We start from the raw sequence: 57,671 nt of genomic DNA, 5'->3' as shown, positions 1-57,671 counted from the left end.
ATTACAGTTAAGCAGATAACCGCTTGCGACCACGAGCGCGCCGAGCTGCAATAACTTTACGCCCACCAGCAGTTGCCATACGAGCACGGAAACCATGACGACGTTTACGAATAAGTTTAGAGGGTTGGTAAGTACGTTTCATTTATTTAAAACCGCGGTGTACGGCCCTTCTTGGTTCTATTATATGCTTGATAAAAAAAATTATTTACCAAAAATTTCTAAAGTGAACATTGTTTTCAATAAAAGAAAACATCAAAAAAGTCAATTATAGAGTATTTGTCAGCAATGTGAAAACAAACCTTTATTAATATGCATTTAAGTTATTTAATACGCATTTAATTTGTCGCTTTATTGAGAAAAAATGATCATTTACTATATAATTAATTTATCTTCGTTTTTTGCATTATATTAAATATTCAACAATTGAGATGTAAGATAAATTCTGCATTGCTTTTGCATAAGAAAAAGGCTTTCATTTTTCATAGTTTTATATTTTAAAATTGTTTTATTTCGAATTATCAGATTTATTGTGCTTTTGGATACAGTATCATTGCTTTCACAGGAGAAAATTAGATAAGCAGTTGACTTGAATGTTTTTCATCCTTATTGCTGCATTATCTAGTATTTGTATAGAGAGGAAAGAGCGTGGATTCTGTTACACGCGAGGTTATCCGTCAAGAATTACATAAAGTTAAAAGTCCTAGTTTTGAGAATGATATTGTATCACTAGGACTTCTTTCAGAAATATTTATTGCTGATGGAAAGGTTTTCTTTTCAATTACTGTTCCTGATGGATATGTGCAGGAATTTGAACCATTGCGTTGTGCTGCTGAGGAAGTTGTATCTGCCATAGAAGGAGTTAAAGCCGTTATGGTTACGCTTACGGCAGAAAAAAAATCGAGGGTATTTTCTTCTCAGGTAAATAAAAATACAACTGTTTATACACCAAAACGCAAAGGAGGTGGTGCTTTACTCATGAAGACACCAATAGAAGGTGTGCGACATGTTCTTGCAGTTGCTTCTGGAAAAGGGGGGGTTGGTAAATCTATAATGGCAATAAATATTGCATTAGCTCTACAAGATGCTGGTTTTAAAACGGGTTTAATGGATGCAGATATTTATGGTCCATCTCTGCCACGTTTGATAGGACTTATTAATCAAAAAACAAGAATGGTTAATGGTAAAAAGCTACAACCTCTTGAAAAATTTGGTCTCAAATTAATGTCGATGGGTTTTTTGATTGAAGAGGAAAAACCGATAGTGTGGCGTGGTCCTATGGTAATGGCTGCAGTAACTCAATTACTTAGAGATGTTTTATGGGGACCTCTTGATGTTTTGGTGGTTGATATGCCTCCAGGGACAGGAGATACGCAATTAACACTTGTTCAGCAGGTTCAGTTAACAGGTGCGTTGATTGTTTCGACACCACAAGATCTTGCTTTGGTTGATGCACGCAAAGCAATAGAAATGTTTATGAAAGTTGAAGTTCCTATTTTGGGGCTTATTGAGAATATGAGTTATTTTATTGCTCCTGATACTGGGAGACGCTATGATATTTTTGGTTATGGTGGAGCGCGATCAGAAGCAGAAAGTCGGGGAATCCCTTTCTTGGCAGAAATGCCACTTGATGCAATTTTACGGTCTTCTTCAGATGATGGTGTGCCAATTTTTGTTGCTGATCCTGAAGGGGAGTATGCCAACCTTTATCGTACAATGATTCACCAGGTGAAAAATAAACTTTCTTGAATTTTTATTTTTCTCGTATGGTTCATTGAGACCAAATGATCATGAAATTTAAAGGAGTATTTTTATGGGAGCGACAGTGAGTGGACGTCTTATTGTTGGATTAGATGTTCCAGATATGAAGCAAGCAGAAAAAATAGTTACACAATTAGGTGATTATGTCAGTTTTTATAAAATTGGTTATCAATTTGTTTTTTCTGGAGGAATGGAATTCATTAGAGATCTTATTCAAGCGCGAAAAAAAGTATTTTTTGATATGAAACTATTAGATATTGATCATACGATTGCGAGAGCTGTAGAGAATATTGCAAAATTGGGTGTTTCAATGCTAACGATCCATGCTTATCCACCAGCTATGCAAGCAGCTGTTTCAGCTGCTCAAGGAAGCGACTTATGTTTGTTGGGGGTGACGGTATTGACATCAATGGATGAAGTTGATCTGAAAAATGCCGGTTATAGAGAGAATTTAGCAGATTTAACAATTAAAAGAGCTGAACAAGCTCGAGAAGCAGGAATGGGTGGAATTGTTGCATCAGCCCGTGAAGCAGCCAATTTGCGGAAGATTATTGGAACTGATATGGCCTTAGTAACGCCAGGGATTCGACCTGCAGGAAGTGATAGAGGTGATCAAAAACGAGTGATGACTCCAAAGGAAGCATTAGATGCTGGTGCAAGCCATCTTGTAGTAGCACGACCGATTATTCAAGCGATCAATCCCTTAGCTGCAGCAAAAGCGATTTTGGCAGAAATGGCTGATCATTATCAGTGAAAATTATGGATGTAATCTTGTAGAAAAAGAGAACACCTAGGATAAAGAAAGAGCATGAGTGAAAAAACATATTTTATAGGTGCTCACGCTTATTCTGCACCTGTTATAGAATTAGGGCTTTATTTGGTAGCAACACCTATCGGCAATCTAGCAGATATAACTATTCGTGCTTTACAAGTGCTTGCAGGAGTTGATATTTTAGCTTGTGAGGATACGCGAGTAACGCGTGTTTTATTGGATCATTATGGTATTCGGAGAAAACTCTTTCTTTATCATGAGCATAATGCACAAAAAGCACGATTGATGTTGTTAGCAGCGTTGGCAGAAAATAAAACAGTGGCACTTGTATCAGATGCTGGAACTCCTCTTATTTCTGATCCTGGGTTTAGATTGGTAGAAGAAGCACGGAAAGCAGGTCATAAAATTATCCCAATTCCCGGTGCATCAGCTTTTTTAGCAGCTATTGTAACGACAGGTCTTCCTACGGACAGTTTTTTCTTTGCAGGTTTCTTGAGCGCGAAAAAAGCGCAACGTCAGAAGCAGTTAGAGCAATTAAAGGCTGTTCCTGCAACTTTAGTTTTTTATGAATCTCCCCATCGTCTTGTAGAAGCTTTACAAGATATGGTTACTATTTTTACAGCTGACCGTCCAGCCGCAATATGTCGCGAATTAACTAAAAAGTTTGAAACAGTCGATGTTTCTACTTTAGGAAGTTTAGTTGAAAATTATCAAAAAAAAGACCGTATTCGTGGGGAAATTGTTATACTAGTTGGAGGAGAAACAAATTCTTTCGAGGCAATAGGTGCTCATGAGATTAATAAGATATTACTAGAGTTAGCAAGTGTTTATCCTGCAGCTAAAGCAGCTGCTTTAGCTGCAAAGAAAACAGGGTGTAAAAAACAGGAACTTTTTCAGCGTTTAACTCTTTTAAAGGGAAGAAGAGATGAGGCAAAAAAAACGTAAGCAAGTCTCTTTTTATCGGGGTCTTCGTGCGGAAAGATGGGCAGCTTGGTGGTTGCGTTTGAAAGGATTTCGTATTGTTAAAAGGCGTTTTAAAACAAAATGTGGTGAAATTGATTTAATAGCAAGACGTGGAAATCTTGTTTTAATTGTTGAAGTAAAAGCGCGTTCAACATTGGCTGAAGCAATGACTGCTGTTTGTCGAACAAGTGAAAAACGTATTGAGGCAACGGCTGATATTTGGCTTGCTCAACAAAAGGATCGTTCCCTTTTATGTGTGCGGTTTGATTTGATTGCAATTTTGCCATGGTGTTGGCCTCAGCATATTCCGGCATTTTTTAAGCCTTATCAATAAACATATTGCACCCTAGTCGCTAAAGATATTCTGTTTTGTATGCGCATAGACTGAGAGAGAAGAAGAGATATTTCATCAAGATGAGGAAAAAATATGGATGATTATGAAAAGTTTGCAACAGGATTACTAATTGTTTTTGGAATGCTGATTATTAGTGGTTTAATGGCAGTGCATATTGTGACTATGAATAAACCCGGTTTTTTATTTGCATTATTAGCGGCTATTATTGGTTGGTTTTCTGCTTTTCCAATTTTATTAGATAAACCTAAAATTTATTTAGGAATGATTATTCTTGCCATTCTATCTGTTGCTGCTTCTATCAGCACTTATATTAAATGAAACAGAGCGAGTTAAAGCGATTTTTATTTATATGCATGCCTATCTAATAGGCATGCGCTATCCATATTGTATATAAAGATAACAGATTTTAAAAGATAAGAACAGAAAAAGGGTATATTTATTTTTTCATCACGCTATGGCTATAGTGTTAGGATTAACCTATAGAGGTTTTGACAGCGCAAAGTTTGTTTTCAAAGAGATGATTTCTTTTTATTAGAAAGAATTTTGTGTTAATCTGTAGTCGTAATAAGCTTTACTTATGGGGATGAGAAATAGAAATGAGAATTGGTTTTCTTGGGACGGGTACAATTAGTGCTGCAATGGTGGATGGTTTAATGGCAAGCACTTTTGATGTGCAGTCAATTATCATTTCTCCGCGTAATGCACAGAGGGCAGAGCATCTTGCGCGTGTATATGAGAAGGTCACGATTGCGGAAAATAACCAAAAATTATTGGACATGAGTGATTGTGTTTTTCTGTGTTTGCCCAATCAAATTGCAGAAGAGGTATTGCGTTCTCTTTCTTTTCGTTCGGATCAGCTTGTTGTTTCTGTTCTTGCAATGGCACCAACGGTAGAAATTGAGGGATGGATCAACCATAAAGTTTATCGCGCTGTTCCACTGCCTTTTATTGCGGAATGCAAAAATATAACACCAATCTATCCGGATCATCCATTTTTACGTACGATGTTTAATGCATTAGGAGGTGTAATCATCCTTAATGAAGAAGATCAGTTTAATCTTTTCATGACGGCGGGTTCATTGATGGGGGTTTATTTTAATTTTATAGAAACAGCATATCAGTGGTTGGTCAATAAGGGATTAGATCCAATTTATTCAAAAAATTTTCTTACTATGATGTTTGCTAATCTTTCCGATGAAATGCGCAAAGAGACAGAAGCCAGTCACTCAACAGCTGTTAATTTTTCCTCCTTTGAAAGAGAATTTTCAACGAAAGGAGGAACCAATGAATTTTTATCGAATTGCTTTTCTCATCAAGGTGGGCAACGTGCTTTAACAATGGCTCTTGAGAAAACTTTGCAGAAAATAAAGGTTTGTCCACAGACTGAATAAAAAACTTGATTAATTATTTTTTATTTGATATTGTAACTGCAGTGATAGGTTGAATTCCATTTTATTCAATAGGCATGATGTCGCTCTATCATTCGCTGCGTAGAACAGCATGTCCCTTTTTTTATTTTTTCGTTATAGGGACGATATTATGGGTACAAGTTTACTTACAAATAAATCTGCAATAACCGCATTGCAAACTTTACGTAACATTGATGCTAATTTGGATCGGTCGAAAGATCGTGTTTCGACAGGTTTGCGTATCAATAATGCTTCTGACAATACTGCATATTGGTCGATTTCATCAATGATGAGACATGACAGTAACACGATGAGTGCTATTGTGGATGCAATTAACTTGGGTAAAGAACAAGTTGGTATTGCTGATACGGCAATTAGTCTTACTAAAGAAGCTCTTGATGATATTCAAAAATCAATGGTTTCCGCTCGTGAAAAAGGAAGTGATGACATTGCCAAGATTCAGGATTCCCTTATAGGAAATATGAGAAATATTTCTAATGCAGTTCAATCAGCTTCTTTTGGTGGAAAGAATATTCTCTCCAATGGAGGTCAAACTGTTGGTATGGCAGCAGGGTATCGTCGTGAAGGTACAGCTGTTTATGTTGATATGATTGATATTGGTGGCCCAGAATTGAATTTTGGTGTTATTGGTCCTGATGGTACGATTGATATGACTCAAGGTGTCTTGGGAGGTATTTTTGGAACCAGTGGAGAAGGTGTCGCTGCGAAGGGAATTGAAGAATTCAGTGCTGCGCATGCTACGTATAAGGCATTAGAAGATACTGCAACGAAGGCAAAGGCTGATCTTGCTAAGGCAGAAGCTGCGCTTGCTGCCAATCCTGAAGATGAGGCAGCTAAAAAGGCTGTAGAAGATGCTAAAAAAGCTGTAGAAGATGCTGACAAGGCTGTGGAAGAAGGCAAAAAAGCATACGATACAGCACAAGGTGCATTCCAAGGTGTGCTTAATGGTATGACTTTAGCTGATTTTACTGAATTAGAAGGTGTTGGCGAGTTACATACAGATATACAACGTATGATCATGACAAGTGTTCAGAATACAGTACGTGATGCAGTTAATGTGACTTTGACTGCAGGTTCTAAAATTGGAGCTGCTGTTAATTTGGTAAATATTCAGTTAAACTTTGTTAAAAAGTTGCTAGATAATATTGAAGTAGGTATTGGTGCGCTTGTTGATGCTGATATGAATGCAGAATCTGCTAAATTGGCTGCTCTGCAAGTTCAGCAGCAGCTTGGTATTCAAGCTCTTTCTATAGCTAATCAAGGAAGTCAGAATATTTTAGCTTTGTTTCGTAATTAATTTGAGTATAGTTTTAGTAGTAGAGTAGAAAGGCTATGCATTGCATAGCCTTTTTTAGGTATTGCAAATAGAGTAAGTGATGAAGTGAGCTAGATGGGAAATCTACTGCAATTATCCAAAGCTTATGTTTGAAGATATAATGTACAATGTTATTCTTTTTGTTTTAGGAATTGATTACATCAATTATGCAATATTAAAAATATTAAGAATTTTTTTGAATAAAATGCATTCTTGATTGAATTTATAATATCTAATTTTTGTAGCAAAGATACTTCGTTACATATTTTGATAAACAGGCCCTTCATTGCCCTGTGGACAGACCCAATGAATATTTTGATTAGGATCTTTTATATCACAAGTTTTGCAATGTATGCAGTTTGAAGCATTGATCATATAAGTTTCATGATCATTATGTTTTATCCATTCATAGACAGCGGCAGGACAGTAGCGTGTCGAAGGACCTCCATAGACCGCATATTCAGAGCTTTTTTGTTTTTCTATGGAAATTACTTTGAGATGGCAAGGTTGGTTCTTTTCGTGGTGTGTATTGGAAAGAGCTATACTAGAAAGACGATCAAAGGTTACAACACCATCTGGTTTAGGATAAGCAATAGGATAAAATTTTTCCTCTGGTTCGAGACATTCATAGTCTTCTTTTTCATGAGGCAGTGTTCTAAATAAAGAAAAACGGAAAAATTTTTGCCACCATAAATCAAAACCCGCTAGCATGATACCGTATTTGGTACCGTATTTTGCCCAGAGTGGTTTAACATTTCGTACTGCATAAAGATCTTTGCCAATAGGACTTTTGCGCCAGTGGTCTTCAATTTCTGTAATTTCATCATGGGCACGACCTTGGGTAAGAGCTGTGGCGATTTTTTCAGCCGCTAATATGCCAGATAATATAGCATTATGTGAACCTTTGATACGAGGTACATTGACAAAACCGGCAGAACAGCCAATAAGCGCTCCACCAGGAAAAGTCAGTTTTGGAACAGATTGCCATCCTCCTTCACTGATGGTGCGTGCACCATAAGCAAGACGTTTTGCGTCTTTAAAGAGTTCGTAGAGTTTAGGATGCGTTTTAAAACGTTGAAACTCTTCAAAAGGAGAGAGATAAGGGTTTTTATAGTCCAAATGCACGACAAAACCAACAGAAATCAAATTTTCTGCTTGGTGATAGAGAAAACCTCCACCACCAGTATCATTATCCAATGGCCAACCAGTGAAATGTTGAATTAAACCGAGCTTGTGTTTTTGAGGGTCAATTTCCCATAATTCTTTAAGTCCGAGACCAAATTTTTGTGGTTCCCTATCTTTGCTAAGATTAAATTTTTGTATGAGTTTTTTAGCAATGGAGCCACGTGCTCCTTCTGCAATCAGGGTATATTTTGCCAATAAAGCTGTTCCTGGTATATAATTTGTTCCAGGAGTTCCATCTTTTTTAACACCCATATCGCCTGTAAGGACACCAATAACAGCTCCGTGATCATTGCAGAGAATATCGGATACTGGAAAGCCAGGATAAATTTCAACACCCAATTCTTCAGCTTTTTTGCTTAGCCAACGACAGACGTTTCCGAGAGAAACAATATAGCAACCATTATTTGATAAAATTGGAGGGCGGAGAATATTAGGAAAAATTTGGGCATTTTGAGGTGTGAGTAGAAAAAGCTGATCGCTACTAACAGGCGTTGCGAAAGGATGATTTTGCTCATTTCTCCATTCTGGCAAAAGTGTATCGATACCAATGGGATCAATGACTGCTCCTGACAGAATATGCGCCCCAATTTCTATGCTTTTTTCTAGTATTATAATAGAAAGTTCAGGATTGATCTGTTTTAAACGGATAGCAGCAGAAAGCCCTGCTGGCCCTCCACCTACAATGATGATATCGCATTCTATAGTTTCATGCTGGGGATGTATCTCTGCACTCATGTCTTACAAAGCTTTTTCCAGTTCAGGAATAATATGATGAAGATCACCTACAAGAGCGTAATCAGCAATATGCATAATGGGAGCCTCCTCGTCATTATTAATAGCAACAATGGTTTGTGCATCCATTATTCCAGCTAGATGCTGGATGGCACCGGAGATGCCAATAGCAATATAGAGTTTGGGAGCAACGACTTTTCCTGTTTGTCCGATTTGCCAATCATTAGGGGCATAGCCTGCATCGACGGCTGCTCGGCTTGCTCCTAAGGCAGCTCCGAGCTTGGTTGCAAGCGGCAAAAGTAGTGCTTTAAATTGCTCTTCCGAACCGAGACCTCGTCCACCTGATACAATAATTTGTGCTGAAGTAAGATCTGGACGATCACTTTTGTTTATTTCTTCTTTGACGAAGAAAGAAAGATTTGGGTTAGGAGCTGGTGTTATTGTTTTAATAGGGGCAACATTTCCTTTGGCTGTTGGCGGGAAAGAAGCCGTACGTACTGTTATAATTTTTTTACGATCATTTGTGCGTACGGTTTCAATAGCATTACCAGCATATATTGGTCGTTTGAAGGTATCAGATGCGACAACAGCAATAATGTCTGAAATTTGCATGAGATCGAGAAGAGCAGCGACGCGTGGCATGACATTTTTTCCAGTCGTTGTTGAAGCTGCCATGATCACATCATAAGCGCTCGCTTGTTCAACAATTGTTGCTGCCATGGGCTCAGCTAATTGATGTGCTAAATAATCAGCTTCGGCAACAAGTACCTGTCGAACGCCAACCAATTGAGCACAGTTTTCAGCAATAGCATGAACCTTCATTCCACAAACGAGAATGTCTATGTCCTTACCAATTAATTGAGCAGCAGTGAGAGCCTTCGCTGTTTCTTGTGCTAAGGAATGGTTATTGTGTTCAGCTAATAAAAGAATTGCCATAAGTTTTTGCCCTTTTATGCGTTATTACTTTTGATTATTTGTTAGCATACTTTAAATGCAATTTATTTTTTTGAGTACATTAATAAGCTCAGTGACATTTGCTACTTTTATACCAGTTTGACGGGGTTGGGGTTCTTCAATACTAAGCATTGTGAGGCGTTTTTGCGTATCAACACAAAGATTAGCAATATCCTTTTGCTCAATGGGTTTCTTTTTAGCTTTTATAATATTAGGAAGGGAGGTATAGCGTGGTTCATTAAGCCGCAAATCAACAGTCATAACCATGGGAAGAGGAAGACAAATAGTTTGTGTGCCGTTATCTACTTCTCGGGTGATTTGAGCTCGTCCATTTTCTATATTTAAACATGAAGCAAAAGTTGCTTGTCCCCAACCAAGAAGACCTGCGAGCATTTGGCCAGTTTGATTGCATTCATCATCAATGGCTTGTTTCCCTAAAAAGACCATATCTGGTTTTTCTTCAAGAATAATAACTTTTAAAGTTTTAGCAATTGCTAAGGGTTCGAGTATTTCATCAGTTTTTACAAGGATAGCGCGATCTGCTCCCATTGCAAGTCCTGTTCGTAAGGTTTCTTGTGCTGCTTCTGGTCCAATTGAGACAAGAATAATTTCTGAAATTTTTCCAGCTTCTTTTTGTCGAATTGCTTCTTCTACAGCGATTTCATCAAAAGGGTTCATAGACATTTTAACATGGGATAAATCAACGCCTGTGCTATCAGATTTAACACGTATTTTGATATTGTGATCAATAACACGTTTGACAGCGACAATTATTTTCATGACGATCCTCTTTGTTTATGTGTCTACGAGTTTATAGTAATAATTATGAGAAACCAAATCATTTAAAATTGAATTTTATCATACTTATTTTTAGTTATATAAGCTTCTCTGTGTTTATTTGTATTTTTCTCTTTCTATTTTTAACGCATAATTTTTGTTTAATCTCAATGTTTATTATATTTGATTGTAAAAATACGTTTAGCCTACTTAATCTTATACAATTATTTTCAATTTTTTTATTATTTTTAAAGCTCTATTTACTAAAATAGATCACATTTTTCATTAATTAATGTGATTCATATTGAATATAAGTAAGAGGTAGAATCTGTGAATATTAAACATGATGTGCTGAAGCCAGTTAAGCAAAAACATTGTTTTACTTCTACTGTTAATCAAATTCAGGAAATACAAGCACCTTCTGAAATAAGGATGTCAGATATTTCTGCTAAGTTACGTTATGTTTATGAAAAAATGCAGATAAAAAAAACGCATAGTCAGTTGGCTAAGAAGAGCTCTGTAGATGATAGTATAAAATCTTATTTAAATGAAATTAGTCGGGCAATTTTAGCTGAGCATTACGCTCGGAATCAGAAAGAAAAAAAGCTTTTTGAGGATTTAGAGCAGATTAAAACATTAGTGCAGACTCTTCTTTACGAAAAAGAAAGTTCGCAAAAAACAATAATAAAACAGCGCAAATCTTCTTCTCAATCAATTAATTCAGCTGTACGCTATCTTGCACATATGGTCTGTGAAGAAAATAAGAATTCTCAATCTTATAAAACATCCAGTATTTTGAAAAAAGATACAATGCAGCCAGTACAAATAAATAACGGGGATACATTAGAACAAGAGAATATAAATTCCTTATCAACGGATTTTGTAAAACCATTGAAAAATTCTCTAACAAATAAAAATTCACCCGATGTTCAATTCTTAAGTGGTTTCTTTGCAGGGGTTCGGCGTGCATTTTCTTTCAAAGAATAGTCGTTAGAATATACTTTCACGTTATCATGTAATCTTATCTGTTATTAGTTTTGGTCTGTTGCTATTCAGTTATATTAAAGGATATGAGAGATGTGTTATGAATATTAATTCATAGCTTGGTGGAAATAGGCACGATGTTAAAGTTATATTATAAAAATAAAGAATATTGAAAGAAGAAGTTAAAAACAAATCTTAAATTTTTGAAGATTTTGAATTAGTGAGTATTTATTTACCAATTGCTGAATTGTCATTGAGTATGCTAATTTTAATTGGCATGGGGGCAGTCGTTGGTTTTTTTTCAGGACTTTTTGGAATTGGTGGTGGTTTTTTAATTACGCCTTTATTGATTTTCTATGATATCCCTCCTACCATTGCTGTTGGAACAGGAGCTAATCAGGTAATCGCGTCATCTGTAACGGGAGCAATTACGCATTTTAAAAAACGTACTCTTGATATTAAACTTGGTATTCTTTTGGTAATTGGAGGGGGAATTGGATCTTTTATCGGTATTCAAGTTTTTTCTCTTCTTAGGAAAGTAGGGCAGTTAGACTTTATTATTTCACTTCTTTATGTCTTGCTTCTTGGAAGTATTGGGAGTTTGATGATGATTGAAAGTCTATGTGCTATGATGCGACAGCACAAAAAAAAAGAAATCACTCCTCATCCTCCTAGTTATTATAATTGGATCGATCGATTGCCGTTTAAAGTTTATTTTCAAACATCGATGATTTGTGTAAGTATTATTCCAGTTTTAGGAATTGGTTTTATTGTGGGGCTGTTATCCTCTATTATGGGTGTTGGTGGGGGATTTATTACGGTGCCAGCACTGATTTATCTTTTACATGTTCCAACTAGTGTTGTGGTTGGAACTTCACTTTTTCAGATGACGTTTGTATCAGCTTTTACTACTGTTTTGCAAAGTGTTAGTAACCAGTCAGTTGATATTGTTTTAGCTTTTTTACTTACAATTGGAGGAGCGATTGGAGCCCAATACGGAGTAAGGGCTGGACAAAAGTTAAAAGCAGAACAATTACGTCTGGCACTTGCGTTTCTTGTCATAATTGTATGTATGCGTTTAGCTTTCCAATTATTTATACGCCCTGATAATCTTTTTTCTCTTGTTATTCTTATGAGATAATAATGGATAAATTATTCCTCTTATTTATCATGACAAGCTGGTTTTGTGTCGTTTCTTTTTCTATAAAGGCACAGGGCAGTGAAGGAATTATATCAGGAGAGAAAGAAGTTGTTCAAATTATTGTTACAACAAATACGATCACAGTTGGTGCAAATTTTTCTGGTCATGATCTATATATTGCTGGTGTTTTAGAAAATATGAATCCGTTATTTCGTCGACAAGATCGTTACGATGTCATTGTTAGTTTAGAAGGGCAAACTCGATCGATGATTGTGCGAAAAAAGAAACGTAAGGCAGGAATATGGATTAATGCAGATTGCGTAACTTTTAAAAATGCTCCACTATTTTACTCAGTGGCAACGACGCGTGAAATTGATAATATCACTGATGCTGAGAGTTATAAACGTTTAGGTTTAGGGTTATCTTATTTTTTTCTTTCAACTGATGAAAAAGATCAAGAAAAAATACAAAGTTTCCGTAATGAGTTGATAAATTTACAGAAAGCTAAGAATCTCTATCATGAAGAAGTGGGTGGTGTTTATTTTGGTTCTGGTTCATTATTTACAGCACATTTTCAATTACCTGCAAATATTCCTGTTGGGCGTTATCATGTGAATGCTTACCTTTTCCGTGATGGGCAGTATATAAGTAGTGCGACAACTACTCTTGAAATTGTTAAAGCACATATTGTCTATACAATTTTTCATGAAGCGCGCAAACATAGTTTTTGGTATGGAATAGTTGCAGTTTTTGTTGCTATGGCTACAGGATTTTTATGCCGTTTTGCTTTTCGGAAAGACTAGAATAAAGAAAAACTCTAAGGCGTTTAATTTTTTGTTGAATGATTCTATAAAAAAGAAAAATAATATTGTTGTACTGCTTAAATATAAACTTCCTTTTCTGAGAAATTATTCAATAAATCAATATTTATATGCGATAAGAGTGAATGTGATATTGATGCTAAAATAATATGGAAGAGATTTAAAAAAATTATAATTCCCGTTGTCGGTAAAGATTAAAAAGTTTATTTTATTCTAAAATAAGGTGAATAGGTTTTTCTTCAAAAAGATGTGCTATATACAAAAAATAATGACAACATATGTAATCTTATCACTGCACTTTAGTCTATCATCAATATAAGCGAATTGAATAATACGATGGATTTGTTTCTTGAAAAATCAGTAGCAACAAATGTGGCAGAGTTTAGTGTTTCTGAAATAGCAGGAGCTTTAAAACGTATTGTTGAAGAAAAGTTTGGTTATGTACGAGTGCGTGGGGAGATATCAGGTTATCGCGGTGTACACGCTTCAGGACATGCCTATTTTGCTTTAAAAGACGATAAAGCTCGATTAGAAGCTGTTATTTGGCGAGGTGTAATAGAAAAGCTCCAATTTCCTCCTGAGGAAGGAATGGAAGTGGTTGCTGTAGGTAAGTTAACAACTTATCAGGGATCATCAAAATATCAAATTATTATTGACACTCTTGAGCCAACAGGGGTTGGCGCTTTGATGACTCTTTTAGAAAATCGTAAGAAAAAATTTGCAGATGAAGGCTTGTTTGATGATGCGAAGAAGAAAAAATTGCCTTATATGCCTCGAATTATAGGAGTCGTGACATCACCAACAGGAGCTGTTATCCGTGATATTATTCATCGTATATCAGATCGTTTTCCTTTACATATTTTAGTTTGGCCTGTACGAGTTCAGGGAGAGACCAGTGGTCAAGAAATTGCCGCTGCTATTGCCGGGTTTAATGCATTGCCTTTAGGAAAGGTTCTATCTAAACCTGATCTTATTATTGTGGCGCGTGGTGGGGGGAGTTTAGAAGATTTATGGGGATTTAATGATGAAGCAGTTGTCCGTGCCGTTAGTGCATCTGCTATTCCAATTATTTCTGCAGTTGGACATGAAACAGATTGGACACTCATTGATTATGTTGCAGATTGGCGAGCACCCACTCCTACAGGAGCAGCAGAAAGAGCTGTACCAGTTAAATTAGATCTTGAAACGCAATTAGCCTCACTTAATTTACGCTTTTTTGTGGGATCGGCGCGTTATTTTAGTTTTTATAAACAAAAATTATCTGCTGTTGTACGAGGTCTTCCTACTGTTGATCAGTTATTTGCTTCGCCGCGGCGTCACTTTGATGAAATTTCAAGCCGGTTGCAACGTGCTCTCTGTGTTAACTATGATAAAAAACGTTTTTGTTTTTATACACTTGTTATCCGGCTTTCCCCACGTTTATTGAATACTAAAAAAGCCCAACAAAATACAAAAGAGTATACAGTACGTCTTCATCACGCTTTTTTACGTAATGTTGAAAAACAACGTGTCCAAATAGAAATGGCATTTAGACTTTTAAAAAGTACATCTTATCAAAGTATTTTAGAGCGTGGTTTTGTTTTAGCTTTAGGGCAAAAAAATGAACCAATTAAACGATTAGTGCAGCTTCCTAGAACAGGAGAGATAAGCTTACGATTTTTTGATGGTGAAATTAATGTTTCAACCTGTAATTCCGTTTCTAAAAATTTGCCAAACTCTAAGCGATTAAAGCGGCAGAAAGATGGTCAAGGAACGCTTTTTTGATATGGTGAATGTTCATGCTTGATGAAGGTCTTCTTATGGGGGAGGATGGAAAAATTCGTTGTTCGTGGGCAGGGACTGATCCACTTTATTGCGCTTATCATGATGATATATGGGGCAAACCTGTTTTTGATGATCGTTGTTTGTTTGCACAAATATGTCTTGAAGGTTTTCAAGCAGGGCTTTCTTGGTTAACAGTTTTAAGAAAAATATCCAATTTTTATCATGCTTTTGATTATTTTGATTTTGAAAAGATTGCACAGTATGATGAAGAAAAAATAGAAATATTGATGCAAGATAAGGGTATTATTCGCCATCCAGGTAAGATTAGATCGGTTGTCAATAATGCTCTTAGAGCCCAGGAAATTATAGCAGAATGGAACAGTTTATCTCGTTATTTTTGGTCTTTTCAGTCACTACAGTCTGAAAGATATGAAAAGACAGATTTTCAGATATGGAAAACTAATTCTGTAACTCCTGCATCTATTCGTCTTTCTAAAGATTTAAAAAAGCGTGGTTGGACATTTGTGGGTCCTATTACTTGTTACGCTTTTATGCAGGCGGTAGGGATCGTTAATGATCATCTTGAAGGATGTTTTTGTCGATAAATTTGCAAAATATTTAAGCACTGTTGTAAAATTTTTATAACACGAAATAATATGGAGAAACTAATATTTGGCTGTTTATGCGGGGTGTATTAGATCTTAATGATAGATCTATTTTTTAATGAATAAAATGCATTGAGTTGTATGTTGTCTTGTGATTGTGTTAGTCTTGAAAAGTGATTAGAGGGGTTGGTATTCTGTATTTTTATAGAGTTTTGAAAACTTTAAATGCAAAGAGGGCTTGCTTTTTTTAGTTTGGTCTTTAAAAGTTAAATAGCTTTTAATCGGAATTTTCTGATGTGAATTCATTGATTTAAATTTAAGTAGCTAATCTATATAATAAAATTCTGGAAGGAAAGTCCATGAATGTGAAAAAGAGTGTATTTAAAGCGAGCTGTTTTTTTGTTTCTATTCTTATGTTTATGAACATTTTTTGGCAAAAAACACTAGCGAAAACACCTGTTGATACGTTCGTAATGGCGTGGAATCTTGATGCAATCAAGACGTTTGATCCAGCACAAATAAATGATGTTTATAGTCATGAAATTATTCTCAATATTTGCTCTAGTTTGGTTGATTCTTCTCCCGATAATGCAACTAAAATTATCCCTAGTTTAGCAAAGAGTTGGGATGTTTCTGGCGAGAATAATACAGTAATTACTTTTCATTTGCGCGATGATTTGAAGTTTGCTGATGGTCGATCTGCTAATGCTAGTGATCTTATTTGGAGTATGAAACGGATTGTTAAATTGGATATGGCAGGTGCAGCAGCATTTAAAGAGTATGGTATTACCGAAGAAACAGTTGATGCTGCTATTCAAGCGCTCGATGAAAAAACTGTTGTGATGAAATTTGATAAACCATATCCAGCAGAGCTCATTCTTAATAGTATTGCCACTAATCGTGTTGCTCTTTTACTGGATCGTGAAACAATTATAAAACACGAGAAGGGTGGTGATATGGGAAGCCAATATCTAACGACTCATTCTGCTTGTGTTGGACCCTATCAGTTAATAAAATGGCGTGCAGGGGAAGCAGTGTTGTTGGGTGCTAATCCTCATTATTGGGGAGAAAAACCGAAGCTCAAAAAAGTTCTGATTCGTCATGTTGCTGAGCCAAGTATACAACGTTTGTTACTAGAAAAAAAAGATATCGATGTAGCACGTGATTTGACAGTAGAGATTTTAGAAGATCTTGCAGAAAAAACAAATGTTAGGATTGAAAAAAAATTACAGCCAGGCATGTTTTATTGGGGATTTAATATGACACATCCTATTTTAGCCCACGAAAAAGTGCGTTTGGCTATGCGTTATCTTATCGATTATGAAGGGCTTGGCAAAACAGTGTTGAAGGGTATTGGTATTCCTCGTGCTAGTTTTATGCCTATTGGAAGTTTAGGTGCTTTAAATGAAAAAGAAGGATTGCCTTTTAAGCTTGATCTTAAGAAAGCTAAACAGCTTTTAACTGAAGCAGGGTATCCAAATGGATTTGAAATAAGTGTTCTTATAGGGGTTTCTAATTCTTTGCAGATTATTCAAGCCATTCAAGATAATGCAGCAAAGGTTGGTATCCGTCTTAAAATTAACCGTCTTGCAGGAACACAGCTTTTTTCAAAAGTTTCTGCACGTGCTTTTGAAACAGTTATACTAGGATGGAATAGCGAATCTCTAGATCCTCATACGACAGCTTCACGGATTGTTTATAACCCTGATAATCGGTTTGAAGCTAAAAATACAGCTTATCCTAGTTGGCAACATGGGTATTTTGATGAAGAGATGAATCAACAAGTTCAAGACGCTTTGTTTGAAAAAGATGAAGCAAAACGAGTACAAAGATATGTTGATTTACAAAACGAATTTATGCAAAAAGGGCCTTATGCTTTTCTATATCAGAAATATAATGTAGTAGCCATCTCTCCTGCTATTAAAAAATGGTTTTGGAATAGTGCGCCGCGCATTTTCTATCACGCAATTGAAAAGTAAATGCATATTGGATTATGTAAAATATAAAGAACAAGTAATTAGGGAAATGGAGTAAAATATATTTCTCTATACATAGAAAATAAGAATAAGGTGCTGTATTATAATTGAAAAGTCATCATTGAGGTTTATTTGAAAGGGTGAAGTAAAATACAAAATGGAAACAGAATGGCTCTATAAGAAAATATTTAAGAGAATTTATGTTTTATTAGGATCAATTGTTTTTTTTAGTGGATTAATGCCAATAGTGCTGCATGCATCACCTAAAAATACATTGACGATGGCGTGGAATATTGATTCGATTACCAGTTTTGATCCAGCACAATCTGTGGAAGTAGTAACGAGTGAATTATTAACTAATATTTGCAGCGCATTGGTACAGTATGATCCACATAACTTCACAGAAATTCAGCCTGCCATGGCCAAATCTTGGGATGTTTCAGATGATGGGAGAAAAATCATTTTTCATCTTCGTGATGATTTAAAATTTGATGATGGAAGATTAGCTACTGCAAAAGATCTTGCTTGGTCAATGCAACGGGTTGTTAAATTAGGATTGGGTTACGCTCAATCTTTAAAAGATTATGGATTTACTAAAGATAATGTTGAAACAAATATTCAAGCTCTCGATGATAAAACTTTACAAATGCAATTTGATAAACTTTATCCTCTGCGTCTTATATTGACTGTAATTGGGCAGTCTTATGCTTCTGCTTTGCTTGATCGGCAGAAACTTGAAATGCACGCTGTTAATGATGATATGGGAAATAAATACTTAGCTACTCATTCAGCTTGTGTTGGTCCCTATAAATTAGTGCGTTGGTCTCCTGGAGAGCGGGTTGTTTTGCAGGCAGCGCAACATTATTGGGGAGAAAAGCCAAAAATTGAGCGGATTTTAATATTTCATGTAGCTGACTCAACGAGTCAGAGATTTCTTTTGGAAAAGGGTGTTGTAGATATATCCCGTGATCTCTCTTCAGAGGATATATTGGATATTGAGAAACAAGAAGGGCCTCTGGCAATTCATCGTGTTTTGCGTCCACAGTCTGTTTATCTTTCATTGAATAATAAGAATGTAATTTTTGCCGATGAAAAAGTACGTTTGGCATTTCGTTATCTAGTCGATTATGATATTCTTGGTAAAACTGTTTTAAAAGGCATTGCTATCCCTCGTGCAAGTTATATGCCCTTGGGGGTGCCAGGCGCTTTAGATGAAAAAGAGGGTGTGCCATTTAAGTTGGATTTGAAAAAAGCAAAACAGTTAATTAATGAGGCGGGCCATGTAAATGGCTTTAAGGCTAATCTTTTAATTGGCAGTTTGTCCTATATGTCATCTGTTGCGCAGATTATTCAAGAAAATGCACATAAAATTGGCATTGAACTTACCATTGAAAAAATGTCACAAGCTCAATTATTAAGCCGCGTTCGCGGTGGAAATTATGATATTGCTATTATGAGTTGGAATACAGCTGATCCTGATGGACATGCATCTTCATGGAATCATGTTTTTAACCCTGATCCAACATTCACTAAACCGCATAATATGCATTTGGCTTGGCGGGTTGGATATTATGATGCAAAGGCAAATAAGATGGTGATGGATGCTTTATTCGAAGAAGATAAAAGTAAACGCTTTGAACAGTATCGGGAACTACAAAATTATATTTTAAATCACGGTCCTATGGCTTATTTATTCCAGACATATTATACTATTGGAATAGGACCTGCAGTGAAAAAATGGGTCTGGAATAGTTTCAGACTTTATTATAATAAAGCTGAAAAATATATGCAATCAAATGATGAATGAAGTCATATGTGATGTATGGTTAAAATTTGTTTGACTGTGTGGCGGGAAATATCACCAGACTTATGTCTCATAAGTGGGTAGGGAAATATTATGATAACTTCATCATTGTCAAAAACGGATATAGCGGTATTACCAAATCAGAAAAGTTTTTATATATGGATCTTTTTTTTAAAAATTTTTAAGCTTTTGATTTCGGTATTTATTACGTTAATTGGTTTAATAACAATTACTTTTTTTATTGGTCGCCTTCTTCCTTTAGATCCTGTTATTGCTATTCTTGGAGATAATATCAGTCAAGAAGCTTATGATAAAATGTTCTATCGCTTGGGCCTCGATAAGCCATTGATTATCCAATATTGGACCTATCTTCAAAATATTTTTTTGTTTGATTTTGGAGATTCTTTGATTTCAGGGCGTCCTATTTTAGCAGATATCATGCATGTATTTCCTCCAACGCTGGAATTAGCAACAGTTGCTATTATTATTGGTACAAGCTTTGGTATTCCATTGGGTATCATTGCAGCAATGTATCGTAATTCACCCACTGATTATTTTGTACGTCTTTTTACATTGTGTGTTTATTCAACGCCAACTTTTTGGCTTGGGTTGATGGCATTATTGGTATTTTACGCTAAGCTCAATTGGATTAGTGGTCCAGGACGTATTGATTTTATTTATGAATACTCTTTTGAAGTTAAGACGGGATTTTTTCTCTTGGATACTGCAATGCAAGGGCAATGGGAGGCTTTTGGCAACGTTTTTAGCCATATTATTATGCCTGCTTTAATTCTAGCTTTTGGTGCTATGGCTTATATTAGTCGTATGACTCGTGGATTTATGATTGAACAACTAAATCAAGAATATATTATTACTGCACGTGTTAAAGGATTATCATGGCGACAAACAGTCTGGAAGCATGCTTTCCGCAACGCTGCTGTTCAAATTATTACTGTTGTTGGACTTTCTTATGCTTTTTTATTAGAAGGTGCTGTGTTAACAGAAACTGTTTTTGCTTGGCCTGGATTTGGACGTTATTTAACTAATGCCCTTTTAGCAGGTGATATGAATGCGGTTGTAGCCTGTACATTGCTTATAGGGTGCTTCTTTATTGTTATTAATTTACTTTCTGATTTACTTTACAATATCTTCGATCCAAGGACACGTTAAATTATGGCAATATTGCACGAGAATAAATCACAATTAAAGCATTGGTTAAATGAGCCTGCTCCACAGTCAGTTATTCAGGCGAATATACAGAAATTTTATCATGCGGTAATCAGATTTTTTCATAATATTTCTGCTTTATTGGGTTTTGTTATTATTTTTTTTGTTATTTTGTGTGCGATTTTTGCACCTTGGATTGCTACTCATGATATTGTAAGCAATGATCTTGCTCATCGACTTCTTCCACCATCTACATCGCATTATTTTGGAACAGATGAGTTAGGACGTGATATTTTTAGTCGCTTAATTTTTGGTATGCGTATTACCCTTTATATTGTTTTTCTAACTACGATTATTGTGGCGCCTATAGGACTTATTGTAGGGACGACAGCTGGATATGTAGGAGGATGGGTTGATACAATTTTGATGCGTATTGTTGATATTTTTCTTTCTTTTCCAAGTTTGATTTTAGCACTTGCTTTTTCAGCTGCTTTAGGACCAGGTATTGAAAATGCTGCAATTGCGATTTCAATTGCAGCATGGCCACCAATTGCACGTTTAGCGCGTGCTGAAACTCTGACAATACGCTCATCTGATTACGTTTCTGCTGTTCGTCTACAAGGAGCATCTTCTTGTCGGATTATTCTATTCCATATTGCACCGATGTGTATTCCCTCGGTAATTGTACGATTAACATTGAATATGTCTGCGATTATTTTAACGGCTGCAGGTCTTGGTTTTTTAGGATTAGGCGCTCAGCCACCCAGTCCTGAATGGGGGGCTATGCTTTCAACTGGTCGTGAATTTATGATGACAAGTTGGTGGTTGGCAGCAGTTCCTGGTTGTGCAATATTGCTTACAAGTCTTGCTTTTAATCTTTTGGGCGATGGACTTCGTGATATATTGGATCCGCGCAATGGATAAAAAATTATTAGAGATAGAAGATTTACGCATTTCATTTCCTATAACAGGTGGCATTTCAGATGTTGTGCGTGGTATTAGCTTTTCTGCTGGGAAAGAAAAAATTGGAATTGTTGGAGAATCTGGATCCGGAAAATCAATCACTGGACGTGCGATTTTAAAACTAAATCCGAAGTCAGCAATCGTTAAAGCTAAAAAAATGCGTTTTGATGATATAGACTTATTATCTGCGAATGAATCTCAGATGCGTACTATTCGGGGAAAACGTATTGCAATGATTTTACAAGATCCAAAATATTCACTTAATCCGTTAATACGAATTGGGGATCAGATCATAGAAGCTTACCGTGTTCATTATCGTGTTTCAAAAATGGATGCATGGGAACAGACAATTTCTATGTTAGAATCTGTTCATATTCGTAATCCTGAACATGTTATGCGATTATTTCCTCATGAAATATCAGGTGGAATGGGACAGCGGGTTATGATTGCTATGATGCTTATTTCAAAGCCTGATTTAATTATTGCTGATGAGCCAACATCTGCACTTGATATCACAGTTAGATCTCAAGTTTTAATGGTATTGGATGAGCTTGTAACAAAATTTGGAATGGGACTTATTTTCATTAGTCATGATTTGAATATGATTGCTAATTTTTGTGATCGCGTTTTGGTAATGTATGCTGGTCGTATATTGGAAGAATTATCAGCATCTGATTTGTCTCGTGCATGCCATCCTTACACAAAAGCTTTGTTGGCAAGTTTGCCACGGCTTGATAATCCAGTTGATGTTTTAGCTGTTCCTGAGCGGGATCCTAGTTGGTTACATGGACCTACGATTGTTAATGGTGTTGAAAGAGGTTAGTATGACCAATTATGAAAATATTGTTGACGTTTCTGATTTATCTGTGACTTTTGGACGTAGTTATCGAGCAGCGCCGGTTGTAAAAAATGTCAATTTTTATATTAAACGTGGTGAAGCTTATGGTTTGATTGGTGAATCGGGGTGCGGTAAATCAACTATTTTAAATGCATTAGTTGGATTGGTTCCCTGTTCTAGTGGACGTTTCATTTTTGATGGAAAAGAAGTATCGCAGAAAAAAGATAAGGCTTTTCTACGTCGTATTCAAATGGTCTTTCAAGATCCTTATGCATCACTTCATCCAAGAAAAATGATTTATACTGCTCTTTCTGAAGCTCTTTCGATCCATAACATGGACAATAAAAAAGAACGGATAAATGATGTTTTGGATTCTGTTGGTTTAGGTTCTTCATTTTTTTATCGTTATCCACACGAGTTATCTGGAGGTCAACGTCAGCGTGTTGCTCTTGCTCGTGCTTTGATTATTGAACCAGCAGTTTTGTTACTTGATGAACCAACATCTGCATTGGATGTATCAGTGCAGGCTGAAATTTTAAATTTATTAAAATCATTACGAAAAGAAAAAGGCTTGACTTATTTAATGGTTTCTCATGATCTTGCTGTTATTGCACATATATGTGAACGTGCTGGGATTATGCACAAAGGTATGATTATTGAAGAGTTAAGCAACAACGATTTGCGTCGCTTACACTCAAAAAATGACTATACAAAAATGTTTTTTAAATCCAGTATTGAGGCTATTGTTCATAAAGAAGAGAGAACATTATAAGTATTATAAGGAGGCCAACTTTCTTTTTTAGATAGCTCTTTCTAAAGCTCGGTATTTAAAAAATATAGGGTAAGAAGTTAAAATTTTAATGATCAGGTTATGTTTTGTGTATACGATTACACATGGCTTCATTACAAATCTAAACAATCAATTCTGAACAACTAGTATTATTGTTGTGATGATACTGCTTTTAACAATTTTCTTATTAAAATTGAAAACAAAAAAATGAAAAATAATGATTTATTTTTCTATGATTATATTTTTGTCGTTATCTTTTCTCCAATATAATTACATTAAATCCTTGAGTGATTAAAGGATAGTATTGTTATAGAATTTTTCTTAGTAATTTTTTTTGAGAAGAATTTATATATTTCTTCTTGATTTTTATTCATTGATTATAAAAAGTTATTCATAATATTCAGTAGAATTAATAGAATTATATAATGAAAAATTTTCTAAAAAATGTCATAAAACAAACATCGGTAGCGGAGGAGGGATTCGAACCCCCGACACAAGGATTATGATTCCTCTGCTCTAACCTACTGAGCTACTCCGCCAAATAGATAAATCTTATAAGTTATTTTATCTTCGGCGGATACTAAAAGGTAGAATAGTGAGATGTCAAGCATCGTTTTTAAGCTTTTCTCTTGTTATTCTGTTTCATCCCGGATATGGAATGAGTGAAAGTATGAATTTTATATTATTGACAGAATAAGGCATAAGAAATGGCGCCACGTGTAGCGGTTTTAGGGTGCGGTGATTGGGGTAAAAATCATATACAGACCCTTCAAAATCTTGGAGTTTTAGCAGCGGTTTCTGATGCTGATTCCAATCGTGCTGCGCATTTTGCAAGTAGGTATGGTGTTGTAGCTATTACACCCGATAAGCTTTTTACTCATAAAGAGATTGATGCGCTTGTTTTAGCTTTACCCCCACAATTTCATACAGAAAATGCACTGCGGGCTCTTAAGAATGGTAAGGATGTTTTGGTTGAAAAACCAATTGCTTTGAATGTAGCTGATGCTGAACTTCAAGTTCAGATTGCTAATGAATATGGGCGGGTTTTTATGGTAGGTCATGTTTTGTGTTTTCACCCTGCCTTTGAAAAATTATGCGAGTTAATAGAGCAAGAAGAATTAGGGGATATTCGTTATATTTATTCTCATCGGTTAGGCTTCGGTAAATTTCATACACAAAGTAGTGCTTTATGGGACCTTGCTCCCCATGATCTTTCAATGATTTTAGCTTTAACAAAATGTGAACCTGTTCAGGTGCATGGAGAAGGATCTGCAGTAATTAACCAGCTTTCTGATTTTGCGCATGTTCATATGATATTTCCAAATGGTATACGCAGTCACCTTTTTACTTCACGTCTTAGTCCTTATTGTGAAAGGCGCTTAACAGTTGTTGGTACAAAGGCTATGCTTGTATTTGATGATATGGAACCGTGGAATCGCAAATTAGCATTTCACCGTTTTTCTGTTTGGCAGGAGAATAAAAAATGGATTTCTAAGGCTGATAAGATAAATTATATTGATATTTGTGAAGGTTTACCGCTTACCTACGAATTGCAGCATTTTCTAAATTGTATTGAGACACGCCAATCGCCTCGTACAAATGGAAAAGATGCTATCGCTATTTTGAAAGTTTTAACTGCAGCTAGTACCGATCATTATGGATAAAAAATAAAGTATACTTTCATATTGTTGTGATTATCAATGGAGTTAATATGCAATTCATTGACCTTGGAGCGCAGCATGCGCGCATCGAAGATAAAATTAATGCTGCAATTGCGCATGTTATAGCTAGTGGTCAGTATATTTTAGGACCGAAAGTAACAGAGTTTGAAGAGAAGTTAGCAGACTATCTTGGTGTTAAACATGTTATTGCTTGTGCTAATGGAACAGATGCATTGATGATGCCTCTTATGGCTAAAAATATTGGTCCAGGTGATGCTGTCTTTTGTCCTAGCTTTACTTTTTCTGCAACTGCAGAAGTTGCGGCTTTGGTGGGAGCAGAGCCTGTGTTTGTTGATGTAAAATCTGATACATTCAATATTGATGTTGATAAACTTTGTGAAGCAATCGAAATGGTTAAACAAGAGGGACGTCTTAAACCAAAGGCTATTATTGCTGTTGATTTATTTGGACTTCCTGCTGATTATGATCAAATTTCTCTAGTGGCTAAAAAGGAAAATCTTTTTGTTATTGAAGATACTGCTCAAGCGATAGGTGGTAAAAGTGGCAATGTTATGTGTGGGGCTTTTGGTGACGTTGCAGCAACTAGTTTTTATCCAGCAAAACCTTTAGGGTGTTATGGTGATGGGGGCGCTATGATGACCAATGATGATGATATGGCAGCCCTTTTACGTTCAATACTGTTTCATGGTAAAGGTAAAACGCAATATGACAATGTACGTATTGGTATAAATTCACGATTAGATACAATTCAAGCTGCAATTTTGTTAGAAAAGCTTGTTATTTTTGAAGATGAGATAGAAAAACGTGCAGCAATTGCACAACGTTATTCTGAGAATTTAAAAGATATTGTGGCAGTTCCAGAAGTGAAAGAAAATATTCGTTGTGTTTATGCACAATACACTATTAAGGTAAAAAATCGTGATCAGTTAAAAGCATATTTACAAAAAAATAGTGTTCCTACAATGATTTATTATAATACTCCATTACATTTACAACCAGCTTATAAAAATTTCTCCTATGTAAAAGATTCTCTTTCTATTTCTGAATATTTGGGAAGTTGTGTCTTAAGTTTACCTATGCATCCTTATTTATCTCAAAGTGATCAAGATAAAATTATTCAATGTATAAGAGATTTTTATAGTGCGTAAAATCTGTAGAAGAATCGCTCTATTTATATAATGTGATATATTATAAGGTCTTGATTAATTTAGCCTATATCGTTTTTCATATCTATTAATGATTTTATACATGCTTCCACTTATGAGGCTGATATCAAGCGGATTATGGAAGTGAGAGATATAGTACTATTTATAGAAAAAGAAACCGCAAATATCTATGCCAGTATGAAGAGAAACATAAACATCTTATTATTATTTCTAATATTTTGATAACATTGTATATTCTGAAGGGTTGCAAAAAAAATTTAAAACAAGAAAAAATTATAAAAGAAATACACTGTTTTGCAGATAAAACTTGAATAATAAGAGTTTATCATTTGCAAATTGGCTATTATTGATAGTGCGAGCTCATCATGACAAAGTTTTCATGGCATTTATATTAATCAATTATGTTAAGTCGTTGATCTTTCAGTCACCGGCTTATCAAGGATATCTTTTATTATTTAGCTATGATTTAATTTTCAGAGAGGGGAGCTTTGTCAGTATTAGCAACTTTTTTGCGAATATAAGATGCAAGATCGTTTTTGTTTTTAGAGTCTTTAGTTAATTTATTAATAGATGAGTTTTTACCTTCTTTCACGGCGATATGAGCCGCTAATGTGGCTGCTAATTCTTTTGTTTCTTTACATAATTCATGCAATAATTGATCTTTAGCAGCAGTATCAAGCTCATCGATTTGAATATTTTTTAGACGTTTTTTATAATCTGCTATTTTCTCGTGCATAGCTTTAATTTCCTTTATAAAAGTATTTTTTGCAAGAATATTGTTTTCTTTCTCTACTGTTTCTGTTTTAGTAGAGAGAAGGGGAGTACACTGCTCAGAAAAATATGAAGGGCAAAGCTGTTCTTGTTGGGGACTAAGTTGTATTTTTAGTTGAGCATATTTCTTTTGTAGAGAATCATATCTTTGTGTATGACGTGCTAACTCTACAGCATGCTGAGCACAAAGAAAGTTGTGATTTGCTTGTACTTCAATAAGTGATAACGGAATTTTTGCAGAAACAGACTGGTATGCAAAATGAAGAATTTTACGCCAAATGAGAGGGGAAATAAGAACTAACAACCAAGAAATGGTTGCAATTCCGAGAATGAAAAAAAGAATTGATTGGATAAACATAATGCCTCTTTTCAGTAACAGTTTTAAAATGGGTTCCATGTTGGCGCGCGTGTTAATTTTAAATATCCCATATTGATGCCAAGGCGTGCGCCAACGCCTGTGCGTATCGGAATTAACAGAGTATTGTTTCTTTTAAGAACATGAAAACCAACTCCTGCAATTAAATAGGCCGAACCCGAAATACCTCCATAGCGTCCCCATAAATTATTTATCTTATCAAGATCATATACTAAGATCATTAAGCGGGATCCTTGACCGCCAAAATCCCATCCTAAAGATGGACCTTGCCAAAAAATTTTACGTTGGCCATAATTTTTTGTGAAGATTTTTCCTTCACCATAAGTTAATCCAGCAAAAAAAGCTCCAGATGCTTCTTCTCCTAAAATATAAGCATTTGGATGTCCATATCGTGAAAAAATATTTTCAATTGCAGTGGCTATGCTCCCTGCTGTTTTACCAAAAAAATTATGACCGGAAGCAATAATTTCTTGCAATGAGAAATTTTGATCATTCTCTTCTATTGGTGGGAGTTGGGCATTCGCGATATTTGTTATTATGAATAAAAGGGATGTAAAGAATACAATATTCATATACCAACGTGATAAAGGAGAGTGTGTCATGGGATTTGTCTCTTTTAATTTTTATTAATTATACACAAGAGGATAGAATTATAATATTTATCCAGTAAATAGAAAATAAGGCATAAAGTTATTTAAATTCTTAAATTTATTTCTAAAAAGAAGATTTTAATGTGATTGTTAAATTTCTGTACACGCATTAGGTGTTAAAAGTCGCAGTTGAAAAAATTCAGAATTGAGGAGCTATAATAAATATGACGTTAGCTGTTTCTTTGAAGTCGACTGATCTGGCTGCTTTGCTTTGTAGTCGTATTTGTCACGATTTAATTTCTCCTATTGGTGCTATTCAAAATGCTATGGAACTTTATGATGAAGGAAATGCTGATGAAGATGTTTTGCAATTGGTGCGTCTATCTGTTGCAAATGCTTCTGCACGCTTACAATTTGCGCGGATGGCTTTTGGATCTATAGGAGGGACAGAGGGCAAAATAGATACGAGTTTTGCTGAACAGGTGTCTCAACAATATATGAAAGAAGAAAAAGCAGTTTTGAAGTGGCAAGCAGCTTCTTTTCTTCTACCAAAAGATGAAGTTAAACTTTTGTTAAATTTATTATTGATTGCAAATGCAACGGTTGCTCAAGGTGGTGAAATAGGTGTTGTAATTTTACAAAATACAGATCAACGTTTGTTTCGCTTCGAAATTCGTGGTAAAATATTACGTGTTCCTTCTCATTTTATTGAATTATATAACGGAACAATGCCGGAAGAGCTAATTGATGCACGTGTTGCTCAATTATATTATACGGTATTACTTGCTGAGATAACAGCTATGAAAATAAGCATACATGAAACCAGTGATTGCATTATTTTAGAAAGTATAAAGAAATTCTGAATAGAATAAAATTTTTCACTATACTAAAATTAAAATAAGACAGCTGAGATACTGCTTGATCAATGATAATTATAGGATTTTTCTTGATAGACAACAAAAAAAATCTCAGCATCTGATATCCGAGATTTTAATAGTTATAAGTCTTATCACTTAAGCAGTTTTTCGTATGTTTTCTTTAATTGGATCACGTAATACGTAGCCACGTCCCCAAACTGTATCGATATAATTGACGCCAGAAGATACTGCATCTAGCTTTTTCCGTAGTTTGCAGATAAAGACATCAATAATTTTGAGTTCAGGTTCGTCCATGCCACCATAGAGATGATTGAGAAACATTTCTTTGGTTAGTGTAGTACCTTTGCGTAGAGATAGAAGTTCGAGCATTTGGTATTCTTTTCCTGTGAGATGAACAGGATGACCTGCAACTTCAACTGTTTTAGCATCAAGATTAATAGTAAGATCGCCAGTAGTGATAACTGATTGTGCATGCCCTTTAGAGCGGCGTACAACAGCATGAATACGCGCAATTAATTCATCTTTATGGAAAGGTTTAGTCATGTAATCATCAGCGCCAAAGCCAAAACCACGGACTTTATCTTTAATATCTCCCATACCAGAAAGAATGAGCACGGGAGTCTTTATTTTTTCTAGTCTTAAGGTTCGTAAGACATCATAGCCTGACATATCAGGAAGATTCAGATCAAGCAAAATGATATCGTAATCATAGAGCTTACCTAGATCGATACCTTCTTCACCTAGATCAGTAATGTAAACATTAAAGTTTTCTGATTTTAGCATCAATTCGATGCTTTTAGTGGTTGTTTTATCATCTTCAATTAATAATACGCGCATTTCATTCCCTCATCTAGCTCCTCCCGAATCAAGAGGAGCTTTTTTTATTTCATAACAGTTAGTAAAATTACTGTTCATAAAAAAAATAATTCATAAAATCAGATACCTAATACTGAAGTCCTGATAAATAATTCAGCAGTACGCGTAACAATTGCCGCTGTTTCCCCCACTATCTTAGATAGTGGTTAACAAAATATTTTTATTTTTGAAAGAGGTTAATGAAATTATTTTAAAATTTTTACATTTATTTACCGAGATTTAAGTCTCTTTGATTTAGTAAGAGCATGATGTGAAAGAATAGTTAGTGCTTTTAAAACTAAGGCTCTGTTCCGAGTATTTTAAAAATGCTAAAGAAATTTAAATTAAAAACTACTTTTTGTTTTCAATGAAAATAGTGAAAATGAGAGTATAGAGGGTATATGTGAGCGCTAATTTGAGTTTTGGTATAGTTAAGGAGTATTTAGGTATGAAATCGCGACAGAATATGGTGCAATTAAAGATGTTTCAAGTGCGAGAGAAGCGCCGTGAAATTGCACAGCTTGAGATGATGATTACAGAATTTGAACGAATAGTATTAGAACTTGAAGAGCAAATTGTTAGTGAAGAGCGTAGATCTGGAAATAATGACATTCATCATTTCGCTTATTCAGCTTTTGCTCGTGCAGCACGACAGAGGCGTGATAATCTTACAGATTCGATTCGTGATTTAAAGTTGCAGAAAACAAATGCTAAAATTACCTTAAAAGAAATTGATACAGAGCTTCAACGTGCGCAAATGCTTGAAAAGAATGGTGATAGGACAGCAACAGATGATCATCACACTTTTCCTGAACTCCACTCGATGGTTGGATAGTTAAAACTAACGATTCTGTATAGATCTTTAAATTTTATATGCTGAAGGAAAAAATAAGCCAAGCTTTTTAAGCTTGGCTTATTTTGAAATAAAATTTTGAACCGACATTATTACTTAATGCCTATATTGTTGAGTTTTAGTTGTCCGTAATCCAGCCAAACCGTGCTCATCAATCGAACTTTGCCATGAAAGAAATTCTTCTACGGTTAAAGTATAACGTTGACACGCTTCATCCAGACTTAATAATCCACCTCTCACAGCTGCAACAACTTCAGCTTTACGACGGATAACCCAACGTTTTGTTGTTGTGGGTGGTAAGTCAGTGATTGTTAGTGGATTTCCATCCGGGCCAATAACATATTTCATTTGTGGTTTTATCAAATCAGTCATTATATTTTCTACTGTAATATTCAAGAGTTAGATGCCTTAATATAATACATGAGTTTTAAAAAAGAACTAAACTTGTTAAAAGAGAAAATTAATAAAATCAGTTGTAGGTATTATAAATAAAACAATATGCTATAATCTTTATAGTCATTTTTGATGAAAGAATCTTTATTCTAATTGATTGCTTTTGAATTTAAACTCCTTCTGTGACAATCTGATATCACTCGTTAGTTGTAGGAAAGACAAAAAAATAATATAAATGAAGCATAATGCATAATATTGAGCAGGCATTTAAAAAATAGAGAGTAAATGTATGTGTTTGAATAGTCTTGATTTGCCAGGGCATCCTGAAAATTCTCGTATTGTTGTTGCGATGTCTGGTGGAGTTGATTCGTCAGTTGTTGCAGGCCTCTTAAAAAAAGAAGGTTATGATGTAGTGGGGATCACGTTGCAGTTATATGATCACGGTGCTGCAACACATCGTGTAGGTGCCTGCTGTGCAGGACAAGATATTGAAGATGCGCGTCGTGTAGCAGAAACTTTGGGCGTGCCTCATTATATTCTTGATTATGAAGAACGATTTCGCGAGGCTGTGATTAATCCTTTTGCAGAAAGCTATGCGCATGGAGAAACACCCATTCCATGTGTTGCTTGCAATCAAACTGTTAAATTTGCTGATTTGTTAACAACTGCGTATGAGTTGGGTGCAGATGCTTTAGCAACAGGTCATTATATTCGTAGTCGTCTGCATGGGGCGCATCGGGCGTTATTTCGTTCTCTTGATGCTGATCGTGATCAGAGTTATTTTTTGTTTGCTACGACGCAAGAGCAAATCGATTATTTACGCTTTCCATTAGGTGATCTTTCAAAAGAGCATGTGCGTGAAATAGCAACCGAAATGGGTTTAGTTGTTGCCAATAAACATGATAGCCAGGATATTTGTTTCGTTCCACAAGGAAAATATTCTGACGTTATTACAAAGTTACGTCCAGAGGCTGCAAATCCTGGAGTTATTGTGCATATTGATGGACAGATTTTGGGAGAACATTCAGGAATTGTTAATTATACTGTTGGCCAGCGTCGTGGAATTGGTGTTGCAACTGGTGAAGCACTTTACGTAATTTATCTTGATGTAGAAAATGCGTGCGTTATTGTCGGCCCGCGTGAGATGTTAGAAACACGTAAACTTTTTTTACGTGATGTGAATTGGCTTGGTGATGAACAGTTAGATGATTTTCCTCTTGATGGTATTGATGTCGCAGTAAAGGTTCGTTCGACGTGCCCTCCACGCTCAGCGCGTTTACATTATAAAGAAGGATTATTTTTTGTGGATTTATTGGAGAGTGAGAGTGGTGTCGCACCGGGTCAAGCTTGCGTTCTTTATAATGATAGTAGTCATGAAGCACGTGTTCTTGGAGGTGGATTTATTACATGTGCAGAACGTGCAGCTGACACTGAAAAAATGTTGAAGAAAATTTTATGCAATTTGAAAATGAAAACTTCTCCCTTTTTCAGAGATGAAACGGCTTTTGTACGTAAATAAATGTATAAGATAAACAGAATATCATTTGATAATTTGAAATGTTAATATCTTAATTCAGTTTATCAAAATCAGCAAAATGTGCCAGGGCAAGACCTGATGCTGTGGCAACGTTAATGCTATCAAATCCATAAGCCATAGGAATCCGCAAGGTCTCTGATTTTTGTAGAATATGTGCTGGCAAACCATTGCCTTCTGTTCCAAAAATAAGTGCTGTGTGTTTTGTTGCTTTTGCATCTTTAAGATAACGGGAGGCAGAAGGGGAAAGCGCGTAAAGATGAAAATTCGCATTACTTAAAGCTGTTACAATGCTATCAATATCATCTCCTTGTGTATAGGGTACGTTCAGAGCTGCGCCAGCAGAAACTCTGATTGATTTTCTGTAAAGAGGATCACATGAAGTTTTATCAATGATAATACCAGTACTAGCAAAAGCAGCTGCATTACGAAAAATAGCTCCCATATTATCATGATTAGAGATGCCACATAAAACTGAAATCAAAGCTTTTTCGGGAAGATTTTGTAAAAACTCTTTTAATAATGGCAGTTTTTTACGTTCCCCAATGCCAAGCATACCACGATGAACATGAAAACCAGCAATATCATCCATGATTTTTTGCGGAACACAATAAATAGGGCATGTTGGTTTTGTTTCTTTTAAAATGGGCATAATACTTAGAAGGCGTGCTGCAACAACAAGCAATGATAAGGTAGAAAATTCTTTTGAGCGCAGCAATGATAATAATATCACTTTTCCTTCAGCAACAAATTGATGCTGTTGTCCAACGAGATCTTTTTCACGAATATTACGGTAAGCTTCTAAACGTGGATCATCCGCTTCGTGAATTGTAGTGATATTCAGAGTCATATAGAATCTTTAACATTATTTTTTTAAAATCACCAGGTGGAGATAAAAACATTATTTTTAAACTTTAAAGTAGAATTTTTATTGACAAAATACAACTAACAGTATATACAGCGCGTACCGAATGCGGCAAATATATTGTTTTCATATCGGGTACAGGACCTTAGGTCCCCGCTATTTCCTAAGCCTGTAAACCCCTATTTAAAAGGGAAAAGAACCTGGGTTCCCAATGCCCAGGTTCTTTTTTTTTATATAAGGTTTTATATTAAGAGATGTTTATAGAACTTCTTTTCTTATATTTCTTCTTGTTTTCAGAGAGTTTTGGAAGATATATTGAAAATATTATAAAATATATGATTGAAAATATTGTCGCTCATTATAATCAAAAAGATCATTGAGTTATGGATAAAAAAATACAGATACAGAGATTGACTATATTATCTATTTGGGCGGCTTGTATTGTATTTTTTTTGAAATATTGGGCTTATTATATCACTAGTTCAGTCGCTCTTTATTCTGATGTACTAGAATCTATTGTAAATATTCTTGCAGCCTTAGCAGCTTGGTGGGCGGTTAAAATAAGTATGAAGCCAGCTGATCAAGATCACCCCTTTGGACATCATAAGGTAGAGTATTTTTCTGCTCTTCTTGAAGGTGTCTTTATTATTATTGCGGCAATTTTGATTTTAAGAGAAGCATGGCTAGCATTTATAACAGTTGAAGCACCAAAAAAACCTGGAATATGGCTTGGTCCTTATTTGATAGCATCTATTATAAATTTTTTTTGGGGATGGCTTCTTATTCGGCAAGGAAAAGTTCACCGTTCTCCTGCTCTTAAAGCTGATGGAGTACATTTAATGACAGACGTTTTAACTTCATTTGGCATTTTAATTGGGTTGGTTTCTGCGTTCATAACTGAATGGGCTGTTTTAGATCCAATTTTAGCAATAATTGTCGCTATTAATATTCTTTTGCAGGGAGGAAAGGTGATTTATAATGCTATTCAGGGGCTCATGGATGTAGGGGTTGAATTAAATGAAACTGTTCGGATTCGTGATCTTATTTCAGTTAGTGCACGTGGTGCAATTGAAGTTCATGATTTAAGAACGCGTGTTGCTGGTAGGGTTACTTTTATAGAGTTTCATTTAGTTGTACCAACTGTAATGCAAGTAGGAGAGGCGCACCAGATTTGCAACAATATTGAGAGTGCACTTGAAGCGGAATTTAAGAATGCGCGTGTTACTATTCATGTAGAACCTGAAAATGAGGCTAAATTGCCTCTTGGCACAGCGGTTGTTCCTTTTGTGTAAGAATTTTATTGTTTTATAAACAGAGCAATTCTAAAAGATGAGGTGAATATATGCTATGTTTATTGATATTGTTTTTGAAATTTCTTCATCCAGGTAAACAGTACCACTGATCATAACCTATATAAATTAGTAGATTAAGCTAGGTATGTTTATGTGTTTCTATTGCTTAATGTTTAGTTATATTTTTTATTATTCTCTTCATCGATAATTTGCTCAAGAAGAATTTTAATACAATAACTAACTATTATAAAATAGTACATCTGAGTAAAGAAAAATTTGTTTTTCGAAATATTAAAGATCAATTTTTTCAATACATGCTATTTCATTATTGTGATTAATAATACCATAACGCTGCAATTGGCAATGCCATTGATGATGCAAATATTCAATAGCAAATAAGTTAAAATTTGCAGGGGGCTTTTTACTTCCGAAAGATTGTGATGCCGAAGAAACGCCAACAATAGGAATCTTGCTTATTTCTCCTTCAATGGTATTCAACGTAGGTAAATGAGTATGACCATGGAGAATAAGTTCGCAACCATGCTGCTTAACTACTTTTAGAAAACGCTCTATACCCCATAACTTTTTATGCCAAGAAGTGGCATGGTGAAAAGGAGGATGATGAATTATCACAACACGGAAAAAACCACGTGTTGCTGCTTCAGTTAAGAATTGAGATAAAATTTTTGCTTGTTGTTTATCAAAGTAGCCAGAAGCTTGAAAAAATGGTGTGGCAATGGCTGAAGATGCTCCTATAATCGCTATATTATCACGAATACGCATATAGGGAAAAGGATTTTTTTGTGGGAAATCACTTTTAATCCAAGGTTGGAAGTAAGTACAGGCTTTTTGGAATGCTCCGCGAACATAAGCATCGTGATTTCCAAATGTTAGGGAAATATTTTGAGGATTATTTTGAGCAAGTAACCAGCTACGAGCTTGCGTAAATTCTTTTTCCAAAGCAAGATTAACGAGGTCACCAGAAATAACAATATGGTCAGGCTTTTTTTGTTTCAATGCACGCATTAACGTTTCTAAAGCATCTGGCTTCATTTGATTATTACGTTTTTTTTTCCAATTAAGATACCCAGTTAGACGTTTCCCACAAAGTTCAAGTAAGGAAGGTTTTGGCAAGGGTGAAAGATGTACATCTGATATATGAGCAAGATAAAACATAAATGCTAGCATAGCGTTGAAAATAATTTAGGCAATAAAAATGAGCAAGGCAAGCCAGTTGATTGTGACAGATAATGGAAAATTGTAAAATGCAAAACAGTTTGCTAAGGATATTAGATAGGTTTTTGGATATTGATTTTGATAGAAAAAAATATGCAAAATAAATTGTTTCAAGGGGAGGACAATGTTTTATGAAGAACAAGCGATAGCAAATCAAAGCGTTTAAAATGAAATGATTTGGTATTTTTGTTACATATGAATTTTTCTAACTATTCTTCATGATGGATACATCATTTGTTTCTCAATCTTTTTTCCTTTTTCTGAAACTGGTTCTTGTATCCATAAACAAAAGCGATTGTTAGGTTTAGAGTTACAAGAAGGTATGTTAGAAAGATATAGGGAAAAATATATTATTGTGGGCGTTCAATAAATATAAGTTACGTTTAAGTGGTTATAAAGTCGCTCAGAATTTTTAATGATTTTCACGATACCATACACTGCTCAACAATAAAAGACAGGTAAGTAATGCTAAAAATCCAGAAAAAATAGGGAAGTGAGAGATATTAACCAAACGAGTTTCTGTTGCTTCTTTCAGAACAATTGAATGAGGAGAAGATGATACTTTTCCTGTTTGCGATTGAATTAGTTTAATGGGAGGAAGATGAATATCATTTTTTTCTCTATTCCATAAACGCACAACATGACCACCAGTTTGTTTACTGATAGGAGTCAATTTTTCTTCTGTTGAAATTAAATCAGATAATTCAGGATTATTGACTGATCCTACAGTAGAAAGCACTGTTTGATCACCATTGCGAATAGTAAAAATCCCTGTTTCATCAGTCTGAATATTTCCTGTGAATACACCTTCTTGTTCTTTAGTAAGAGTGATATTCTTTTTTTTGCCGGAGGGAAAAATTACTTCGACTGATTCTGGATGATTTTGGAGAGTTTGTCGACGAATTGTTAAATGATGATGATCACTCAAAGCACTTAATTTTTCTTCTTCAAGCTCTGGCTCTTTCATAAGCCAATGGGCAATTCTACGATAAAGAGCTGCATAGGGACCTCCACCTTCAAAACCTCGCGCCCAAAGCCAGCTTTCATCAGAAAGTAACATTCCTACACGGCCTTTATCAACATGGGAAAGAAGCAAAAGTGGTTGTTCATCAGCTCCTTTCATGATAGTAACGGCTTTTCCTGTATTTTGGACTACAATTTGTCGCAACCATCGTCCCCATTGATGAGCAGGGTGGGTGGGTGTTGCAAGACCTCGCGTAACAGGATGACGCTCACCCTCTTTAGTTAAGGTAGGGCGAAAAGGTTTTTGAATAATAGTACCATTTGGCAGTGCTGGTAGAACACTTATTAGAGGTGTTTTAGCTAGTGAAAATTCTGTAGTAAATTCAGGCCCTGTTACTATCAGCAATGCTCCACCTTTTTGTACATATTGGGCAATATAATCGTAGTAAATCAATGGAAAAACGTTGGAATATTGGTAGCCATCAAGAATAACAAGATCAAAATTATTGATTTCTTCAACAAATAATTTTGTGGTAGGGAAGACGACAAGTGATAATTGATTGATAGGTGTATTGTCGGCTTTTTCAGGGGGACGCAAAATAGTGAAATGGATAAGATCAATATTAGAATCACTTTTTAAAAGGTCACGCCATGCACGTTCGCCATTATAGGGTGCACCTGAAATCAGAAGAACTCGCAGATTTTCTCTAATGCCTTCAATAATAGTTATAGCACGATTATTATTAAGACTTAGTTCACCTTCATGTGTGTCAGTTGTAACTTGAATGATATTTTTTTCTGCATGAGGTAAGGTGACTTCAGTTTGAAAGATAACACCAGGTGTTATAGAATGATGACTGACTTTTTGATCGTTAATGCTTATGGTAATATTTGCTTGTGCTGGTATGGGCTTTTTAGGCTGTCCTTTATCTTCTACTAAAATGGAGAGCATAAGTGGCTTGTTGACAAGAGCAAAACGGGGCGGAGCAATAAATTTAATTTGGCGGTCAAATTCATCTGCTTTACCCGTTATCAAAGCATTAATTGGAGCATCATGATTCAGTTTTGATAGCTCTGGGATATCATGCACTTGTCCATCCGTGATCAAAATCGTTCCTGCATAGCGAGAGGGTGGTATACTGGATATAGCCTGTGTTAAAGCGTGAAATAAATTCGTTGATGGTGCATAACGATTGTCAGAAAGCTTTCCAGCTTCAATAAAGCGTGGTTCGAATTGTGGGTAACGTGCTAGCGCGTTTATGAGTTGTGTATGTGCTTTATTGCTATCTTCTTCACGTGTTCCAAATGTTTGGCTTTCGCTATGGTCAAGAACAATACCTACAATACTTTTAACAGGTTCACGCTGTTCTTTTGAGATCATTGGATTAAGTAGCGCAAGGATAAGAGAGATTAATGCGAGAAAGCGTAAAAAAGCTCCGCGGCGTCTTGTAATAAGTCCAATGATTATAAAAAAAGCGGGAAGACCTCCTAAAAAAAGAAGCCAAATGTTAGGTAAAAAAGGCTGAAAGGTGAGAGATTGTATCATTGCCTTCTTTCTCTATTAAAACGCTCTAATAATGCAGGAACATGAATCTGGTCGGCTTTATAGTTTCCCGTAAGTATATAGATAACAATATTCAATCCTGCGCGAAATGCCCACAGACGTTGCATAGGGTCATTAGGAATAAGAGGATATTTCCATGTGCCTTTTTCGTTTAGCGCCCAAGCAGCAGCAAAGTTATTTGCAGTAATGAAAAGAGAGCTAACATTATCACCTGCAGTGATAGAGTTTTTGTTTTTTTTGTTTGTTGAGGATGATTCAACCCATAAGGGGGAACCACGATAGAGTCCTGGAAAATCAGGCATAATATAAAAAGAGCGGGCAATAACATGTTCAGTTGATACTGGTTCCATTGTTGGAATATTTAATCCGCTTAATATAGTACGCAATCTTTGTATGGCTGGGGTAGCTGTTTCTTCAAGGGTAAGATTAGCATTTATTTGATCACGAGTGTCAAATAAAACTGCACCACCGTTTTTCATGAAGGCATTGATTTTTTCAAGACTTTTTTGTGTTGGCATAGGGCTATTCGTATCAATTGGCCAGTAAATAAGAGGATAGAAAGCGAGCTCATCCTTATCAAGGTCAAGCCCTACAACAGGACCAGGTGAAAGCATTGTACGTTCTGCTATAAATTGGCTGAGTGCTTCTAGTCCGCTTTTACTTGTTGCATCGATTTCATGATCGTTGGTCACGACATAAGCGAGATGGGTAGCTCCTGCTGCTTGTATGATAGTGTTATCATAGTTTTCTACAATTTGTGCCTGCACAGTTGATGGATACGGAAAAGAATCAATAAAAACTATTATGAACGGGAGGAGAAGTAGCATATTGCTTTGCCTCTTAAAAAGGAAAGCTCTGCCTGTCCATAGCACTAAAAAACTATCGAGGGCTAATAATAAACTAGTTATTCCTAACAGAAATCCAGTGAAATGTTTTTCTTGTGTATTATAAGGTAGAGATTTATCACTCAAGAAGTAAGGTGATGGTGATTGTGTCGTTAAGCGTGATGCATGATTGAGCAGATTAAGAGCATAGAAATTGTTTTGAACACCATAGAGCCCAGGTGGGGTATGGTAAGATGGAAGGGGAGCTTTTTGTTCATCAGTAATGAGTGGAATAACATGAGAGGGAGCTGTTTGTAATTGACCGTTAGCATTGAGTGTTTGCCAAGGATTGTGTATTGTTTTTATTTGCGTTTGAGTTTCTTTTGCCTGTGTATTAAGCGTAATAAGTTTTTGTAACATTTGTGAAAAAAAACCAGAAAGAGGAAGATTTGACCATGTAGGATCAGGCGCGGTATGAATAAGAATGAGCATACCCTTACCTTGGTTGGCAGCAGTAATAAGAGGAGTTCCATCTTCAAGACTAAGCCATGTTTTTTCAAAAAGATCTGAATTTGGTTCTGCAAGAATTTGGCGCGAAACAGTGATATTTTCTGGAAAAGGAAGATCAGAAAAGAAGCTGTTTTTTGCAAAAGGTGCTAATTTTTGTGGTTTTGTCCACGACATAATACTGCCAAGTAACCGTTCACCAGAGCGTAATGATACAGGTAATAAGCTATCATAATGTTTTGTAGCACTTAGATTCTCTCCAGCAAAACGGATAAGTATTCCTCCTTTATTTACAAAATGAGATAGCTTTTTTTCTGCTTCTTTTGATATATTAACTATGTCGCCCATAATGAAAACAGATGGATTTTGGGTAAGTAAACGATCAATATCACTTGAAAGCTCTCCTCCTCCACTCGTTATAAGCTGTGTTTGACCTTGTAATGCTTTGATAACGTAGTACATTGGAGAAAGTAAAGGCTGCACCATTTCATTGATGTTGGGTGATAAAAGGGCAACGCGGTTTATTCGGCTACGATTGTCGATTAAAAAGGTCGCAGCAGCTTGGTTCTGGTCATCAATTTTAATCCAAGCGATATGATTACGTAATTCAAGTGGTAGATTAAAAGGAACAAGTGCTGTCGTTTCTCCTTCATGAAAGTTTGTCGTAAAACGAGCAAGGAGTTGATTTTTTAAATCATAAAGGCTGAGTGTTATTGGAGTCTCGCCATAAGTAGTCGTACGAATGACACGTGCTGCCATATTTCCATTATTATTTTCTATGTTCGTTATACCAGTTATGTTGGAAACATCATTCGCATACCATAAGAATGTTTTCAGCTTTAACTGTTTCATAAGGGTAAAAGCCTGACTATCTTCGTTTGTTTGCAAACCATCACTTAAGTATGCAATATCAAGAGGTTGTTCACCAATCTGTTCTATGAGTTTTTGAAAGGATTGGACGCGGTTAACAGGCCAGGGACGGGCACGCAAATGCAGTAAATGTCGTTTTATGACTTCCGCAGGAAAAGGACCGATATCGTGGGTATTGTTTTCAGCTGTTGCAAGAAAATAAATATTTTTTTGTTGTTTCTCTGCTTGTGTAATTAAAGATTTGGCAACTGCAATGCGTTTCTCCCATTCTTCAGCGGATGCCCATCCATTATCAATGATGAGCGCAAGAGGATGGGAGTCAGAAAATACAATCGGTTTTTGAATCCAAGTAGGACGTGCTAATGCTATTATGATCAGTGCGGCTATGGTTAGTCGTAACAATAATAACCACCAGGGCGTATGATCGATAGTTTCCTGTTGATTAGTTTTTTTAAGTAGAAGGCGCAAAGGAGGAAAAAGTTCTTTATGAGGGCTTGGAGGTGTCGTTTTTAACAACCACCAAATAACTGGTAAGGCCAAAAGTCCAAGCAAAAGTAAAGGAGCATCAAAACTCAAAGTGATCTCCTTAGGGAAGATTTAGAAGATTTCATTTTGTTTGCGAGGTATACAATAACTTCTGTTAGGGGACGATCCGTTAAGCTAACCTGGTAAGTCCATCCTTGATGTAAGCAAAATTCTATTAATTTTTGTCGTCTTTCTTGGTAGAGCTTGTGATAATTCTTACGCAAGTTTTCTGCTTTTTTCACTAGGAGTCTTTCTTTTGTTTCAGGATCAAAAAATTCTGTATGACCTGTGTAAGGGAAATGTTCTTCTGCTGGATCAGCAACTTCAATGAGATATGCATTGACTTGTTTTGTCATTAACACTTTCAGTTGATCGATAATTTTTTCGGGATGATCAAGAAAGTCACTCATTATTATGGCTTGTGAAAAACGAGTTACAGTTGAGAAATTTGGAAATGAATTTTCAACTTGATGATTTGTTAGAGCTAAAGCCATACGCTCCATTACATTAGAGGCCATAGTTGGAGCCATCAAGTCAGGAATAGCAATATGTTCGCCACTTTTTGCGAGAAATTTTGCCAATGCAAGGGAGAGAATGATGGCATGATTGCCTTTAGAGATTTTTGAAAAGCATGAACAATATTGCATAGAAGCACTTTGATCAGGCCAAATCCAAACGGTTTGCATCCTTTCCAATTCACGTTCACGTAGGTAGGTATGTTCATCACGTGCTGAACGACGCCAGTCAATATTTGTAATGGATTCGCCTTGCACATAAGGACGAAATTGCCAGAAATTTTCTCCATTGCCGCGTTTACGTTGACCATGTCTTCCGGTTATTAATGTATTGGCAAGACGGTTTGCTTGTAAAAGGAAATACGGCATATTAGCTGCATCTTTCTGTAGTGTTGCAGCAAGTGATTGTGGGTTTTCTTGAAAAGTTTTTTTGCCAATAGCCATTAGAGAGAATCTTTCACGAGATTAGCAATAATTTCTTTTATAGTTATATTTTCAGCATGTGCAGAAAAATTAAGTGCCATACGGTGTTGTAAAACAGGTTGGGCGAGTGCTTGAACATCATCAAGTGAAGGGGATAAACGTCCGTAGTAAAGGGCACGAGCACGAACGCACAGTGAAAGTGCTTGTGATGCCCGGGGACCAGGACCCCAAGAAATATAAGTGTTTGCAAGGGAATTGTCTTTATGAGGACGAGCTGAACGCACTAACTTCAAAATAGCTTCGACAACACTTTCAGAAATTGGCATTTGGCGGATAATTTTTTGGATTTTTTGTAATTTTTTGATGGATAAAACAGGTTTTGCAATTTGGCTTTTTTTGCCTGTTGTTTCTAGGATAATACGTCGTTCTGTCGCTAGATCGGGATAGTCAATGTCAATTTGCATTAAAAAGCGATCGAGTTGAGCTTCAGGAAGAGGATAAGTGCCTTCTTGTTCAACAGGATTTTGAGTCGCAAGCACATGAAAGGGCTGTGGTAGATCGTAACGTGTTCCAGCAATAGTGACATGGTATTCTTGCATGGCTTGTAAAAGGGCTGATTGAGTGCGAGGCGAAGCGCGGTTAATTTCGTCGGCCATGAGAAGTTGAGTAAAGATAGGACCTTGAATATAACGGAAAGAACGTCGACCATTTTTATCTGAATCCATGATCTCAGAACCAATAATATCTGACGGCATTAAATCTGGTGTAAATTGAATGCGTTTTGCATCAAGTCCCAAGACGATTCCGAGTGTTTCAACAAGACGCGTCTTAGCAAGTCCTGGAACACCAACGAGAAGAGCGTGTCCACCTGCTAAAATAGCTGTTAAGGTGTATTCAATTACATGGCTTTGTCCAAAAATAACTTTGTCAATTGCTTTTTGTAGAATATCGAGTTCTTTGTGTGCTTCATCAATATTTTTAATAATTAATGAGGCATCGTCATTGATACTCGCCTTTTCAATAGAATGGGATAACGTATCATGTTGACTCATATTTTTTCCTTAAAGTCATGTGTCGTAAAATAATAATTTCTTCTATATGATTATAAATCTTTTTATGGTTTGTAACAGAAAATAACAAGAAGAGAAGCGTAATAAGCTGTTTTTTATATTCTTCGCGCAAATTAAGGATATTTTTACAGAGAAAGATTGTGGTTTATAAGAAATATATTATGCGTTGTACTTATTGAAATTTACAAGTTTGAAGGCAAATAATAAAAATTTGTTTGAAAGGTTAAAGGGTGAATGTAACATACAATTTCAAACAGGTTGCATGGTTGCAGTCTAGCAATATTCAAACACTTCTTCGTGTTTTGTCGCTGGATGGTGAGGAAGCTCGTATTGTTGGTGGTGCTGTGCGTAATCAGCTTTTGCAACAGCCTATTAGTGATATTGATATTGCAACAACCTGTTTGCCACAACAGATTATAAAGCGTGTAGAAGAAGTAGGATTTAAAGCTATTCCTACAGGGATTAATTTTGGTACAGTAACAGTAGTTGGTGAATCGTGTTCTTATGAGGTTACAACCCTTCGCTCTGATATTGAGACGGATGGTCGTCATGCGAAAGTTATCTTCAGTCGCGATTGGAAAAAAGATGCTGAACGTCGAGATTTTACTATCAATGCACTCTATTGTAATGCAGCTGGTGAAGTTTATGATGAAGTAGGAGGTTTAAACGATATTGCAACTCGAACGGTTCGTTTTATTGGTGTTGCGGAACAGCGTATTTGTGAAGATTATTTACGTATTTTGCGTTTTTTTCGCTTTTTTGCTTGGTATGGAATAGGGCGTCCTGATGCAGAAGGGTTGAAGGCATGTACTCGTTTAAAACATGGTTTACAAAAGCTTTCACCAGAGCGTGTTTGGGGAGAAATGAAAAAACTTCTAACTGCTTTAGATCCAACACGTGCTCTTTTATGGATGCGTCAAAGTGGAATTTTGACGCTCATTTTACCTGAGACAGAAAGATGGGGTATTGATGCAATCCACTCACTTATTAAAACAGAGCAGGCTTTTGGTTGGAAGATTGATCCGTTTTTGCGGTTAGAAAGTCTTATTCCTCCTGATGTTACGCGTCTTCACGATATGGCTCGTCGTTTACGTTTATCGAATAAAGAGAAAATACGGTTAAAGGAATGGGCGGAATTAGAACTGATTAATCATGACTGTTCAGATATTTTTATGCAAAGACTGATTTATTTTTATGGTCGGCAACCAGTTTTAGATCAATTAGCTTTGTCTTTAGCAGCTGCACGTGACCACACTTTAAAGGATAGTAAAGTGGTTCAAAAAGAAGAATGTTATATCAGGCTTTATCAGCTTGCTCGAGAATGGCAAATTCCAACTTTTCCTATCAGTGGCAAGGATTTATTGGAAAGAGGCTTGGTAAAAGGGATGTTTTTAGGAAAAAAACTCAAAGAATTGGAAACATTATGGATTGAAAGTGGCTTTTTGATTGATCGTAATAAATTATTAGAAAAAATTGAGCAGTAATATTATGTTTTTTGTTGGAAGTTCTTTGAAATTTTCTTTTTTGCAATTTTTCATGTTTAGCTCAAATTATATAATTCTTGGGACGATTTTGCGATAGAGTCTATATGCTCATCGTTTAATTTGATAGCTACCCTGAAGCAATAATTGAGTAAAAATCAAGCATACTGTAAAATGTATTCGCATTAAAAATATAAAAAATGTGATGCTTTCCCTTGCACTATTTGTTACTAAAATCATTTTGTAAAGCTGTTGTAACAATAGGATAATCAAACTTAATAATTTTCATTTTTCCAACGTAATTTCTAGTACCTATTAAAACTTTATCGTTTGATAAAATAGCTGCTGTGATGAAGATTGGCAGCACTATGAAGTTTAGTTTTTATTATAAGATTTGTCTTATTTCATTATAACCAATTTGACGAAGTGCTTCCCCTGTTGTCATAGCAACACTGATTGCAAGATTTAAAGAGCGTGCGTGTGGCAGCATAGGAATTGTTAATGTATAATCAGCTGCTTTATAAACATAATCAGGGACACCTGCTGATTCACGGCCAAAAAGTAAAACATCGTTTTTCTGATAACATATTTCTGTATAATACGTTTTTGCTTTTGTACTTAAGAGCAAAAGGCGACGGTTAAAGCGTTGCATGGTATCAATAAAGTTCTGCCAATCAAGATGGCGTTCTAAGGAGGCTCGTTCAAGATAATCCATACCTGCACGTTTAAGATTGCGATCCGATATATCAAAGCCTGCAGGTTCAATAATGTGTACATGCAGACCAAAACAAGCGCTAAGACGTAAGATTGTTCCTGTGTTACCAGCAATATCAGGTTGAAAAAGAGCGATGTGAAGTGTCATATTTAGTATTTGTAGATTGATTTATAAAGAAGCTATTTATAGCGATAGTGATTTCAAAGAGATAGTTTTTATTGAGCGTTTCAATAGAACACAATTAGCATATTAGCATATATGAAAATATTTTTTTGAAGGTTGCTTTTATAGCGCAAAAAGATAGGAAATAAAGAATTGAAATCAGTAAGATGTATATGAGATGAAAATAAAATGATTCATAGATTTTTTTTATTTTTAGCAACAGGTGTTGCTAATATGGTGGGGATTGGTACAGTTACATGGCTTTTTATTAGTCAATGGTGTTCTAATCAAGCTGTTTGATCTACTGATTCTATTCAAGTTTATCTATCGAGCATTGAGGAAAGCATTTCGGTGATGGTAAAATGGCGTGGATAGACCGTGGTCCATTCGTAATCGTATTGCAAAAGAAATAGCTGAATCTCAAGCGATTAAATTGAGTGATCTTAAAGCTTGTCAAGCACGCAATCCTAACCTTGATGATAAAGAAAAAGCAACGTATTTTGTGCGTTCAGCAGGAAAGAGAGATAAAAATTGGCTGATTATAATCAATTTATGTACTTATCTGAGCTGCGTAACAGTTGGTTGATGAGATCAATTTTGTGAATGGTTGTGCCCTTATCATCGATCTGTTTGTTTATGATACAGCTGGAAGGATACGAGCAGAATTCGCTAATTACAATTTAGCTATTCCATCTTATCAATTTCTTTCTGATACTTTACTGAGAATAGGATAATGTAATGAGGAAATTTTTCCCTTATCTTCCTAAAAGCGCTCTTGCTCGTTGGTTTGATAAGCGTTTGCCTCTTCCTCATTTTTTATACAATAGGTTTATAGTTTTTCCTGTTTTACGTAACCTTAATTATTTTGATACGTTTGGTGGTATTTTAACCATTATAGCTTTTGACAGGTATTGTATTAGCTACGCACTATGTATCAGATGTTTATTTAGTTTTTGAAACAGGTAAATGATTGAGGAGTGAAGGGCAGTTTGGTTAGCTTTTTCGTCTCTGATATTCTGTGGCATCTTCTTTTTTTATTGCCGTTTACATCCATTTAGCACAAGGGCTTTATTATGGTGTTTATAAAAATATGCGAGACATGATTTGGGTGATAGGTATCTTCGTTTATATCATTATGATGGTGGTTGCATTTTTCCGTTATGTATTGGTGAGGGCGATGATGTCCATTTCTCTAGCATTGGTAGTTACTGGTTTTTTAAAAGTTATTCTTTTCTTTAAGACATGGTGATATGAAACTCTTCTTGGTGGTAGTATGGGGTAGCCGACGCTTAACCATTTTTATGTTTTTCATTATGTGCTGTCGTTTTTTATTTTTTCTTATAGGCCTTCATATTTGGGCAATTCACCAAGTTGGACAGAGCAATATAACAGGAATTGAAGTGCAATTTGATGAGGAAAGTGTTCCTTTTTCTCCTTATGCACTTATCAAAGATATTTTTTTGATTATTCTACCAATTATACTCTCTGTTCAAAAGAGAAGCTCTATGTCTGCTTCAATTATGGAAGATCTAAAATAGAGAACAAATCGACTATGGTAAAGGCTTTTATTGGATTGATCTTAATAGAAGTTATGGCGTTTTCTTTTCAAAAGATTGCCAAAAATATCGTTGATAAGAGAGAATATGTTTTTTTCTTTGTATGTGCCTCAAAAACAAGATTGGAATTTTTCAGGTCCATTCGGTATTTATGATAAAGCGCAATTACGACGTGGGTTGAAGGTTTATAAAAAATATGTGCTAGTTGCCATGGGCTAAGATATGTATCTTTTTATGCTTTAAAGGTACTAGGGTATAATCAGGAACAGAGTAAAGCTTTTGCTGTGTAATATGAAGTAAGCGATGGTTCCAATCGAGAAGGAAAGTTTTTAAAGAGATTTGGTTCTGGTATTGTATTATTTTCCTTCCCCTTTTGCTAATATTGAAGAAGCCAAATTTATACATAATGGTGTTGAACCTCCTGATTTATCGTTAATGGCACGTATGCGTTCTATTTCTTTACTATTCCCTGCTTTTGATTATTGACGTTTTGACCAATTATAACACTGCTGATCTTGATTATATTACAGCGTTTTTAACAGGATATCAGGGGCGCTCCAAAGGATAAAAATTGCTAAAGGTTACGAGTATAATTCTTATTTTATTGTAGGTGATGTTTTGTCTATTTTAATGTGGATAGCTAATCCTCATACGGAAATTCGTAAGAAAACTAGTTTTTATGTTGTCTTATTTTTAATTATTTGTGGAGTGCTTGTTTATAGTATGAAAAGAAGAATTTGGCATAGTTTAGATAAAGAAAACAAAAAATGAAAAAAACAAACCACATAGAATAAGCTATCTTAAAAGCGTGTAGGGAACAAATTTTATAATGATGCATTGAGAGTTTATAAAGTAAAAACGGAGAATTATAATGAAAAAAATTGTTTGCACTGCTTTCGTGTCAATTTTTATGGTTTCTGGTGCGTATGCTCAGTCTTTTACAACAACAACACCTTTTGAAACTGAGGTGATTTCATCAACAGGTATTGTACAGGTTGGTTCAGATATGGCCGCGCGTTATATTATGCCTTCAGCATCTGATTTTGTTGCTTCAAGCCTTATTGGTGCTAATGTATACAATATGGAAGATGAAAATATTGGTGAAGTGAAAGATATTATTTTACGTGAAAATAGTGTCGAAGGAATTGTCATTGGTATTGGTGGTTTTCTTGGTATAGGAGAACGTTATGTAGTTGTTTCTCCTGATACAATTCAGAAAACAAATGATTATGGTAAATGGAAATTTATTATCAATGCAACAAAGGATTCCTTAAAAAGTGCTCCAGAATTTAAATATGAAGGTCGCTGGAATCGTTAATTTTGTCTTATCAAAAATAAAATAGCCGTTTATAATACGGCTATTTTATTCTCAAGTTTTCTTGAGAACACAAAAGTATTTGATATAAAGAAGAGTTTTAAAGGGTTAAGAGATTTAAGACTTTAAAAGAAATGCATTAAGTATTGTGCTTAAACAATATGATATCACCATCTTGCACAATATATTCTTTACCTTCATCGCGAGCTTTTCCTGCTTCTTTTGCTCCATTTTCTCCACCCAAGGCAATATAATCCTCATAGCTAATAGTTTGGGCACGAATGAAGCCACGTTCAAAATCTGAATGAATAACACCTGCAGCTTGCGGTGCTTTTACTCCGCGCACAATTGTCCATGCGCGTGTTTCTTTAGGGCCACAAGTAAAGTAAGTAATTAGGTTAAGTAAATCATAACCAGTGCGAATGAGTCGATTAAGGCCAGGTTCAAAAAGCCCTAAAGCCTTAAGATACTCTAAAGCTTCTTCGTCAGTAAGTTGGGCAATTTCAGCTTCGATAGAAGCGGCAATAATAATAGTTTGTGCATTCTGTGCTGTTGCCATTTTCTCAACTGCTTGAGTAAAGTCATTACCATGAGCGGCTTCATTTTCACTTACATTGCAAACATAGAGCACGGGTTTTGATGTTAAAAGATTCAAACCATTAAGAATGCATTGTTCATCGGCAGAAATATCTTTGAGCATTAACCGTACAGGATCTCCTTTTTGCAACAATTTTAATGCAGCTTCCATGATAGGGAGAATAGCAAGAGCTTCTTTATCTTTTCCAGTTGCACGTTTACGAATTTGTGTAATTCGTCGTTCAAGACTTTCAAGATCTGAGAGCATGAGTTCGGTTTCAACCGTTGTAGCGTCAGAAATAGGATCAATTCGTCCTTCTACATGTGTAATATTTTCGTCTTGAAAACACCGTAAAACATGGATAATGGCATCAACTTCACGAATATTCGCTAAAAATTTATTTCCTAAACCTTCACCCTTTGAAGCACCACGTACAAGTCCTGCAATATCAACAAAACTAATACGTGTAGGAATTATTTCTTTTGATCCGGCAATAGAGGCAATTTTTTTCATCCGTGGATCTGGGACAGCAACTTCACCGGTATTAGGCTCAATTGTGCAAAAAGGATAGTTAGCTGCTTGTGCTGTAGCTGTTTTTGTTAATGCATTAAAGAGAGTTGATTTGCCAACATTGGGTAATCCGACAATACCGCATTTAAAGCCCATAAGATTCTCTTTCTTTGTTAATTGTCATTTATTCTTGTGGTCAAAATAAAGCTTTATTGGTATTTCTATAGCATGTTTTGAAAAGAGTTCTAGTCTGTAGTTGTTGTGATAGTGTGAAAAATATAATGAATAATTGCTATAATTTTTTTATTATTACACTATTTTAAATAATGATATTTACTGATAAATATTAATAGTGCAGTAAGTTTTTCGTAGTATGCAAAATTTTCGAAAGTCAATAATCGGAGAAAATATGAGATTGTTATCTCGTCGAGCTTTTTTAATTGCAACGCCTTTGGCTTTGGCTGGATGTCTTACACGTCAATCAAATATACCTATTTTTTCTCAAAAGACTCAGTATGTTCCACCCGAAATACAGGATTTATATGGGCCTGTAACAAATGAACCTTATTTTTTACCTGCGGTTAATCTTTCAACAATTGACCCAAAATTTTGGCGTCAACAAGTCAATTATCAGACAGATTATTCTTCTGGTACATTAGTTGTAGATACTCAAGCATGTTTTCTTTATCTTGTTGGTGAAAATGGCAAGGCTTTACGTTATGGTATTGGTGTTGGCAAAGAAGGGTTGGCATTTACAGGTGTTGGGATTGTGCAATATAAGCGCCGATGGCCGCGTTGGGCTCCTACTAAGGCAATGATGGAGCGTGAACCAGAACGCTATGGTCATTTAGGGCAGGGTATGCCCCCTGGTCCTGAGAATCCATTAGGGGCACGAGCATTTTATCTTTTCAAAAATGGGAAAGATACCCTCTTCCGTATTCATGGTTCACATGAAGCCTGGTCAATTGGTCGTGCTATTTCTAGTGGATGTATTCGTCTACTCAATCAAGATATTATTGATCTTTATAATCGCGTTCCTGATGGCTCACGTGTAGTGGTATTGCAAAATAGCGAAAATACAGTAAACGGACTTATTTAATCGTAATAAGTTATAGGATTTATTAACTCATTTTTATATATCACTTAACTTTGATATCTTCTTCAGGGAAAGATATCAAAGGGCGTGTGTATATCTTATGTATTCAAGTGAGATGATGCTTTATTGTAAATCTTTCCATTGCCAATGTAATTTTATTCATAAAACAATTATTATTTCTTTTTATTAAGAGTTCCATATTATTTGCAATTGCATCTAGTAAAGGGGTTAGCCATTCTTGATCAGATTTGGTAAAATTTCCCAAAACATACTGATTAACCAACTCTTTGGGACCAGGGTGTCCAATACCTAAGCGTATACGGCAGTAATTAGTGCCACAATGACTATCAATAGACTTGATACCATTATGTCCATTACTTCCTCCTCCAATTTTTATTCTTATTTTACCAGGTGGTAAATCTAGTTCATCGTAAATGACAATAAGATTATCCAAGTCTAATTTATAAAACCGCAAGGCTTCGCGAATTGATTGACCAGATAAATTCATAAAAGTTTGCGGTTTTATAAGAATAATTTTTTCATTGTTTATAAAACCGTTTGAGATTTCAGCCTGAAATTTTTTTGACCATGGAGGAAAAGAAAAGGTTTGGTGAATAACATTAACAGCCATGAAACCAATATTATGGCGGTTATTTTTATAGTGAGAACCCGGATTGCCAAGACCAGCAATGAGCAACATGTGCACCTCCGGTAAAGTATAAGAAAACAAAAAGTGTTAAAAAGATGGAGTTTCATCTAATAAAATTTTTTAGTTTTTTGCATTGTTTTCATTGTTCTCTTTTTCTGAAGAATCATCACTCATACTGGTGTTAGCAGGGGCAGCAATGGTAGCAATGGTAAAGTCTCGTTCCTGAATGACTGGTGTAACACCTTTTGGTAATTGTACTGCGGAAATATGAATAGAATCACCAATGGAATAACTGGAAAGATCAATCTCAATTGCTTCAGGGATAGCATGCGCTAGTGCAGTACATTCAATTTCATGGCGCACAATGTTTAAGACGCCACCTCGTTTAATTCCTGGCGCTGTATCTTCATTAAGGAAGTGTACAGGAATGTGCACATGAACGACAGATTTTGCTGAAATGCGTAAGAAATCTACGTGTATAGGAAAGTCGCGAACAGGATCAAGTTGATAATCTTTTGGTAAAACTTGAATTTTTTGTTGATCAATTTCAATAGTTGCAACAGTAGTACGAAATCCACCAGCATGAATTTTATAGAAAATATCTTTATAGGGAACTGAAATTGCTAAAGGAGGCTGTTTATCACCATAAATAACAGCTGGAATGAAACCATTACGACGAAGTTTACGGGAGGACCCCTTACCAACCCGCTCGCGTATCTCGGCTTTAAAAGTATAGCTTTTGCTCATAACTAAAGTCCTTTTTATATAATTGGAGAATCATGAAAACCAGTAGTGGTTTTGCATGAATACGAAGATATACGCTGTACAACGGCGATTACCCTATTCTATGTTGCCTCCAAGGGTGTCTACACAGAAGCTTGTTCTATAATTCAAACCATTAGGAGATGCAAGAGTTGTGGGAAAAATCCTTGATTTCTACCCTTATGGAAGAGGAAATGTTACAAGTATGCTGAAAAATGTAGAATCAATATCAATTTTCAAAGATTGAATAATGGAGACCTTATGAAGGTTGAGATTGCCTTAGGTGAAGTGTCAGAATATGGCTCGTTACGTAAATCAGTTCCAGCGCTCGTTGATCTCGAAGAATTATTAGCAACACGTCTTCTCGTACAAGGTAATTCTGGTTCAGGAAAATCACATCTTCTTCGGCGTCTTCTTGAACAGAGTTCTTCATGGATACAACAGTGTGTTATTGATCCAGAAGGCGATTTTGTGACTTTGGCTGATAAATTTGGACATATTGTTGTTGAAGCCCAACGGAACGAAAAAGAATTGATACAAATTGCTCATCGGATTCGCCAACATCGAGTTTCAGTTGTGTTCAATCTTGAAAACCTAGATATTGCACAACAAATGCGTGCTGTTGGTATTTTTCTTGGAGCACTTTTTGATATTGAGCGTGATTATTGGTATCCTATGTTAGTTGTGATTGATGAAGCGCAATTGTTTGCTCCAACTGCAGCAGGGGAGGTTTCTGATGAAGTGCGTAAGATTTCGCTTAGTGCTATGACCAATTTAATGTGTCGAGGACGTAAACGTGGTCTTGCTGGTGTTATTGCTACACAACGTTTAGCTAAGCTTGCAAAAAACGTGGCTGCAGAAGCATCGAATTTTTTAATAGGACGCACTTTTTTGGATATTGATATGATACGTGCTGCTGATCTTTTAGGAATGGAGCGTCGTCAAGCAGAAATGTTTCGAGATCTTGAGCGTGGTCATTTTGTTGCTTTAGGACCCGCTTTATCACGGCGTTCTTTACCGATTATTGTTGGTCCTGTTGAAACATCAGCACGTTCTGCCGGTCCGAAACTAATGCCGCTTCCAACGGAAAAAACTGATGCAAAAAAACTTGTTTTTACTGCTTTATCTGAAAAAAAAACGGCGCCATCTCATCATTCACTGGAGCTTGTAAAAGAACAAAAAATTCATGAAATATTAGAAGAGGTTGTGCACAAAAAACAAAGATTAATAAGGGAAGATAAACACTCCTCTCCACAGATTTCAACAATTGATTACAAAGTGCAGGTAGAACGTATTATTCGTGAAATGATGGATGATCCTGAGGTTGCTTATCGTTCAACAGCAGTACTTTATCAAGATTTTTTGATACGTTGTCGTATTCATGGTGTATCAGAATTTCTTCCTAATATTTCACAATTTCGTCGTAAATTGGCTATCGCTCAAGCCTCTATTGATGAAGAAGATGCTGCAAAAGAAGAGTGGAAGCGTGTCTTACTTCTATCAAAAAGTTTAGAAAATGATATTCAAGGTGTATTTTTGCGTGTCGCGCAGGCAGCAGTAACAGGGAAGCCTTGCCCATCAGATGCAGTTTTAGCGCGTCTTTATGGAACTCATTCTTTAAGTCGTGCACGCCGTCTTTTAATTTATTTTGAAGAGCGTGGGCTTATTGTTATTCATACTGATTTTAGTGGTAAGCGCGTGGTAACTTTTCCTGGTCTCAATTTAGAAACAGCACCAGGAGATCCAAAGGCCCCAATTTAGCCAAATAAACTTGAAACAGACTGCTCTGCTGCTGTTCTTGCAATAGCTTCTCCGATTAAATCAGCAATTGGCAAGATACGCATATTATGGGCTTGTTTAATTGCTTTGGTTGGCATGATTGAATCAGTAATCACTAATTCTTTCATTTCTGAATTGGTAATACGTTCTATAGCATTACCAGAAAGCACACCATGTGTGATATAGGCAGTGACGCTTCTTGCACCATGTTGCAACAGAGCGCTCGCTGCGTTACATAAAGTACCGCCTGAATCAACAATATCATCCAGTAAGAGACAATCTTTTCCAGTCACATCACCAATGATGTTCATTACTTCTGATTCACCCGGGCGTTCACGGCGTTTATCAACAATAGCAAGTAGACTATTTAAGCGCTTAGCTAAGGAGCGTGCACGCACCACACCACCAACATCAGGTGAAACAACAATGACATTTTCAAGAGAATAATGCATCTTAATATCACGAGCAATAACAGGAACAGCGTAAAGATTATCCGTTGGAATATCAAAGAAACCTTGGATTTGTCCTGCATGAAGATCTAATGTCAAAACGCGATGAGCACCTGCTTGAGTAATGAGATTAGCAACAAGTTTTGCCGAAATAGGAGTGCGTGGTCCAGGTTTACGATCTTGGCGAGCATAACCAAAATAAGGTATGACAGCTGTAATACGACGTGCTGAAGACCGACGAAGTGCATCAATCATAATGAGCAATTCCATTAAATGATCATTCGCTGGATAGGATGAAGATTGCAAAACAAATACATCTTGTCCACGTACGTTTTCATGCAGTTCTACAAAAATCTCTTGATCAGCAAAACGTTTTACAGTTGCTTTGCCTAGAGGAATACTTAAATAGTTTGCAACATCTTCAGCAAGACATGGATTAGAATTGCCGCAAAAAAGTTTCATAATAGAACCTCTAAGTAATTACGATTGAATATGAAGCGATTTTTAACTTTTTACTATCAGATTGCAAGTGAACAATTATAAAAGAATAAAAAATTAACTATTATTATTTCACAATGAATGTAGTTCGTTGATTTATGCCAAATACTTACTGTTTGTAGAATGTTTATAAAAATTATGAGAAAACAGCTAACAAGAGACAAATTGTTTAAAAGTAATCAGTGTTATGAGAAAAAATACTGTTTTAAAAAAATTTTTTTAGCTTTTAAACCATCTCGTTTTTATTCATTTATTCCATGAAGTAAGGAGAATACCAAATCTAATCTAGATATCCAGTTTTCTAATTTTCCAAATATACGTTTATATTTCTTCGTAAAATTTTTCATAAATTTTAATTTATGAAAGAGGTTACTTGATGAGGTAATAAAAGTTTATGAAAAGCTGTGAGCTTATACTTACGATGTGAATTTTCAATATTGTGAGTTATGAGTAAGATGGTTTTAGATAGTATGAATGATAAGTGTTACAAAGATACTCTATTGTAAGATATTTAGTTAAAAAATTTTTGAATATAAAATAGGCAGATTATTTATGCTCAAAAAATATGAATTTACAGATGAAAAAATAATAATTGGTTCTCATAAACTTTATCGTATTAGAGCTCTTAAAGACTTTGGAAATGTAAAGACAAGTGATCTTGGTGGTTTTATTGAGGATGAAAAGAATTTATCACATGAGGGAAATTGTTGGGTTTATGATAATGCCAAAGTTTTTGGTAATGCTGTGGTTTATGATAATGCTAAAGTTTTTGGTAACGCTAAAGTTTTTGGTAACGCTAAAGTTTTTGGTAATGCTATGATTTATGATAATGCTGAAGTTACTGAAAATGCTGCAATTTACGATGAAGCAAGAGTGTTTAGAAACGTTAAAATTTGTGGTGAAAACACTGTTTCTGGTAATACCATGATTTGGGGTAACGCCAATGTTTATTGCAGAACCAAGATTTGTAACAATGTCAAGGTTTCTAAAAATGATCGAGTTTACAAGATGCACTTATAACATATCAGGATTTTGTGAAACTAATGTTATACGGCGTTTTGAGGTTGAAGACTATTTACTAAGAGTTATTAAAACAAGAAGATACAATTGTATCAAGAGATCTGATTTAATATAAATTGATAATTATTAACATTGAAGAGTTGTCTTCGTGGAATATAGCAAAGGTTATTGGCAACGGCGCTAGAATTTGCGTATAAACAGCTTATTTGAGAAGAAAAACCAATAATAAAAATTTCCACAATTTATTTGAATAGGAATTTTTTATATTTTTTAGTATTCCTTTAAAGTAAAAAGCAACTTTACTCTTTATTTTTTAGCATAATGGCAGAAATTTGTCGTCCATAATCGGGCTCATTACGATGTATTGCACGTCGATAGGAGAAAAAACGCTTTTCATCTTGATAAGTACAAAGTTTTAGACAAGAAGTACGGATTCCCGCTTGTTCGAGTTTGTTTATAATGAATGTCCATAGATTAAAATTAAAGTGGTGTACTTTATCTGTTTTTGAAAAATATTTTTCAAACTCGTTATTGTGCTCGATAAATTGGTTATAAAATTCACTTGTTACTTCATAATGACATGGACCAATGCATGGTCCAAGTACTGCTGTTATTAATTGCCGTTTGGCTCCTTGTTCTTCCATTACTGAGATTGTTTTTTCTAAAATTCCGTTCAAGCTCCCTCGCCAACCAGCGTGTGCAGCACCAATGACGCCCGCTTGTGGATCAGAAAAAAGAATTGGCCCACAGTCTGCTGTCAGAACACCAATTGCTAATCCTTTTTTTGTTGTAACCAGAGCATCAGCTTTTGGAAGCTCTCCAATAAAGGCTTGATCAACGACGATAACTTCACAAGAGTGTATTTGGTGAACAGTAATTAAATTTTGCACTTCAATATCAAAATAATTAGCGATTAAGGTACGATTTTGCATAACATGTTCAGGAGAATCGTTGGAGTTTTGTCCGACATTGAGGCTTTGATAAAAGCTTTTTGATACACCTCCTTGGCGTGTAAAAAAGCCATGTTTGATATTATGTAAGTGTAAATTGCAAAAATCTTGTGCAAGAATAGGTTCCATAAAGGCTCCCTTATGATTATTTGAAACGAAAATGGTATCTGAATTAATTTGTTATTGTTTGTGGTTAAAAATAAGGTATTTGTATGTTTTTATCACTGATGTGAAGAACTTTAAAAAGTTTACCCATTTGTTTTGGACCAGTTAATCGTTCGATGTCTTGGTGAATTTTTTTCTTCATTACTGTGCTTTTGTTGATACTAAGCTTTTTGGCACGTTCAAGCACTCCCATTTTGAAAAGAAAATCTCTTTGTTCTAGAATTTCAGCAAAACAGCCCTGTTGAATGGCAATTGTTTTCAAAGAAAAAAAATCAACATGTGATGTTAAATCATGTTCACCAGGAGCAGAAAAAATATCGCAGAATTTATGTTTTGATATGGCCTGCAGCGTGTCTCCAAACGCAAAATCGGATGCACCATAATCGATGAGTAAAGCAGAGCCTTGTGTTTCCATTAAACGGCTACTAATTTTTTGTGCTAATTGGTTTCGTAAGGGTGCGTATTCTAAAATTGTTCCATTGGGCATTTGAGCACAGTGCGGTGGTAAAAAAGTAGAAGGAAACTTATGTACATCAATGGTAAATGTAAAACCACCCTTTTGATTAAGTGTAATGCGACGCTCTCTCCATTCTTCATTGATTTTTATATATTGGTTAATTGGGAGGGCATCGAAAAGCTCATTTGCAATTATAATAAGAGGTTTTAAAGGAATTTGTTCAAAATTTTCAATACTATAAATTTGTTTTTGGTAAGAGAGAAGACGTTTTTTTTGTTCTGCTGCAAGGCGTTGGCTTATCTCAATAAGAAAGATGTCAGCAGCGTTGAATGCTGTCATACAAATTTTGCGAATAGTACGTAAAACATCATCCATAAGAGTTCCGCGTCCTGGCCCTATTTCAGCCAGGATAAAAGGATTAGGGGAACCGTGAGCTTGCCAGCTCATAATAGCCCAAATGCCAATTATCTCTCCAAATAATTGGCTTATTTCAGGTGCTGTGATGAAGTCACCATCATGTCCAAAGGGTTTTTGTTTTTTATAATAGCCAAATTGAGGATCAGTAAGTGCTAATGCCATATATTGGCTAACAGAGATTGGTCCATTGAGAATAATAATTTCTTTAATTCTCTCTTTTAGATTAGACATTATTTTGTAAGCTTATATTTAAAAGTTTGAAGAAGT

General features: G+C 35.6%; 52 protein-coding genes, 1 tRNA gene and 2 pseudogenes (1 of these 55 cut by a window edge). 32 read left to right on the top strand and 23 right to left on the bottom strand.

The window, feature by feature from the left end:
• Positions 1 to 7: 7 nt before the first annotated feature.
• Positions 8 to 142 (bottom strand): 50S ribosomal protein L34, encoded by a 135-nt coding sequence (rpmH, locus tag ACJTDF_RS05400; protein ID WP_078680626.1) that lies wholly within the window; start codon positions 140 to 142, stop codon positions 8 to 10.
• Between the two features lie 503 nt (positions 143 to 645).
• On the opposite strand from rpmH, the gene ACJTDF_RS05395 reads away from it, so the two are divergent.
• The 7 genes from ACJTDF_RS05395 to ACJTDF_RS05365 all read left to right on the top strand — a co-directional run bounded on the left by ACJTDF_RS05395 (position 646) and on the right by ACJTDF_RS05365 (position 6,575).
• Positions 646 to 1,746, top strand: a complete 1,101-nt coding sequence (locus ACJTDF_RS05395) for a P-loop NTPase (protein ID WP_407965294.1) — start codon at positions 646 to 648, stop codon at positions 1,744 to 1,746.
• Positions 1,747 to 1,810: 64 nt separating this feature from the next.
• Positions 1,811 to 2,512: an orotidine-5'-phosphate decarboxylase gene (gene pyrF / locus ACJTDF_RS05390; RefSeq protein ID WP_407965293.1), complete on the top strand. Its 702-nt coding sequence runs from the start codon at positions 1,811 to 1,813 to the stop codon at positions 2,510 to 2,512.
• Between the two features lie 54 nt (positions 2,513 to 2,566).
• A complete protein-coding gene (gene rsmI, locus ACJTDF_RS05385) occupies positions 2,567 to 3,475 on the top strand; it encodes a 16S rRNA (cytidine(1402)-2'-O)-methyltransferase (protein ID WP_407965292.1) in 909 nt (302 codons plus the stop codon).
• The gene (locus ACJTDF_RS05380; protein ID WP_407965291.1) at positions 3,456 to 3,827 is read left to right on the top strand and encodes a YraN family protein; all 372 of its coding nucleotides are present in this window, start codon (positions 3,456 to 3,458) and stop codon (positions 3,825 to 3,827) included. Before rsmI ends, ACJTDF_RS05380 begins: the two co-directional genes overlap by 20 nt.
• Positions 3,828 to 3,920: 93 nt before the next feature.
• Entirely contained in the window at positions 3,921 to 4,166 is a 246-nt protein-coding gene (locus ACJTDF_RS05375; RefSeq protein ID WP_407965290.1) for a hypothetical protein, read from the top strand.
• 278 nt (positions 4,167 to 4,444) lie between these two features.
• The gene (locus tag ACJTDF_RS05370; protein ID WP_407965289.1) at positions 4,445 to 5,239 is read left to right on the top strand and encodes a pyrroline-5-carboxylate reductase; all 795 of its coding nucleotides are present in this window, start codon (positions 4,445 to 4,447) and stop codon (positions 5,237 to 5,239) included.
• 148 nt (positions 5,240 to 5,387) lie between these two features.
• The gene (locus ACJTDF_RS05365; protein ID WP_407965288.1) at positions 5,388 to 6,575 is read left to right on the top strand and encodes a flagellin; all 1,188 of its coding nucleotides are present in this window, start codon (positions 5,388 to 5,390) and stop codon (positions 6,573 to 6,575) included.
• A gap of 276 nt (positions 6,576 to 6,851) precedes the next feature.
• On the opposite strand, the gene ACJTDF_RS05360 is transcribed toward ACJTDF_RS05365, so the two are convergent.
• Genes ACJTDF_RS05360 through ACJTDF_RS05350 form a run of 3 tightly spaced genes read right to left on the bottom strand, consistent with a single transcriptional unit; the run spans position 6,852 to position 10,244 of the window.
• Positions 6,852 to 8,513, bottom strand: a complete 1,662-nt coding sequence (locus ACJTDF_RS05360) for a 4Fe-4S dicluster domain-containing protein (protein ID WP_407965287.1) — start codon at positions 8,511 to 8,513, stop codon at positions 6,852 to 6,854.
• A gap of 3 nt (positions 8,514 to 8,516) precedes the next feature.
• Complete coding sequence (locus ACJTDF_RS05355; RefSeq protein WP_407965286.1) at positions 8,517 to 9,446, bottom strand: electron transfer flavoprotein subunit alpha/FixB family protein; 930 nt, start codon at positions 9,444 to 9,446, stop codon at positions 8,517 to 8,519.
• 51 nt (positions 9,447 to 9,497) lie between these two features.
• Positions 9,498 to 10,244: an electron transfer flavoprotein subunit beta/FixA family protein gene (locus tag ACJTDF_RS05350; protein WP_407965285.1), complete on the bottom strand. Its 747-nt coding sequence runs from the start codon at positions 10,242 to 10,244 to the stop codon at positions 9,498 to 9,500.
• A 327-nt stretch (positions 10,245 to 10,571) separates the two neighbouring features.
• On the opposite strand from ACJTDF_RS05350, the gene ACJTDF_RS05345 reads away from it, so the two are divergent.
• The 11 genes from ACJTDF_RS05345 to ACJTDF_RS05295 all read left to right on the top strand — a co-directional run bounded on the left by ACJTDF_RS05345 (position 10,572) and on the right by ACJTDF_RS05295 (position 23,076).
• Complete coding sequence (locus ACJTDF_RS05345; protein WP_407965284.1) at positions 10,572 to 11,228, top strand: hypothetical protein; 657 nt, start codon at positions 10,572 to 10,574, stop codon at positions 11,226 to 11,228.
• A gap of 217 nt (positions 11,229 to 11,445) precedes the next feature.
• On the top strand, positions 11,446 to 12,366 hold the full coding sequence (locus ACJTDF_RS05340; RefSeq protein ID WP_407965283.1) for a sulfite exporter TauE/SafE family protein: 921 nt from the start codon (positions 11,446 to 11,448) through the stop codon (positions 12,364 to 12,366).
• 2 nt (positions 12,367 to 12,368) lie between these two features.
• Positions 12,369 to 13,169: a TIGR02186 family protein gene (locus ACJTDF_RS05335; protein ID WP_407965282.1), complete on the top strand. Its 801-nt coding sequence runs from the start codon at positions 12,369 to 12,371 to the stop codon at positions 13,167 to 13,169.
• Between the two features lie 354 nt (positions 13,170 to 13,523).
• On the top strand, positions 13,524 to 14,951 hold the full coding sequence (xseA, locus tag ACJTDF_RS05330; protein WP_407965281.1) for an exodeoxyribonuclease VII large subunit: 1,428 nt from the start codon (positions 13,524 to 13,526) through the stop codon (positions 14,949 to 14,951).
• Positions 14,952 to 14,965: 14 nt separating this feature from the next.
• Positions 14,966 to 15,556: a DNA-3-methyladenine glycosylase I gene (locus tag ACJTDF_RS05325; RefSeq protein ID WP_407965280.1), complete on the top strand. Its 591-nt coding sequence runs from the start codon at positions 14,966 to 14,968 to the stop codon at positions 15,554 to 15,556.
• A 359-nt stretch (positions 15,557 to 15,915) separates the two neighbouring features.
• Complete coding sequence (locus ACJTDF_RS05320) at positions 15,916 to 17,535, top strand: ABC transporter substrate-binding protein (RefSeq protein WP_407965279.1); 1,620 nt, start codon at positions 15,916 to 15,918, stop codon at positions 17,533 to 17,535.
• Positions 17,536 to 17,689: 154 nt separating this feature from the next.
• Positions 17,690 to 19,339 (top strand): ABC transporter substrate-binding protein, encoded by a 1,650-nt coding sequence (locus ACJTDF_RS05315; protein ID WP_407965278.1) that lies wholly within the window; start codon positions 17,690 to 17,692, stop codon positions 19,337 to 19,339.
• Positions 19,340 to 19,429: 90 nt separating this feature from the next.
• Complete coding sequence (locus ACJTDF_RS05310) at positions 19,430 to 20,506, top strand: ABC transporter permease (RefSeq protein WP_407965277.1); 1,077 nt, start codon at positions 19,430 to 19,432, stop codon at positions 20,504 to 20,506.
• Positions 20,507 to 20,509: 3 nt separating this feature from the next.
• Positions 20,510 to 21,427 carry an ABC transporter permease gene (locus tag ACJTDF_RS05305; protein WP_407965276.1) on the top strand — a complete coding sequence of 306 codons (918 nt, stop codon included), beginning with the start codon at positions 20,510 to 20,512 and terminating at the stop codon, positions 21,425 to 21,427.
• Positions 21,420 to 22,289, top strand: a complete 870-nt coding sequence (locus tag ACJTDF_RS05300; RefSeq protein WP_407965275.1) for an ABC transporter ATP-binding protein — start codon at positions 21,420 to 21,422, stop codon at positions 22,287 to 22,289. Before ACJTDF_RS05305 ends, ACJTDF_RS05300 begins: the two co-directional genes overlap by 8 nt.
• A gap of 1 nt (position 22,290) precedes the next feature.
• A complete protein-coding gene (locus tag ACJTDF_RS05295) occupies positions 22,291 to 23,076 on the top strand; it encodes an ABC transporter ATP-binding protein (protein WP_407965274.1) in 786 nt (261 codons plus the stop codon).
• Positions 23,077 to 23,559: 483 nt separating this feature from the next.
• Here ACJTDF_RS05295 and ACJTDF_RS05290 read toward each other — a convergent pair.
• Positions 23,560 to 23,633 (bottom strand) — tRNA-Met (locus ACJTDF_RS05290).
• Positions 23,634 to 23,801: 168 nt separating this feature from the next.
• Between ACJTDF_RS05290 and ACJTDF_RS05285 the strand changes: the two genes are divergently transcribed.
• Together ACJTDF_RS05285 and ACJTDF_RS05280 are read left to right on the top strand one after the other, a co-directional pair.
• The gene (locus ACJTDF_RS05285) at positions 23,802 to 24,758 is read left to right on the top strand and encodes a Gfo/Idh/MocA family protein (RefSeq protein ID WP_407965273.1); all 957 of its coding nucleotides are present in this window, start codon (positions 23,802 to 23,804) and stop codon (positions 24,756 to 24,758) included.
• 47 nt (positions 24,759 to 24,805) lie between these two features.
• Positions 24,806 to 25,924 (top strand): DegT/DnrJ/EryC1/StrS family aminotransferase, encoded by a 1,119-nt coding sequence (locus tag ACJTDF_RS05280; RefSeq protein WP_407965272.1) that lies wholly within the window; start codon positions 24,806 to 24,808, stop codon positions 25,922 to 25,924.
• Positions 25,925 to 26,408: 484 nt separating this feature from the next.
• Here ACJTDF_RS05280 and ACJTDF_RS05275 read toward each other — a convergent pair whose 3' ends face one another.
• Complete coding sequence (locus ACJTDF_RS05275; RefSeq protein ID WP_407965271.1) at positions 26,409 to 27,071, bottom strand: hypothetical protein; 663 nt, start codon at positions 27,069 to 27,071, stop codon at positions 26,409 to 26,411.
• Between the two features lie 23 nt (positions 27,072 to 27,094).
• Complete coding sequence (locus ACJTDF_RS05270; protein WP_407965270.1) at positions 27,095 to 27,691, bottom strand: DUF1134 domain-containing protein; 597 nt, start codon at positions 27,689 to 27,691, stop codon at positions 27,095 to 27,097.
• Between the two features lie 212 nt (positions 27,692 to 27,903).
• Here ACJTDF_RS05270 and chpT point away from each other — a divergent pair, with 212 nt between their 5' ends.
• Positions 27,904 to 28,542 carry a histidine phosphotransferase ChpT gene (gene chpT, locus ACJTDF_RS05265; protein ID WP_407965269.1) on the top strand — a complete coding sequence of 213 codons (639 nt, stop codon included), beginning with the start codon at positions 27,904 to 27,906 and terminating at the stop codon, positions 28,540 to 28,542.
• A gap of 150 nt (positions 28,543 to 28,692) precedes the next feature.
• Here chpT and ctrA read toward each other — a convergent pair whose 3' ends face one another.
• Positions 28,693 to 29,394: a response regulator transcription factor CtrA gene (gene ctrA, locus ACJTDF_RS05260; RefSeq protein ID WP_407965268.1), complete on the bottom strand. Its 702-nt coding sequence runs from the start codon at positions 29,392 to 29,394 to the stop codon at positions 28,693 to 28,695.
• Positions 29,395 to 29,860: 466 nt separating this feature from the next.
• Between ctrA and ACJTDF_RS05255 the strand changes: the two genes are divergently transcribed.
• Positions 29,861 to 30,247 carry a flagellar export protein FliJ gene (locus ACJTDF_RS05255; protein WP_407965267.1) on the top strand — a complete coding sequence of 129 codons (387 nt, stop codon included), beginning with the start codon at positions 29,861 to 29,863 and terminating at the stop codon, positions 30,245 to 30,247.
• 114 nt (positions 30,248 to 30,361) lie between these two features.
• On the opposite strand, the gene ACJTDF_RS05250 is transcribed toward ACJTDF_RS05255, so the two are convergent.
• Entirely contained in the window at positions 30,362 to 30,637 is a 276-nt protein-coding gene (locus ACJTDF_RS05250; RefSeq protein WP_407965266.1) for a DUF1153 domain-containing protein, read from the bottom strand.
• A 310-nt stretch (positions 30,638 to 30,947) separates the two neighbouring features.
• Between ACJTDF_RS05250 and mnmA the strand changes: the two genes are divergently transcribed.
• Positions 30,948 to 32,177, top strand: coding sequence for a tRNA 2-thiouridine(34) synthase MnmA (mnmA, locus tag ACJTDF_RS05245; RefSeq protein WP_407965265.1), 1,230 nt, complete (start codon positions 30,948 to 30,950; stop codon positions 32,175 to 32,177).
• Between the two features lie 49 nt (positions 32,178 to 32,226).
• Here mnmA and ACJTDF_RS05240 read toward each other — a convergent pair whose 3' ends face one another.
• Complete coding sequence (locus tag ACJTDF_RS05240) at positions 32,227 to 33,042, bottom strand: TrmH family RNA methyltransferase (protein WP_407965264.1); 816 nt, start codon at positions 33,040 to 33,042, stop codon at positions 32,227 to 32,229.
• A 398-nt stretch (positions 33,043 to 33,440) separates the two neighbouring features.
• Here ACJTDF_RS05240 and ACJTDF_RS05235 point away from each other — a divergent pair, with 398 nt between their 5' ends.
• Complete coding sequence (locus ACJTDF_RS05235) at positions 33,441 to 34,349, top strand: cation diffusion facilitator family transporter (RefSeq protein ID WP_407965263.1); 909 nt, start codon at positions 33,441 to 33,443, stop codon at positions 34,347 to 34,349.
• 291 nt (positions 34,350 to 34,640) lie between these two features.
• Here ACJTDF_RS05235 and ACJTDF_RS05230 read toward each other — a convergent pair whose 3' ends face one another.
• The 5 genes from ACJTDF_RS05230 to ACJTDF_RS05210 form a co-directional block, all read right to left on the bottom strand.
• The gene (locus ACJTDF_RS05230; protein ID WP_407965262.1) at positions 34,641 to 35,537 is read right to left on the bottom strand and encodes a metallophosphoesterase family protein; all 897 of its coding nucleotides are present in this window, start codon (positions 35,535 to 35,537) and stop codon (positions 34,641 to 34,643) included.
• 460 nt (positions 35,538 to 35,997) lie between these two features.
• Positions 35,998 to 38,094 carry a hypothetical protein gene (locus tag ACJTDF_RS05225; RefSeq protein WP_407965261.1) on the bottom strand — a complete coding sequence of 699 codons (2,097 nt, stop codon included), beginning with the start codon at positions 38,092 to 38,094 and terminating at the stop codon, positions 35,998 to 36,000.
• Positions 38,091 to 40,889 carry a DUF4159 domain-containing protein gene (locus ACJTDF_RS05220; RefSeq protein ID WP_407965260.1) on the bottom strand — a complete coding sequence of 933 codons (2,799 nt, stop codon included), beginning with the start codon at positions 40,887 to 40,889 and terminating at the stop codon, positions 38,091 to 38,093. Before ACJTDF_RS05220 ends, ACJTDF_RS05225 begins: the two co-directional genes overlap by 4 nt.
• The gene (locus ACJTDF_RS05215) at positions 40,886 to 41,797 is read right to left on the bottom strand and encodes a DUF58 domain-containing protein (RefSeq protein WP_407965259.1); all 912 of its coding nucleotides are present in this window, start codon (positions 41,795 to 41,797) and stop codon (positions 40,886 to 40,888) included. Before ACJTDF_RS05215 ends, ACJTDF_RS05220 begins: the two co-directional genes overlap by 4 nt.
• Positions 41,797 to 42,828 (bottom strand): AAA family ATPase, encoded by a 1,032-nt coding sequence (locus ACJTDF_RS05210; protein WP_407965258.1) that lies wholly within the window; start codon positions 42,826 to 42,828, stop codon positions 41,797 to 41,799. The genes ACJTDF_RS05215 and ACJTDF_RS05210 overlap by 1 nt, the downstream gene beginning before the upstream one ends.
• Before the next feature lie 248 nt (positions 42,829 to 43,076).
• On the opposite strand from ACJTDF_RS05210, the gene ACJTDF_RS05205 reads away from it, so the two are divergent.
• Complete coding sequence (locus ACJTDF_RS05205; RefSeq protein WP_407965257.1) at positions 43,077 to 44,330, top strand: CCA tRNA nucleotidyltransferase; 1,254 nt, start codon at positions 43,077 to 43,079, stop codon at positions 44,328 to 44,330.
• A gap of 382 nt (positions 44,331 to 44,712) precedes the next feature.
• On the opposite strand, the gene ACJTDF_RS05200 is transcribed toward ACJTDF_RS05205, so the two are convergent.
• Positions 44,713 to 45,189: a tRNA (cytidine(34)-2'-O)-methyltransferase gene (locus tag ACJTDF_RS05200; protein WP_407965256.1), complete on the bottom strand. Its 477-nt coding sequence runs from the start codon at positions 45,187 to 45,189 to the stop codon at positions 44,713 to 44,715.
• Between the two features lie 382 nt (positions 45,190 to 45,571).
• Here ACJTDF_RS05200 and ACJTDF_RS05195 point away from each other — a divergent pair, with 382 nt between their 5' ends.
• The 4 genes and pseudogenes from ACJTDF_RS05195 (at position 45,572) to ACJTDF_RS05180 (ending at position 48,078) form a co-directional block, all read left to right on the top strand.
• Positions 45,572 to 45,790 (top strand): hypothetical protein, encoded by a 219-nt coding sequence (locus ACJTDF_RS05195; protein WP_407965255.1) that lies wholly within the window; start codon positions 45,572 to 45,574, stop codon positions 45,788 to 45,790.
• A gap of 152 nt (positions 45,791 to 45,942) precedes the next feature.
• A pseudogene (locus ACJTDF_RS05190) lies at positions 45,943 to 46,685 on the top strand (cytochrome b N-terminal domain-containing protein); the annotation flags it as partial.
• Positions 46,686 to 46,756: 71 nt separating this feature from the next.
• Positions 46,757 to 47,531, top strand: a pseudogene (locus ACJTDF_RS05185) (cytochrome c1).
• 100 nt (positions 47,532 to 47,631) lie between these two features.
• Positions 47,632 to 48,078 (top strand): PRC-barrel domain-containing protein, encoded by a 447-nt coding sequence (locus ACJTDF_RS05180; RefSeq protein WP_407965254.1) that lies wholly within the window; start codon positions 47,632 to 47,634, stop codon positions 48,076 to 48,078.
• 136 nt (positions 48,079 to 48,214) lie between these two features.
• Here ACJTDF_RS05180 and ychF read toward each other — a convergent pair whose 3' ends face one another.
• Positions 48,215 to 49,318 carry a redox-regulated ATPase YchF gene (ychF, locus tag ACJTDF_RS05175; RefSeq protein ID WP_407965253.1) on the bottom strand — a complete coding sequence of 368 codons (1,104 nt, stop codon included), beginning with the start codon at positions 49,316 to 49,318 and terminating at the stop codon, positions 48,215 to 48,217.
• Positions 49,319 to 49,577: 259 nt separating this feature from the next.
• Between ychF and ACJTDF_RS05170 the strand changes: the two genes are divergently transcribed.
• Positions 49,578 to 50,261, top strand: coding sequence for a L,D-transpeptidase (locus ACJTDF_RS05170; RefSeq protein WP_407966230.1), 684 nt, complete (start codon positions 49,578 to 49,580; stop codon positions 50,259 to 50,261).
• A 103-nt stretch (positions 50,262 to 50,364) separates the two neighbouring features.
• On the opposite strand, the gene pth is transcribed toward ACJTDF_RS05170, so the two are convergent.
• Complete coding sequence (pth, locus tag ACJTDF_RS05165) at positions 50,365 to 50,958, bottom strand: aminoacyl-tRNA hydrolase (RefSeq protein ID WP_407965252.1); 594 nt, start codon at positions 50,956 to 50,958, stop codon at positions 50,365 to 50,367.
• 69 nt (positions 50,959 to 51,027) lie between these two features.
• Complete coding sequence (locus ACJTDF_RS05160; protein WP_407965251.1) at positions 51,028 to 51,654, bottom strand: 50S ribosomal protein L25/general stress protein Ctc; 627 nt, start codon at positions 51,652 to 51,654, stop codon at positions 51,028 to 51,030.
• A 276-nt stretch (positions 51,655 to 51,930) separates the two neighbouring features.
• Between ACJTDF_RS05160 and ACJTDF_RS05155 the strand changes: the two genes are divergently transcribed.
• Positions 51,931 to 53,430 carry a helicase HerA domain-containing protein gene (locus ACJTDF_RS05155; RefSeq protein WP_407965250.1) on the top strand — a complete coding sequence of 500 codons (1,500 nt, stop codon included), beginning with the start codon at positions 51,931 to 51,933 and terminating at the stop codon, positions 53,428 to 53,430.
• Here the strand turns inward: ACJTDF_RS05155 and ACJTDF_RS05150 are convergent.
• A complete protein-coding gene (locus ACJTDF_RS05150; RefSeq protein ID WP_407965249.1) occupies positions 53,427 to 54,359 on the bottom strand; it encodes a ribose-phosphate pyrophosphokinase in 933 nt (310 codons plus the stop codon). The two genes, ACJTDF_RS05155 and ACJTDF_RS05150, sit on opposite strands and share 4 nt — an antisense overlap.
• Before the next feature lie 588 nt (positions 54,360 to 54,947).
• Between ACJTDF_RS05150 and ACJTDF_RS05145 the strand changes: the two genes are divergently transcribed.
• On the top strand, positions 54,948 to 55,415 hold the full coding sequence (locus tag ACJTDF_RS05145; protein WP_407965248.1) for a hypothetical protein: 468 nt from the start codon (positions 54,948 to 54,950) through the stop codon (positions 55,413 to 55,415).
• Between the two features lie 299 nt (positions 55,416 to 55,714).
• Here ACJTDF_RS05145 and pgeF read toward each other — a convergent pair whose 3' ends face one another.
• The 3 genes from pgeF to lgt all read right to left on the bottom strand — a co-directional run.
• Positions 55,715 to 56,494 (bottom strand): peptidoglycan editing factor PgeF, encoded by a 780-nt coding sequence (gene pgeF / locus ACJTDF_RS05140; protein ID WP_407965247.1) that lies wholly within the window; start codon positions 56,492 to 56,494, stop codon positions 55,715 to 55,717.
• Between the two features lie 64 nt (positions 56,495 to 56,558).
• A complete protein-coding gene (locus ACJTDF_RS05135; RefSeq protein WP_407965246.1) occupies positions 56,559 to 57,635 on the bottom strand; it encodes a class I SAM-dependent methyltransferase in 1,077 nt (358 codons plus the stop codon).
• On the bottom strand, positions 57,635 to 57,671 hold the final stretch of the coding sequence (gene lgt / locus ACJTDF_RS05130) for a prolipoprotein diacylglyceryl transferase (protein WP_407965245.1). Its footprint extends 821 nt past the window's final position; the window shows 37 of its 858 coding nt (coding positions 822–858); its start codon lies beyond the right edge, outside the window; it ends in the stop codon at positions 57,635 to 57,637. Before lgt ends, ACJTDF_RS05135 begins: the two co-directional genes overlap by 1 nt.

Source organism: Bartonella bennetti, from assembly GCF_045945445.1.
Lineage (GTDB): Bacteria > Pseudomonadota > Alphaproteobacteria > Rhizobiales > Rhizobiaceae > Bartonella.
This window is presented reverse-complemented; position numbering and strand designations above follow the sequence as displayed.

Excerpts from the sequence above, each read along its gene's own strand:
- rpmH (WP_078680626.1), bottom strand. The coding sequence starts at position 142 with ATGAAACGTACTTACCAACCCTCTAAACTTATTCGTAAACGTCGTCAT.
- pyrF (WP_407965293.1), top strand. The coding sequence starts at position 1,811 with ATGGGAGCGACAGTGAGTGGACGTCTTATTGTTGGATTAGATGTTCCA.
- rsmI (WP_407965292.1), top strand. The coding sequence starts at position 2,567 with ATGAGTGAAAAAACATATTTTATAGGTGCTCACGCTTATTCTGCACCT.
- ACJTDF_RS05380 (WP_407965291.1), top strand. The coding sequence starts at position 3,456 with ATGAGGCAAAAAAAACGTAAGCAAGTCTCTTTTTATCGGGGTCTTCGT.
- ACJTDF_RS05375 (WP_407965290.1), top strand. The coding sequence starts at position 3,921 with ATGGATGATTATGAAAAGTTTGCAACAGGATTACTAATTGTTTTTGGA.
- ACJTDF_RS05370 (WP_407965289.1), top strand. The coding sequence starts at position 4,445 with ATGAGAATTGGTTTTCTTGGGACGGGTACAATTAGTGCTGCAATGGTG.
- ACJTDF_RS05365 (WP_407965288.1), top strand. The coding sequence starts at position 5,388 with ATGGGTACAAGTTTACTTACAAATAAATCTGCAATAACCGCATTGCAA.
- ACJTDF_RS05360 (WP_407965287.1), bottom strand. The coding sequence starts at position 8,513 with ATGAGTGCAGAGATACATCCCCAGCATGAAACTATAGAATGCGATATC.
- ACJTDF_RS05355 (WP_407965286.1), bottom strand. The coding sequence starts at position 9,446 with ATGGCAATTCTTTTATTAGCTGAACACAATAACCATTCCTTAGCACAA.
- ACJTDF_RS05350 (WP_407965285.1), bottom strand. The coding sequence starts at position 10,244 with ATGAAAATAATTGTCGCTGTCAAACGTGTTATTGATCACAATATCAAA.
- ACJTDF_RS05335 (WP_407965282.1), top strand. The coding sequence starts at position 12,369 with ATGGATAAATTATTCCTCTTATTTATCATGACAAGCTGGTTTTGTGTC.
- xseA (WP_407965281.1), top strand. The coding sequence starts at position 13,524 with ATGGATTTGTTTCTTGAAAAATCAGTAGCAACAAATGTGGCAGAGTTT.
- ACJTDF_RS05325 (WP_407965280.1), top strand. The coding sequence starts at position 14,966 with ATGCTTGATGAAGGTCTTCTTATGGGGGAGGATGGAAAAATTCGTTGT.
- ACJTDF_RS05320 (WP_407965279.1), top strand. The coding sequence starts at position 15,916 with ATGAATGTGAAAAAGAGTGTATTTAAAGCGAGCTGTTTTTTTGTTTCT.
- ACJTDF_RS05315 (WP_407965278.1), top strand. The coding sequence starts at position 17,690 with ATGGAAACAGAATGGCTCTATAAGAAAATATTTAAGAGAATTTATGTT.
- ACJTDF_RS05310 (WP_407965277.1), top strand. The coding sequence starts at position 19,430 with ATGATAACTTCATCATTGTCAAAAACGGATATAGCGGTATTACCAAAT.
- ACJTDF_RS05305 (WP_407965276.1), top strand. The coding sequence starts at position 20,510 with ATGGCAATATTGCACGAGAATAAATCACAATTAAAGCATTGGTTAAAT.
- ACJTDF_RS05300 (WP_407965275.1), top strand. The coding sequence starts at position 21,420 with ATGGATAAAAAATTATTAGAGATAGAAGATTTACGCATTTCATTTCCT.
- ACJTDF_RS05295 (WP_407965274.1), top strand. The coding sequence starts at position 22,291 with ATGACCAATTATGAAAATATTGTTGACGTTTCTGATTTATCTGTGACT.
- ACJTDF_RS05285 (WP_407965273.1), top strand. The coding sequence starts at position 23,802 with ATGGCGCCACGTGTAGCGGTTTTAGGGTGCGGTGATTGGGGTAAAAAT.
- ACJTDF_RS05280 (WP_407965272.1), top strand. The coding sequence starts at position 24,806 with ATGCAATTCATTGACCTTGGAGCGCAGCATGCGCGCATCGAAGATAAA.
- ACJTDF_RS05275 (WP_407965271.1), bottom strand. The coding sequence starts at position 27,071 with ATGTTTATCCAATCAATTCTTTTTTTCATTCTCGGAATTGCAACCATT.
- ACJTDF_RS05270 (WP_407965270.1), bottom strand. The coding sequence starts at position 27,691 with ATGACACACTCTCCTTTATCACGTTGGTATATGAATATTGTATTCTTT.
- chpT (WP_407965269.1), top strand. The coding sequence starts at position 27,904 with ATGACGTTAGCTGTTTCTTTGAAGTCGACTGATCTGGCTGCTTTGCTT.
- ctrA (WP_407965268.1), bottom strand. The coding sequence starts at position 29,394 with ATGCGCGTATTATTAATTGAAGATGATAAAACAACCACTAAAAGCATC.
- ACJTDF_RS05255 (WP_407965267.1), top strand. The coding sequence starts at position 29,861 with ATGAAATCGCGACAGAATATGGTGCAATTAAAGATGTTTCAAGTGCGA.
- ACJTDF_RS05250 (WP_407965266.1), bottom strand. The coding sequence starts at position 30,637 with ATGACTGATTTGATAAAACCACAAATGAAATATGTTATTGGCCCGGAT.
- mnmA (WP_407965265.1), top strand. The coding sequence starts at position 30,948 with ATGTGTTTGAATAGTCTTGATTTGCCAGGGCATCCTGAAAATTCTCGT.
- ACJTDF_RS05240 (WP_407965264.1), bottom strand. The coding sequence starts at position 33,042 with ATGACTCTGAATATCACTACAATTCACGAAGCGGATGATCCACGTTTA.
- ACJTDF_RS05235 (WP_407965263.1), top strand. The coding sequence starts at position 33,441 with ATGGATAAAAAAATACAGATACAGAGATTGACTATATTATCTATTTGG.
- ACJTDF_RS05230 (WP_407965262.1), bottom strand. The coding sequence starts at position 35,537 with ATGCTAGCATTTATGTTTTATCTTGCTCATATATCAGATGTACATCTT.
- ACJTDF_RS05225 (WP_407965261.1), bottom strand. The coding sequence starts at position 38,094 with ATGATACAATCTCTCACCTTTCAGCCTTTTTTACCTAACATTTGGCTT.
- ACJTDF_RS05215 (WP_407965259.1), bottom strand. The coding sequence starts at position 41,797 with ATGGCTATTGGCAAAAAAACTTTTCAAGAAAACCCACAATCACTTGCT.
- ACJTDF_RS05210 (WP_407965258.1), bottom strand. The coding sequence starts at position 42,828 with ATGAGTCAACATGATACGTTATCCCATTCTATTGAAAAGGCGAGTATC.
- ACJTDF_RS05200 (WP_407965256.1), bottom strand. The coding sequence starts at position 45,189 with ATGACACTTCACATCGCTCTTTTTCAACCTGATATTGCTGGTAACACA.
- ACJTDF_RS05180 (WP_407965254.1), top strand. The coding sequence starts at position 47,632 with ATGAAAAAAATTGTTTGCACTGCTTTCGTGTCAATTTTTATGGTTTCT.
- ychF (WP_407965253.1), bottom strand. The coding sequence starts at position 49,318 with ATGGGCTTTAAATGCGGTATTGTCGGATTACCCAATGTTGGCAAATCA.
- pth (WP_407965252.1), bottom strand. The coding sequence starts at position 50,958 with ATGTTGCTCATTGCTGGTCTTGGCAATCCGGGTTCTCACTATAAAAAT.
- ACJTDF_RS05160 (WP_407965251.1), bottom strand. The coding sequence starts at position 51,654 with ATGAGCAAAAGCTATACTTTTAAAGCCGAGATACGCGAGCGGGTTGGT.
- ACJTDF_RS05155 (WP_407965250.1), top strand. The coding sequence starts at position 51,931 with ATGAAGGTTGAGATTGCCTTAGGTGAAGTGTCAGAATATGGCTCGTTA.
- ACJTDF_RS05150 (WP_407965249.1), bottom strand. The coding sequence starts at position 54,359 with ATGAAACTTTTTTGCGGCAATTCTAATCCATGTCTTGCTGAAGATGTT.
- ACJTDF_RS05145 (WP_407965248.1), top strand. The coding sequence starts at position 54,948 with ATGCTCAAAAAATATGAATTTACAGATGAAAAAATAATAATTGGTTCT.
- pgeF (WP_407965247.1), bottom strand. The coding sequence starts at position 56,494 with ATGGAACCTATTCTTGCACAAGATTTTTGCAATTTACACTTACATAAT.
- ACJTDF_RS05135 (WP_407965246.1), bottom strand. The coding sequence starts at position 57,635 with ATGTCTAATCTAAAAGAGAGAATTAAAGAAATTATTATTCTCAATGGA.